This window comes from Azospirillum sp. TSO22-1, from assembly GCF_003116015.1.
GTDB lineage: Bacteria > Pseudomonadota > Alphaproteobacteria > Azospirillales > Azospirillaceae > Azospirillum.
In genome coordinates this window covers 1-53,249 of sequence record NZ_LGQZ01000039.1, presented here as the reverse complement: position 1 = coordinate 53,249, position 53,249 = coordinate 1, and the positions used below count along the sequence as shown (strand labels likewise).

At 70.5% G+C, this 53,249-nt stretch carries 47 protein-coding genes; 21 read left to right on the top strand and 26 right to left on the bottom strand.

The window, feature by feature from the left end; all coding sequences use genetic code 11:
* Positions 1-1,296: DNA mismatch repair endonuclease MutL (gene mutL / locus TSO221_RS12100; RefSeq protein WP_109118747.1), on the bottom strand; the 1,296-nt coding region annotated here is incomplete at its 3' end.
* A 221-nt stretch (positions 1,297-1,517) separates the two neighbouring features.
* Here mutL and TSO221_RS12095 point away from each other — a divergent pair.
* Positions 1,518-2,393 (top strand): HD-GYP domain-containing protein, encoded by an 876-nt coding sequence (locus tag TSO221_RS12095; protein ID WP_158284065.1) that lies wholly within the window; start codon positions 1,518-1,520, stop codon positions 2,391-2,393.
* A gap of 7 nt (positions 2,394-2,400) precedes the next feature.
* On the opposite strand, the gene pgi is transcribed toward TSO221_RS12095, so the two are convergent.
* The 10 genes from pgi to TSO221_RS12045 all read right to left on the bottom strand — a co-directional run bounded on the left by pgi (position 2,401) and on the right by TSO221_RS12045 (position 14,111).
* On the bottom strand, positions 2,401-4,050 hold the full coding sequence (gene pgi, locus TSO221_RS12090) for a glucose-6-phosphate isomerase (protein ID WP_109118745.1): 1,650 nt from the start codon (positions 4,048-4,050) through the stop codon (positions 2,401-2,403).
* Positions 4,051-4,245: 195 nt separating this feature from the next.
* Positions 4,246-5,574, bottom strand: coding sequence for a pitrilysin family protein (locus TSO221_RS12085; RefSeq protein WP_109118744.1), 1,329 nt, complete (start codon positions 5,572-5,574; stop codon positions 4,246-4,248).
* A 3-nt stretch (positions 5,575-5,577) separates the two neighbouring features.
* Positions 5,578-6,930: a pitrilysin family protein gene (locus TSO221_RS12080; protein WP_109118743.1), complete on the bottom strand. Its 1,353-nt coding sequence runs from the start codon at positions 6,928-6,930 to the stop codon at positions 5,578-5,580.
* Between the two features lie 67 nt (positions 6,931-6,997).
* On the bottom strand, positions 6,998-7,588 hold the full coding sequence (locus tag TSO221_RS12075) for a DUF3035 domain-containing protein (protein WP_247878022.1): 591 nt from the start codon (positions 7,586-7,588) through the stop codon (positions 6,998-7,000).
* A 67-nt stretch (positions 7,589-7,655) separates the two neighbouring features.
* Positions 7,656-8,156, bottom strand: coding sequence for a signal peptidase II (lspA, locus tag TSO221_RS12070; RefSeq protein ID WP_109118741.1), 501 nt, complete (start codon positions 8,154-8,156; stop codon positions 7,656-7,658).
* Positions 8,157-8,246: 90 nt separating this feature from the next.
* Positions 8,247-11,096: an isoleucine--tRNA ligase gene (gene ileS / locus TSO221_RS12065; RefSeq protein WP_109118740.1), complete on the bottom strand. Its 2,850-nt coding sequence runs from the start codon at positions 11,094-11,096 to the stop codon at positions 8,247-8,249.
* Positions 11,097-11,283: 187 nt separating this feature from the next.
* On the bottom strand, positions 11,284-11,979 hold the full coding sequence (locus TSO221_RS12060) for an orotate phosphoribosyltransferase (protein ID WP_109118739.1): 696 nt from the start codon (positions 11,977-11,979) through the stop codon (positions 11,284-11,286).
* Between the two features lie 86 nt (positions 11,980-12,065).
* A complete protein-coding gene (locus TSO221_RS12055) occupies positions 12,066-12,548 on the bottom strand; it encodes a DUF29 domain-containing protein (RefSeq protein WP_109118738.1) in 483 nt (160 codons plus the stop codon).
* 40 nt (positions 12,549-12,588) lie between these two features.
* Entirely contained in the window at positions 12,589-13,539 is a 951-nt protein-coding gene (locus TSO221_RS12050; protein ID WP_109118737.1) for a bifunctional riboflavin kinase/FAD synthetase, read from the bottom strand.
* A 122-nt stretch (positions 13,540-13,661) separates the two neighbouring features.
* Positions 13,662-14,111, bottom strand: coding sequence for a MaoC family dehydratase (locus TSO221_RS12045; RefSeq protein WP_109118736.1), 450 nt, complete (start codon positions 14,109-14,111; stop codon positions 13,662-13,664).
* A gap of 369 nt (positions 14,112-14,480) precedes the next feature.
* Between TSO221_RS12045 and TSO221_RS12040 the strand changes: the two genes are divergently transcribed.
* The 4 genes from TSO221_RS12040 to TSO221_RS12025 all read left to right on the top strand — a co-directional run bounded on the left by TSO221_RS12040 (position 14,481) and on the right by TSO221_RS12025 (position 17,809).
* Positions 14,481-15,287 carry an SDR family NAD(P)-dependent oxidoreductase gene (locus TSO221_RS12040; protein WP_158284064.1) on the top strand — a complete coding sequence of 269 codons (807 nt, stop codon included), beginning with the start codon at positions 14,481-14,483 and terminating at the stop codon, positions 15,285-15,287.
* An 87-nt stretch (positions 15,288-15,374) separates the two neighbouring features.
* Entirely contained in the window at positions 15,375-15,797 is a 423-nt protein-coding gene (locus TSO221_RS12035) for a hypothetical protein (RefSeq protein ID WP_109118734.1), read from the top strand.
* Positions 15,798-15,851: 54 nt separating this feature from the next.
* The gene (locus TSO221_RS12030) at positions 15,852-16,787 is read left to right on the top strand and encodes an alpha/beta hydrolase (protein WP_109118733.1); all 936 of its coding nucleotides are present in this window, start codon (positions 15,852-15,854) and stop codon (positions 16,785-16,787) included.
* A gap of 8 nt (positions 16,788-16,795) precedes the next feature.
* Positions 16,796-17,809, top strand: coding sequence for a DUF6352 family protein (locus TSO221_RS12025; RefSeq protein ID WP_109118732.1), 1,014 nt, complete (start codon positions 16,796-16,798; stop codon positions 17,807-17,809).
* 98 nt (positions 17,810-17,907) lie between these two features.
* On the opposite strand, the gene TSO221_RS12020 is transcribed toward TSO221_RS12025, so the two are convergent.
* From TSO221_RS12020 to TSO221_RS12010, 3 genes are all read right to left on the bottom strand, one after another.
* Positions 17,908-18,339 carry an EVE domain-containing protein gene (locus tag TSO221_RS12020; protein WP_109118731.1) on the bottom strand — a complete coding sequence of 144 codons (432 nt, stop codon included), beginning with the start codon at positions 18,337-18,339 and terminating at the stop codon, positions 17,908-17,910.
* A complete protein-coding gene (locus TSO221_RS12015; RefSeq protein WP_109118730.1) occupies positions 18,336-18,707 on the bottom strand; it encodes a VOC family protein in 372 nt (123 codons plus the stop codon). The genes TSO221_RS12020 and TSO221_RS12015 overlap by 4 nt, the downstream gene beginning before the upstream one ends.
* Before the next feature lie 71 nt (positions 18,708-18,778).
* The gene (locus TSO221_RS12010; RefSeq protein WP_109118729.1) at positions 18,779-19,468 is read right to left on the bottom strand and encodes a YafY family protein; all 690 of its coding nucleotides are present in this window, start codon (positions 19,466-19,468) and stop codon (positions 18,779-18,781) included.
* Positions 19,469-19,600: 132 nt separating this feature from the next.
* Between TSO221_RS12010 and TSO221_RS12005 the strand changes: the two genes are divergently transcribed.
* The 5 genes from TSO221_RS12005 (at position 19,601) to TSO221_RS11985 (ending at position 26,606) form a co-directional block, all read left to right on the top strand.
* Positions 19,601-20,047 (top strand): bacteriohemerythrin, encoded by a 447-nt coding sequence (locus tag TSO221_RS12005; protein WP_109118728.1) that lies wholly within the window; start codon positions 19,601-19,603, stop codon positions 20,045-20,047.
* Between the two features lie 317 nt (positions 20,048-20,364).
* Positions 20,365-24,063: a vitamin B12-dependent ribonucleotide reductase gene (locus tag TSO221_RS12000; RefSeq protein ID WP_109118727.1), complete on the top strand. Its 3,699-nt coding sequence runs from the start codon at positions 20,365-20,367 to the stop codon at positions 24,061-24,063.
* Positions 24,064-24,518: 455 nt separating this feature from the next.
* The gene (locus TSO221_RS36380; protein ID WP_247878021.1) at positions 24,519-25,679 is read left to right on the top strand and encodes a DUF2325 domain-containing protein; all 1,161 of its coding nucleotides are present in this window, start codon (positions 24,519-24,521) and stop codon (positions 25,677-25,679) included.
* Positions 25,680-25,691: 12 nt separating this feature from the next.
* Positions 25,692-25,973, top strand: coding sequence for a DUF1289 domain-containing protein (locus TSO221_RS11990; RefSeq protein WP_109118726.1), 282 nt, complete (start codon positions 25,692-25,694; stop codon positions 25,971-25,973).
* Between the two features lie 102 nt (positions 25,974-26,075).
* A complete protein-coding gene (locus TSO221_RS11985; protein WP_109118725.1) occupies positions 26,076-26,606 on the top strand; it encodes a peroxiredoxin in 531 nt (176 codons plus the stop codon).
* Here the strand turns inward: TSO221_RS11985 and TSO221_RS11980 are convergent.
* Positions 26,603-27,889, bottom strand: a complete 1,287-nt coding sequence (locus TSO221_RS11980) for a sodium:proton antiporter (RefSeq protein ID WP_109118724.1) — start codon at positions 27,887-27,889, stop codon at positions 26,603-26,605. The genes TSO221_RS11985 and TSO221_RS11980 overlap by 4 nt on opposite strands.
* An 82-nt stretch (positions 27,890-27,971) precedes the next feature.
* Positions 27,972-28,526, bottom strand: a complete 555-nt coding sequence (locus tag TSO221_RS11975; RefSeq protein ID WP_109118723.1) for a Spy/CpxP family protein refolding chaperone — start codon at positions 28,524-28,526, stop codon at positions 27,972-27,974.
* Between the two features lie 29 nt (positions 28,527-28,555).
* On the opposite strand from TSO221_RS11975, the gene TSO221_RS11970 reads away from it, so the two are divergent.
* From TSO221_RS11970 to TSO221_RS11950, 5 genes are all read left to right on the top strand, one after another.
* Entirely contained in the window at positions 28,556-30,196 is a 1,641-nt protein-coding gene (locus tag TSO221_RS11970; RefSeq protein ID WP_247878020.1) for a septum formation initiator, read from the top strand.
* A 40-nt stretch (positions 30,197-30,236) separates the two neighbouring features.
* The gene (locus TSO221_RS11965; RefSeq protein ID WP_109118721.1) at positions 30,237-30,704 is read left to right on the top strand and encodes a RidA family protein; all 468 of its coding nucleotides are present in this window, start codon (positions 30,237-30,239) and stop codon (positions 30,702-30,704) included.
* A 184-nt stretch (positions 30,705-30,888) separates the two neighbouring features.
* Entirely contained in the window at positions 30,889-31,074 is a 186-nt protein-coding gene (locus TSO221_RS11960) for a hypothetical protein (protein WP_109118720.1), read from the top strand.
* Between the two features lie 72 nt (positions 31,075-31,146).
* A complete protein-coding gene (locus tag TSO221_RS11955; protein WP_109118719.1) occupies positions 31,147-32,307 on the top strand; it encodes a GNAT family N-acetyltransferase in 1,161 nt (386 codons plus the stop codon).
* 226 nt (positions 32,308-32,533) lie between these two features.
* Positions 32,534-33,841 (top strand): pentapeptide repeat-containing protein, encoded by a 1,308-nt coding sequence (locus TSO221_RS11950; RefSeq protein ID WP_109118718.1) that lies wholly within the window; start codon positions 32,534-32,536, stop codon positions 33,839-33,841.
* Positions 33,842-33,844: 3 nt separating this feature from the next.
* Here the strand turns inward: TSO221_RS11950 and TSO221_RS11945 are convergent, their stop codons facing one another.
* A complete protein-coding gene (locus TSO221_RS11945) occupies positions 33,845-34,957 on the bottom strand; it encodes a CoA transferase (protein WP_109118717.1) in 1,113 nt (370 codons plus the stop codon).
* Between the two features lie 119 nt (positions 34,958-35,076).
* Here TSO221_RS11945 and TSO221_RS11940 point away from each other — a divergent pair, with 119 nt between their 5' ends.
* Complete coding sequence (locus TSO221_RS11940; protein WP_199229461.1) at positions 35,077-35,391, top strand: hypothetical protein; 315 nt, start codon at positions 35,077-35,079, stop codon at positions 35,389-35,391.
* Between the two features lie 10 nt (positions 35,392-35,401).
* On the opposite strand, the gene TSO221_RS11935 is transcribed toward TSO221_RS11940, so the two are convergent.
* The 5 genes from TSO221_RS11935 to TSO221_RS11915 form a co-directional block, all read right to left on the bottom strand.
* Positions 35,402-35,731 carry a hypothetical protein gene (locus tag TSO221_RS11935; RefSeq protein ID WP_109118716.1) on the bottom strand — a complete coding sequence of 110 codons (330 nt, stop codon included), beginning with the start codon at positions 35,729-35,731 and terminating at the stop codon, positions 35,402-35,404.
* Between the two features lie 218 nt (positions 35,732-35,949).
* Positions 35,950-38,265: an ATP-dependent Clp protease ATP-binding subunit ClpA gene (gene clpA / locus TSO221_RS11930; RefSeq protein ID WP_109118715.1), complete on the bottom strand. Its 2,316-nt coding sequence runs from the start codon at positions 38,263-38,265 to the stop codon at positions 35,950-35,952.
* Between the two features lie 8 nt (positions 38,266-38,273).
* Positions 38,274-38,600, bottom strand: a complete 327-nt coding sequence (gene clpS, locus TSO221_RS11925) for an ATP-dependent Clp protease adapter ClpS (RefSeq protein ID WP_109118714.1) — start codon at positions 38,598-38,600, stop codon at positions 38,274-38,276.
* A gap of 338 nt (positions 38,601-38,938) precedes the next feature.
* On the bottom strand, positions 38,939-39,415 hold the full coding sequence (phaP, locus tag TSO221_RS11920; RefSeq protein WP_109118713.1) for a TIGR01841 family phasin: 477 nt from the start codon (positions 39,413-39,415) through the stop codon (positions 38,939-38,941).
* 269 nt (positions 39,416-39,684) lie between these two features.
* Positions 39,685-40,230 (bottom strand): phasin family protein, encoded by a 546-nt coding sequence (locus TSO221_RS11915; protein WP_109118712.1) that lies wholly within the window; start codon positions 40,228-40,230, stop codon positions 39,685-39,687.
* 325 nt (positions 40,231-40,555) lie between these two features.
* Here TSO221_RS11915 and TSO221_RS11910 point away from each other — a divergent pair, with 325 nt between their 5' ends.
* Positions 40,556-41,299, top strand: a complete 744-nt coding sequence (locus tag TSO221_RS11910) for a peptidase (protein WP_109118711.1) — start codon at positions 40,556-40,558, stop codon at positions 41,297-41,299.
* A gap of 109 nt (positions 41,300-41,408) precedes the next feature.
* On the opposite strand, the gene TSO221_RS11905 is transcribed toward TSO221_RS11910, so the two are convergent.
* On the bottom strand, positions 41,409-42,137 hold the full coding sequence (locus TSO221_RS11905; protein WP_146208785.1) for a hypothetical protein: 729 nt from the start codon (positions 42,135-42,137) through the stop codon (positions 41,409-41,411).
* 217 nt (positions 42,138-42,354) lie between these two features.
* Here TSO221_RS11905 and TSO221_RS11900 point away from each other — a divergent pair, with 217 nt between their 5' ends.
* The gene (locus TSO221_RS11900; RefSeq protein WP_109118709.1) at positions 42,355-43,707 is read left to right on the top strand and encodes a D-alanyl-D-alanine carboxypeptidase; all 1,353 of its coding nucleotides are present in this window, start codon (positions 42,355-42,357) and stop codon (positions 43,705-43,707) included.
* On the opposite strand, the gene TSO221_RS11895 is transcribed toward TSO221_RS11900, so the two are convergent.
* The 3 genes from TSO221_RS11895 to TSO221_RS11885 all read right to left on the bottom strand — a co-directional run bounded on the left by TSO221_RS11895 (position 43,704) and on the right by TSO221_RS11885 (position 47,710).
* On the bottom strand, positions 43,704-45,512 hold the full coding sequence (locus TSO221_RS11895) for a response regulator (RefSeq protein WP_109118708.1): 1,809 nt from the start codon (positions 45,510-45,512) through the stop codon (positions 43,704-43,706). The genes TSO221_RS11900 and TSO221_RS11895 overlap by 4 nt on opposite strands.
* Before the next feature lie 71 nt (positions 45,513-45,583).
* Positions 45,584-46,048: an MmcB family DNA repair protein gene (locus TSO221_RS11890; protein ID WP_109118707.1), complete on the bottom strand. Its 465-nt coding sequence runs from the start codon at positions 46,046-46,048 to the stop codon at positions 45,584-45,586.
* Positions 46,049-46,147: 99 nt separating this feature from the next.
* A complete protein-coding gene (locus tag TSO221_RS11885; RefSeq protein WP_109118749.1) occupies positions 46,148-47,710 on the bottom strand; it encodes an ATP-binding protein in 1,563 nt (520 codons plus the stop codon).
* Between the two features lie 233 nt (positions 47,711-47,943).
* Between TSO221_RS11885 and TSO221_RS11880 the strand changes: the two genes are divergently transcribed.
* The 3 genes from TSO221_RS11880 to TSO221_RS11870 form a co-directional block, all read left to right on the top strand.
* Positions 47,944-49,287, top strand: a complete 1,344-nt coding sequence (locus tag TSO221_RS11880) for a hybrid sensor histidine kinase/response regulator (protein ID WP_109118706.1) — start codon at positions 47,944-47,946, stop codon at positions 49,285-49,287.
* A 243-nt stretch (positions 49,288-49,530) separates the two neighbouring features.
* Positions 49,531-51,723 carry an ATP-binding protein gene (locus TSO221_RS11875; RefSeq protein WP_109118705.1) on the top strand — a complete coding sequence of 731 codons (2,193 nt, stop codon included), beginning with the start codon at positions 49,531-49,533 and terminating at the stop codon, positions 51,721-51,723.
* 528 nt (positions 51,724-52,251) lie between these two features.
* Positions 52,252-53,249, top strand: a 998-nt coding sequence (locus tag TSO221_RS11870) for a bifunctional enoyl-CoA hydratase/phosphate acetyltransferase (protein ID WP_247878019.1), incomplete at its 3' end; no start/stop codon positions are given.

Below are 53,249 nucleotides of genomic sequence, written 5' to 3'. Positions count from 1 at the left end.
GCCCAGCGGGTGCTCGTCGAGCGGCGGGGCCGCGGGGGCGGGAGGGGCGTACTCCGGCGCGCGCGCCGCCGGTGCGGCCTCAAGGCCCGACAGCGGCGCCTGGAACGCCACCGAGCGGTCGGCCAGCCCGCGCGGCGGCGGGGCCGGCGGCGTGTAGGAGTCGCGCCAGCGCGCCGCCCCGCCGCCCCACGATCCGCCCGAGGATGCCGGCTGCGGTGCGCGGTAGGGCAGGGGGGCGCTGCCCTCCGGCCGCAGCGCGCCCAGCGTGGCGAGGCCCACGGTGGTCGAGGCACGGTGCCCGGCTTCGGCCAGGGCGTGCTTGAGCGAGCCGACGATCAGGCCGCGCACCAGCCCCTGGTCGCGGAAGCGCACCTCGGCCTTGGCCGGGTGGACGTTGACGTCCACCTCCTGCGGGTCGATCTCCAGGAACAGCGCCAGCATCGGGTGGCGGTCGCGCGGCAGGAAGTCGGCGTAGGCGCCGCGCACCGCGCCGACCATCAGCTTATCGCGCACCGGCCGGCCGTTGACGAACAGGTGCTGGTGGCGCGCGGTGGGGCGGTGCAGCGTCGGCAGGCCGATCCAGCCGGTCAGCCGCACGCCCTCGCGCTCCGCCTCGACCGGCACCGCGTTTTCCTGGAAGTCGCGGCCCATCAGCGCACCCAGCCGGGTCAGCCGCGCGTCCAGCAGCTCGCCCTGCGCGGCGCTGAGGCGCAGCATGGAGCGCGCGTCGTCGGCCAGCGTGAAGGCGACCTTCGGGTGCGCCATGGCGAGGCGCTCGATGCCGTCGGAGATGTGTTCCAGCTCGGTGCGCGCCGCCTTGAGGAACTTCAGGCGCGCCGGCACCGCGGCGAACAGGTCGCGCACCTCGACCCGCGTGCCGCCGGCCAGCGCCGCCGGTTGCGGCTTGCCCTTGGCACCGGCGTCCACCAGCAGCGCCCAGGCCGAGTCGGCGCCCTTCGGCCGGCTGGTCAGCGTCAGCCGGCTGACCGCGCCGATGGAGGGCAGCGCCTCGCCGCGGAACCCCAGGGAGCGGATGTCCAGCAGGTCGTCCGAGGGCAGCTTGGAGGTGGCGTGCCGCTCGACCGCCAGCTCCAGCTCGTCCGGCGTCATGCCACAACCGTCGTCGGTGATGGAGATCAGCGACTTGCCGCCCTCGCGCACCACCACGTCGATGCGGGTGGCCCCGGCGTCGATGGCGTTCTCCACCAGCTCCTTGACGGCGGCGGCGGGGCGCTCGACCACCTCGCCGGCGGCGATGCGGTTGACGAGCGTGTCGGGCAATAGGCGGATCGGCATGGGCCAAATATAGGGGGTGCTCCGCGGTGCTGCCACCAGCAATGTGCCGGTTGCGAGGCGCGGTCACGAAACGACCGGGGCCGTGCCGCGACCGATTCTGTCACGCGCGCTTACCAAAATATGTTTCCGCGAACTAATCGGCGGTAGAAAAAAAGTCATTGGCAAGAAACGGTGCGCTTGTAGAATAAAACGGTATGTCGATGTTTTGTCGCGGGTGGGCCATGGCGGTCCGATCTTTTTCCACCAGGATCAGCGTGGCCTACGCCGCGGCGGGGGCGGCGTGGATCCTGGCGGGCAGCGGGGCGGCCGATCATTTGTTCGGGGCCGACATCGCCGCGCTGTGGTGGTTCGAGATCGCCAAAGGGCTGGTCTTCGTCGGGGTGACGGCGCTGGCGCTCAAGCTGCTGCTGCGGCGCGAGCTGCGGCGGCGCAGCGAGAGCGAGGAGGCGCACGCCCACACGGCGGAGCGGCTGGAGGTGCTGCTGCAAGAGACGGTCGGCGCGCTGTCGCACACGCTCAGCCAGCGCGATCCCTACACCGCCGGCCACCAGGAACGCGTCGCCGCGCTGTCCGTCGCCATCGCGCAGCGCATGGGCCTGGACCGGGAGCGGGTGGACCTGATCCGCATCGGGGCGCTGCTGCACGACATCGGCAAGATCGCCATCCCGGCCGAGCTGCTGTCGAAGCCCGGCCGCCTGACCGCGGACGAGTTCGCGCTGGTCAAGGGGCACGTCGCCAGCGGCCAGGCCATCGTCGGCAAGATCGCCTTTCCCGAGGCGGTGCACGCCGTCGTCGGGCAGCACCACGAGCGGCTGGACGGCTCCGGCTACCCTGCGGCGCTCGCGGGCGACGCCATCGCGCTGGAGGCGCGCATCGTCGCCGTGGCCGACGTGGTCGAGGCGATGACCTCGCACCGCCCGTACCGCCCCGGCCTGGGCGTCCAGGCGGCGGTGGAGGAGATCCGCGCCCAGCGCGGCGGCAAGCTGGACGCGGCGGCGGTGGACGCCTGCCTCGCCGTGGTCGGCGACGGGATCGAGCGGGTCTGGCCGGTGCCGGCGCGCCTGGGCGTGGCGCCGGCCAGCATGGCGGCGGTGTAGGCCGCCCCTACCGGTTCCGCTGGTACCAGCCGATCAGCCCGGCCGTCGAGCTGTCGTGGCCCGACACCGGGGCGGCGGCGCAGGGCGCCGTCAGCTCCGGCAGGATCTTGCCGGCCAGCTGCTTGCCCAGCTCGACGCCCCACTGGTCGAAGCTGTTGATGCCCCACACCACGCCCTGCACGAACACCTTGTGCTCGTACAGCGCCACCAGGGCGCCCAGCGTGTGCGGGCTCAGCTTCTTGAACAGGATCGAATTGCTGGGCTTGTTGCCGGCGAAGACGCGGTGCGGCACCAGCGCCTCGATCTCCGCGTCCGGCACGCCCTTCCTGCGCATCTCGTCGCGCACCTCGTCCGCCGTCTTGCCGCGCATCAGCGCCTCGGGCTGGGCGAAGGCGTTGGACAGCAGGATGCGGTGGTGCTCGCCGACCGGGTTGTGCGTCACCGCCGGGGCCAGGAAGTCGCAGGGGACCAGCTCGGTGCCCTGGTGGATCAGCTGGTAGAAGGCGTGCTGGCCGTTGGTGCCGGGCTCGCCGAACACCACCGGGCCGGTGGCGTAGTCCACCGGGTTGCCCTGGCGGTCCACCGACTTGCCGTTCGACTCCATGTCGAGCTGCTGCAGGTAGGCCGGGAAACGGTGCAGGTACTGGTCGTAGGGCAGCACGGCGTGCGACCGGGCGCCCCAGAAGTCGATGTACCAGACGCCCAGCATCGCCATCAGCACCGGCATGTTCCGCTCCAGGGGTGCCGTGCGGAAGTGCTCGTCCATGGCGTGGGCGCCGTCCAGCAGCTCCTCGAACGCCTCCATGCCGATGCCCAGCGCGATCGGCAGGCCGATGGCCGACCACAGCGAGTAGCGGCCGCCGACCCAGTCCCAGAAGCCGAACATGTTCTCCGGGTCGATGCCGAACCTGCGCACCTCCGGCTCGTTGGTGGAGACGGCGACGAAGTGCCGGGCGACGTGCGCCTCGTCCTCGGCGGTCTCCAGGAACCAGCGGCGGGCGGTGTGGGCGTTGGTCAGCGTCTCCTGGGTGGTGAAGGTCTTCGACGCGATGACGAACAGCGTCGATTCGGGGTCCAGCCACTCCAGCGTCTCCATGATGTGGGTGCCGTCCACGTTGGAGACGAAGTGCACGCCGATGTTCGGGTGCAGGTAGGGGGTCAGCGCCTCGGTCGCCATGACGGGCCCGAGGTCGGAGCCGCCGATGCCGATGTTGACGATGTCGGTGATCGGCTGGCCGGTGTAGCCGGCCCACGCCCCGTTGCGCACCGCCTCGACGAAGCGGCCCATGCGCGCCAGCACGCCGTTCACGTCGGGCATGACGTCCTTGCCGTCCACCAGCACCGGCCGGTTGGAGCGGTTGCGCAGCGCGGTGTGCAGCACCGCGCGGTTCTCGGTGGTGTTGATCCTCTCGCCGGCGAACATGCGGTCGCGCCAGCCCTCGACGTCCTGCTGGCGGGCGAGGTCGAGCAGCAGCGCCACCGTCTCGTCGGTGATGCGGTTCTTGGAGTGGTCGAACAGCAGCCCCGCGGCCTCCAGCGAGAAGCGCGAGAAGCGGCCGGGATCACTGGCGAACAGGTCGCGCATGTGGACGCCGGCCATGGCTGCGCGATGCGCCGACAGCGCCGCCCAGGCGGCGGATTGGGTGAGTGCGGACATCGACGGTCTTCTCCTCCTCAAGGATCCCTGGGACGGTAGCACCGGGGACGGAGCGCGGGGTATGGGGCAAAACGCGCGGGTGCAGGGCTATTGCCCCCACCCTAACCCTCCCCCGCTGCGCAGGGGAGGGAACTCCGCCGCTCTGCCCCCTCCCCTGCGAAGCGGGGGAGGGATGGGGTGGGGGCAAGCCGCCCCTCAGCTCCCGCCTTCCAGCGTCTTCGTCGCGGTTACCCCCTCCGGCCGGCCGACCAGCACGGTCAGCAGCCTGGCGGGGTCGAGCAGCCGCTTGGCGACGCGCTGCACGTCGTCCTTCGTCACGCCGTTGATCAGCGCATCGCGCTTGTCCAGGTAGTCGATGCCCAGGTTGTCGCGCTTCACCTGCAGCAGGATCCGCGCGATCGCCGAGGTCGAGCTGAACTGCAGCGGGAACGAGCCGGTCAGGTAGGTCTTGGCGTCCTGGATCTCCTGCTCCGTGGCGCCGCCGTCGGCCATGCGCTTCCACTCGGCGCGGATGATCTCCAGCGTCTCGGCGGCCTTGGCGTTCACCGTCGAGCCGCTGGCCAGGATCAGCGCGCCGTGGTCGAGCGGGATCAGGTAGCTGTAGACGCCGTAGGACAGGCCGCGCTTCTCGCGCACCTCCTCCATCAGGCGCGAGGTGAACCCGCCGCCGCCGAGGATGTAGTTCATCACGCTGGCGGCGTACCAGTCCGGGTCCTCGCGCTGCACCCCCTGCTGGCCGAGCAGGATCAGCGTCTGCGCCGTCGGGCGCGGCGCCACCAGCGTCTCGCCGGTCCCCTTGGCGACGGCGTCGGGCAGGCGGGCGCTCTGGCTCTTGGCCGGCAGACCGCCGAACACGCGGTCGAGCGCCTTGCCCAGCTCCTCCGGCGTGATGGCGCCTGAGGCGGCGACCACCAGCCGGTCGCGGCCGAGTTCGGTCTTCATGAAAGCGCGCAGATCATCGATGGCGACCTTGGGCAGGCTCTCCAGCGAGCCGCGCACCTCGCCCCCATAGGGGTGGTCGGGGTAGGCGGCGGCGTAGAAGGCCCGGCGCGCCACGTAGTTCGGGTCGGCGAGGTCGCGCCGCAGGCTGGACAGGATCGAGGTGCGCACGCGCTCCACCGCCTCGGCGTCGAAGCGCGGCTCGGCGAGCGACAGCCGCGCCAGCTCGAACGCCTCGTCGCGGTTGTCCTTCAGCGTGCGCAAGCTTCCGGTGAAGCCGTCGCGCCCGGCGTCGAAGCCCAGGCTGACCGCGAGGTCCTGCATGCGGCCCTGGAAGGCCTGCGCGTCGTAGGGGCCGGCGCCCTCGTCGAGGGTGGAGGCGACGAGGTTGGCGCGCCCCTCCCTGCCGGCCGGGTCGGTGCCGCCGACGCCCTCGAACGCCCATTCCAGAGCGACGACGGGGATCTTGTGGTCCTCGACCAGCCACGCCTCGATGCCGCCGGGGCTGACCACCCGCTTCACCTCGATGGCGTGCGCGGGCAACGTGACGAACAGCACCAGCAGTGCCGCGACGATGGAGCGCATGCGTCAGCTCCCCTTGTGGTTGGCCGGCAGCAGCAGGCCGGTCACGTGGTTGGTCTTGCCCAGCACGGCGCGGGCGGCGGCGTTGACCTGCTCGGCCGTCACCGCGTCGATGCGCACCGGCCAGCTCTCGACGTCGTCGATGCTCTGCCCGCTGGCGAGCGCCTGGCCCAGCGCGTTGGCCGGGCCGGACAGGCTGTCGCGGGCGTAGGCCGCCTCGGTCAGCATGCGCTTCCTGGCGGTGGCGACCTCCTCGGGGGTGACGCCCTCCTTCAGCAGCCTGGTGCGCTCGGCGTCCAGCGCCGCCTCCAGCTTGTCCATGTCGACTCCGGGCGCCGGGGTGCCGCCCATGGACAGCGTGGTGTCGTCCCACGACGACGCGCCGTAGCCGAGCCACGCCGAGGTGGCCAGCTTCTGCTCCACCACCAGCGAGCGGTACAGCCGCCCGGTGGCGCCGCCGCTCATGATCTCGGCCAGCACCTGGAGCGCGTAGGCGTGCCCCTCCTTGTCGGTGCGGTAGGACGGCGCCTGCCACAGCCGGCGGATCGACGGCTGGCGCACCTCGGCGTCGCGCAGGATGACTCGGCGCTCGGCGCCGATCGGCGGCTCGCTGACGCGCCTGCGCTCGGGCACCGGCTTGGCCGGCAGCTTGCCGTAGTATTTCTCGGCCAGCGGCTTCAGCTCCTCGGCCGAGACGTCGCCGGAGACGATCAGGATGGCGTTGTTGGGCGCGTACCAGCGCTTGTAGAAGGCTTCCGCCTCCTCGCGGGTCATCGCCGCCATCTCCTGCGGCCAGCCGATGATCGGCGTGCCGTAGGGGTGGTGGACGAAGAGGGTGGCGTTGATCTGCTCACCGATCTTGTCGGCCGGCTCGTTCTCGACGCGCTGGCGGCGCTCCTCCATCACCACGTCGCGCTCGGGGTAGACGACGGCGTCGGTGAGCTTGAGGTTGGCCATGCGGTCCGCCTCCATCCGCATCACCAGCTCCAGCCGGTCGCGGGCGACGCTCTGGAAGTACGCAGTGTAATCCCAGGAAGTGAAGGCGTTGTCCTTGCCGCCGTTCTTGGCGACGATGCGCGAGAAGGCGCCGGGCGGCAGCTCGTCGGTGCCCTTGAACATCAGGTGCTCGAGGAAGTGGGCGAGGCCGGAATGGCCGCGCTCCTCGTCGGCGGCGCCGACCTTGTACCAGACCATGTGGGTGACGACCGGCACGCGGCGGTTGGTGACGATCACCACCTGCATGCCGTTCGACAGCGTGAACGTCTCGGGGAAGAAGACGCCTTTCTCGGCGGCCTGGACCTGAGGCGCGGCGGTCAGCAGGACGAGCGCCGACAGCAGGGCGCGGGTGGTGCGCAACATCGACCGTCTCCGGAATCGAAAAGGGGCGCCCGGATGGGCGCCCCTAGAACCTGGGATCTTGCGGTGCTCAGAACAATCCTTCGAGCGGCGCCTTGCGCTTGCGCTCGATGGTCGGGACGGTGCCGTCGTTGACCGGCTTGCCCTGGGCCTGGGCTTCGCGCAGGCGCTGGCTTTCCTTCTTCGGATCGACGATCTCGTAGGGCTGCTCCTGCTTCTGCCAGAACAGCAGGCGGTCGATCCAGCGCTTGTCGGCGACGATCAGTGCGGAGGTCTCCTCATCGACCCGGTTGCGGATGCCCGGGTCGGCCGGGCCGGCCTTGGTCAGCAGCGCCGCTTCGCCCTGCGAGGCCGGCGCCTGGGCGGCCTTGCCCGGCGCGCCGGTGCGGGACGCGCCGCCGAACACGCTGGAGGCGGCGAGCTGCGTCGGCGTGGCCTCCTGCGGGCGCATGGCGCCGGGGCGCGGCGGGGTGAGGCGCATGTCCGGCGGCAGGGTCAGCGGGGCGCGCGATACGACGGCGAACTCGTCCGGCGGGTTGCGGTCCAGGCCGATGGCCCGGCGCGCGTCGGAACAGCCGGTGAGAGCCAGGACGAGCAGCGCCAGCCCGAGGATCGGGGTCGCGATGCGGCGCGGGGAAGCGGTGAGGGTGCTGCTGTGCACGGCTGTCAGTCCCGTCGTGTGTCATAGGCGGCCGGGTCGCGGAGCGGCGTCGGCGCGCATGTTTCTACTACGCCTTGTCGTGCCCTGCCAACAATCCGTCGAGGATGAGCAGCACGACGCCCACACTTATCCCAGTGTCGGCGACGTTGAAGGCCCAGAAGTGGAAGCCCAGGGCGTGGAAATCGAGGAAGTCGGCCACCGCGCCGAAGCGCAGCCGGTCGACGACGTTGCCGACGGCGCCGCCGACGATCAGCCCGATGGCGAGCGCCACCAGCGCCCGCTCCGCCCCGCGCAGCCAGGCGAGCAGCACCGCGACGATGACCAGCGCCACGCCGGACAGCACGTAGGGCATGATCGCCGCCTCGTGCGAGAACATGCCGAAGCTGACGCCCTGGTTCCACGCCATCACGAGGTTGAAGAAGGGCGTCACCTCGACGACGCGCGGCGGGCGCATGACGTGCTCGAGCACCCACCACTTGCTGATCTGGTCGAGCACGACGACGAGCACCGCGACGGCGATCCCGAAGCCGAAACGCGACGGACGCTGCGATGCGACGAAGGCTTGCATGCGGAGGCTCCTGGGAGGTGTCTGCCTGGAACCCCCACCCCGGCCCTCCCCCGCTGGGCGGGGGAGGGCCGGGGTGGGGGCTCTACGAACTCAGAACGCCGCGTCCACGGCTTCGGCGCAGCGCAGGCACAGCGTCGGGTGGTCCTTGGCGGTTCCGACCTCCGGCAGCACCTTCCAGCAGCGCTCGCACTTCCCGCCCGCGGCCAGCCCCGGCGCCACGCCGATGCCGGGCACGTCGGCCAGTGCGAAGGCCCCTTCCGGTGCCGCGCCCTCGGCCACCGTGATCGCCGAGGTGATGCAGACGTCCTGGAAGTCCAGCCCGGCCAGCAACGCCGTGGTGTCCGCGTCCACGTACACCGTCGGGCTCGCCTGCAGGGACGAGCCGATCGTCTTGTTGGCGCGCTCCAGTTCCAGGGCACCGGTCACCACGCGGCGGACGTCGCGGATCTTCGCCCACTTCCCGGCCAGCGCGTCGTCGCGCCAGGACGCCGGCACCACCGGGAAGACGCGCAGGTGCACGCTCTCCTCGGTCCAGCCGGTGCCGGACTTCAGGCCGTCGGGGCGGGCCAGCCACGCCTCCTCGGCGGTGAAGCAGATGGCGGGCGCCAGCCACGCGGTGAGGCACGAGAACAGCTGCTCCATCACCGTGCGCACCGAGCGGCGGCGCACCGATCCCGGCGCGTCGCAGTACAGGCTGTCCTTGCGGACGTCGAAGTAGAAGGCCGACAGGTCCACGGCGCAGAAGTTGTGCACCGCCGTGTACAGGCCGTGGAAGTCGTACGCCTCGATGCGGTCGCGCACCAGGGCGTCCATCTCCGACAGGCGGTGCAGCACCCAGCGCTCCAGCTCCGGCATCTCAGCCTTTTCGATGCGCTCCTCGGGCTTGAAGTCGGCCAGCGCGCCCAGCAGGTAGCGCAGCGTGTTGCGCAGGCGGCGGTAGAGGTCGGCCTGGTACTTGATAATCTCCGGACCGATGCGCTGGTCCTCGGTGTAGTCGGTGCCGACCACCCACAGGCGCAGGATGTCGGCGCCGTACTTCTCGCAGACCTCCTGCGGGGCCACCACGTTGCCCAGCGACTTGGACATCTTGCGGCCCTGCTCGTCCATGGTGAAGCCGTGCGTCAGCACGGCGTCGTAGGGCGCGCGGCCGTTGGTGCCGCAGGACTCCAGCAGCGAGGAGTGGAACCAGCCGCGATGCTGGTCCGAGCCCTCCAGGTACAGCGACGCCGGCCAGCCCAGCTCCGGGCGCTGGCGCAGCACGAAGGCGTGCGTCGAGCCGGACTCGAACCACACGTCGACGATGTCCTTGATCTGCTCGAAGTCATCGGCCTTGTAGGCGTTGCCCAGGAAGTATTGCGGATCGCGGGCGAACCAGGCGTCCGAGCCTTCCTGCTCGAAGGTCTCGGCGATGCGGGCGAACACCGCCTCGTCGCGCAGGATCGAGCCGTCGGACTTCTTCACGAACAGCGCGATCGGCACGCCCCAGGCGCGCTGGCGGCTGATGCACCAGTCCGGCCGGCTCTCGATCATCGAGCGGATGCGGTTCTCGCCCTGCGGCGGCACCCAGCGGGTGTCGCTGATCGCCTGCAGCGCCACCGTGCGCAGCTCGTTCGTCTCCATGGAGATGAACCACTGCGGCGTGGTGCGGAAGATCAGCGGCGCCTTGGAGCGCCAGGAGTGCGGGTAGCTGTGCTTGACCTTGTCGCGGCCCAAAAGGCCGCCGGCCTCCTGGATCGCCTTCAGCACGGCGTTGTTGGCCTCGCCCGGCTTGCCCTCGGCGGTGTAGACGCGCAGGCCGGCGAACAGCGGCACGTGGTCGTAGTAGCGGCCGTCCTCGCCCACCGTCTGCGGCACCTCGATGCCGTGCGCCTGGCCGAGGTGGAAGTCGTCCTCGCCGTGCGTGGGGGCGATGTGGACGAAGCCGGTGCCGGCGTCGGTGGTAACGAAGTCGCCGGGCAGCAGCGGCACCTTGAAGTCGTAGCCCTGGCCGTGCAGCGGGTGGCGGCAGATGGTGCCGGCGATCCGCGAGCCCGGGAAGCGGTGCAGCAGCTGGTACTCGGTGACCTTGGTGTCCTTGAACACCTGCTCGGCCAGCGCGGTGGCGAGGATCAGGCGCTCGCCGGCCTGGGCGAGGCTGCCCTCGGCGACGCCGGTGACCTTGTAGGTGCCGTACTCGATCTCCTCGCCGAACGCGACGGCGCGGTTGGCCGGCAGCGTCCAGGGCGTGGTGGTCCAGATCACGACGGTGGCGTGATCGACCTCCGGCGCGCCGGCACCCTCCACCTTGAAGCGCACGAAGCAGGTGGTGGAGGTGTGGTCGTGGTACTCGATCTCGGCGTCGGCCAGCGCGGTCTTCTCGACCACCGACCACATGACCGGCTTGGCGCCCTTGTAGAGGCCGCCGTTCATGGCGAACTTGTGGATCTCGCGGACGATCTGCGCCTCGGCCGGCAGCGTCATGGTCAGGTAGGGGCGCTTCCAGTCGCCCTCGATGCCCAGGCGCTTGAACTCGGTCGTCTGCACGTCCACCCAGTGCTGGGCGAACTCCCGGCACTCCGCGCGGAACTGGATGATCGGAACCGCGTCCTTGTCCTGGCCGGCGCCGCGATACTTCTCCTCGATCTTCCACTCGATCGGCAGGCCGTGGCAGTCCCAGCCGGGGACGTAGTTCGCGTCGAAGCCCTGCATCTGGCGCGACCGGTTGATCACGTCCTTGAGGATCTTGTTCAGCGCGTGGCCGATGTGGATGTTGCCGTTCGCGTACGGCGGGCCGTCGTGCAGGATGAACTTCGGCCGGTCCCTGGAGGTCTCGCGCAGCGTGGCGAACAGGTCCATCTCCGCCCAGCGCGTCAGCAGCTCGGGCTCCTTGGTGGGCAGCCCGCCGCGCATGGGGAAGTCGGTGCGGGGCAGGAAGACGGTGGACTTGTAATCGCGGGTCATCGGGGGTCCCTGGGGCAAAAAGGTCCGGGGCGCCTCGGTCCGGGCCCCCGGCAGCAGCACGTCCGTCCCGGCCCTCCTCAGAGGACCGGGTTCATAATTCGCCGATCAGGCCCCGGCCGCCGTGTCATCTGCCGCTGCGTCATGGGCCCGGATATTAGCCGTGCGTGGGGTTCGGTCAAGGCGGCGCTCAGTCCATCGTCGCCTTGCCGCCGTGGGCGGCCGACCACTCGACGGGGGTGTGCAGGAACTTCTCCACCTCGTCCAAGGTCTTGACGTCGAAGTAGTTGTTCTCGCGCGCCACCTTCAGCACGTCCCACCAGGTGCACAGGCTGTGCAGGCGCACGCCGATGCCGTCCATGATCTCCTTCGATTGCGGGAAGATGCCGTAATAGAAGATCACGAAGGTGTCCGTGCACTCGCAGCCGGCGTCGCGCAGCGCGTTGACGAAGTTGACCTTGCTCTTGCCGTCGGTGGCGAGATCCTCGACCAGCAGGACGCGCTGCCCTTCCTCCACCACGCCCTCGATCTGGGCGTTGCGGCCGAAGCCCTTCGGCTTCTTGCGGATGTACTGCATGGGCAGGCCCATGCGCTCGGCGATCCACGCGGCGAAGGGGATGCCCGCGGTCTCGCCGCCGGCGATGGCGTCGATGCTCTCGTAGCCGCATTCGCGCAGGATGGTGGCGACGCCGAAGTCCATCAGCGCCGCGCGGGCGCGCGGGAAGGAGATGATGCGCCGGCAGTCGGTGTACACCGGGCTCGCCCAGCCGGAGGTGAAGATGAACGGCGTCTCGGCGTTGAAGTGCAGCGCCTTGATCTCAAGCAGCAGCTTGGCGGCGGTGGACGCGATGACCTCGCGGTCGGGAAGGGCGGCGAGCGACTGCATGGCGATGCACTCCGGCGGGCTGGCTGACGGGCGGAAGCCCTGTGTAAACAGCCGCGCGGGGATTCGCAACCGGCGAGGGGCCGGGGTCAGCCCAGCCCGTGCCGGCTGGCCGGCCAGTGGTCGTCGTCGAGGATCTGCTCCAGCGTGTAGGGGCACTCGGCGGGGAGGATGGACGGGTCGAAGCCGTCGAACAGCTCCATCGCCTTGCCGGCAACTTTACGGGCGGATTTCCAGGCGTCGGGGAGCAGTTCGGGCAGCATCCGCCTCAGGGTACCGCTCCTCCTGATTTCTCGCTGCGCCCGGCCGCGATGCTCGACGGTGCTGAGCATCCACTTTCGGCGCGGGTCCGCCGCCGGTGAATACTCCAGTTTCAACAGGTGCTCGATGACGCGGACGAGATCGCTTTCCAGTGCCCGCAGATCGCTGCCGCCCATGTCTTCGATGGCCTCCGCCAGATTCTCCAGGTCCAGTTCCGTGTTGACGCGCGCCTCCGCCATGCGGCGCAGCGCGGCGGCCTGCTCCTGGGTCCAGGCGTAGAAGTCGGTGTCGTAGAGTCGGGCGTCGGGCATGGCGTCCTCTCGATCCTTCGAGAGAGTAGGGCGAAACGCCTCAGATTTCCACCGGCCGCACCAGCGCCGCACGGGCGGCCTCGGCGTCGCGGATGATCTGCGCCTTCAACTCGTCGAAGCTGGCGAACTTGCGTTCCGCCCGGATGTGCTCGATCAGCTGGACGCGCAGGTGCAGGCCGTAGAGGTCGCCGTCGAAGTCGAACAGGTGCGCCTCCAGCCGTTCCACCGTGCCGCCGACGGTCGGGCGCAGGCCGAGGTTGGCGACGCCGTCGATCCACTCCGTCCCGGCGCCGCGGTCCACCCCGGCGCGCACGGCGTAGACGCCGAAGGCCGGGCGCAGGTAGTCGCCCAGCTCGATGTTGGCGGTGGGGAAGCCGATGGTGCGGCCGCGCTTCTCGCCGTGCTCGACGCGGCCCTCGATCTCCCAGAAGTGGCCGAGGATGTGCGCCGCGCTGCGCGTGTCGCCGGCCAGCAGCGCGTCGCGCACGCGGGTGGAGGAGTAGACGCCGCCGCGCGGGTCGGTCACCGGCCCCACCGCGGTCACGCCGAAGCCATGCCTCTTGCCGTAGCGCTCCAGCAGCGCCACGTCGCCGGCGCGCTTGTGGCCGAACAGGAAGTCGCTGCCGCACACCGCGTGCCGGATGGCGAGGCCGCGGCCCAGATCCTCCTCGATGAAGGCGACCGCGCTTTTGTGCAGGAAGCCCTCGTCGAAATGGCAGACCACCGCGAGGTCCAGGCCCAGCGCTTCCAGCTGGCGCGTCTTGACGCGGAACGGCGACAGGCGGAACGGCGGTTCGTCCGGGCGGAACAGGCTGCGCGGGTGCGGCTCGAAGGTCAGCACGCCGGCCGGGACGCCCAGCTCGCGCGCGATGCGTTGCGCGGTGCCGATCACCGCCTGGTGGCCGCGGTGCACGCCGTCGAAGTTGCCGAGCGCCAGAACGGCGCCGCGCGCGTCTTCGGGCAGGTCGTCGGTGTGTCGGAACAGTCGCAAGGAGGATGCCTCTCGCCGGGTGCCGGGGTGTGCCGCCGGCTGGCGAGTATATAGAACAGCGCCGGCGCGGGGTAAACGCGCCGGCGCTGCCGGATCGATCAAGGCGCGATGTCGGGCGCGGATCAGCCGCGCGACGGAACCATCAGCATGGCCTCGCCCTCGAGGACGACGGTGTCGCCGACGCTGCAGACCGTGCGCATGATGACGCGGCGCTTCTCCGGGATGACTTCGGTGATGGTGGCGCGGGCGGTGACGGTGTCGCCCGAGCGGACCGGCGCCTTGAACTTCAGCGTCTGCGACATGTAGATGCAGCCCGGACCCGGCAGCTTGGTGCCCAGCACCGCCGAGATGAAGCCGGCCGACAGCATGCCGTGCGCGATGCGGCCCTGGAACATGGTGCCGCTGGCGTATTCCTGGTTCAGGTGCACCGGGTTGGTGTCGCCCGAGATGCCGGCGAACAGGACGATGTCCGCGTCCGTGATGGTCTTGGCGTAGGCGGCCGTCATGCCGACGGACAGGTCCTCCACATAGTGACCGTCCAGTTCCTTGGAGATCTGACGAACGTCGTCCATACGCGTGGTCCTTCTCGTTCCGATGCTGTGCGTTTGCAGCGCAGCGGGGAAATGATGCGGTGCGATATGTGCACCGCGGAACCATGATGACAATACACTCCAGGGAAAAAAACGGTAAATTTTTGCGGGGCGCCACGAAAGGACGACGGGTGTCATCTTTTTCTCATCGCATCTGCAAAACGGCCGGAAACTGAATCGGATCCGCCTTGGACCGGGTATCTATTCCTCTGGAGAAGGGGGGCTGTCTCGGCGTCCCGGTCGTACGACTCCTGACGATCGGCGACTCGGACGATGACGTTCGGCAGGGTTGATCCCTGCCGTTCCGGCACGATGGTCAGACGGACGGTCCGTGTCATCAAGGATGCCGCGATGTTCCACCGCTTCGCCCTGGTCACCGGTGCTTCGTCGGGCATCGGCGCCGCCTTCGCCCGCGCGCTGCCGGCCGAGACGAACCTGCTGCTGACCGCGCGCGACGCCGAGGCGTTGGCCCGCGCGCAGCAGGCATTGTCCCGCCCCGGCCGCACGGTGGAGGTGCTGGCCGCCGACCTCACCGCCGACGACGGCCGCACCGCCCTGATCGCCAGGGCGGAGGCGCTGGGCATCGACCTGCTGATCAACAACGCGGGCGTCGGCGCCTTTGGCTCGGTGATCGCCAACGCGCCGGAGGATGAGCGCGCCACCGTCGAGCTGAACGTCACCGCGGTGACGGTGCTGACCCGCGCGCTGCTGCCCGGCATGATCGACCGCGCCGCCGCGGCGAACCGCCGGGCCGGGCTGCTGCTGGTGTCCAGCACCACGGCGTTCCAGCCGGTGCCGTACCTCGCCACCTACAGCGCCAGCAAGGCGTTCCTGCTGTGCTACGGCGAGGCGCTGGCGGCGGAACTGCGCGGCAAGCCGGTGGACGTGCTGGTGCTGTGCCCCGGTGCCACGCGCACCGGCTTCGGTCGGGGCGCGGGGTTCCGGGTCGGCCGGCTGCCCGGCGCCGACAATCCGGACCGCGTGGCGCGCGCCGGGCTGGATGCGCTGGGCCGGCGCACCGTGCACGTCATGGGCATGGCCAGGCGCACGGCGCTCGCCCCCTTCCTGTGGTCGCGCCACACCGCGGCGGGGGGCCTGGGCGCGGTGCTGGCGGTGTTCGACCGCGGTGGCCGCTTCGGCCGCCGGACGGATGCCTGACCGGATAACAAAACCTTCATTGGGATTCCCGGTGGGATGGAGGCTAAACCGTCGCCCGCAGCTCAGGCAGGGCAAGGATCGACGGACATGGACGGGTTCGCGCTGGCGCCCCGGCGCTGGGGTTTGTACGTCACCGTGCGGCGCGCGCTGAGCGAGGCCGAGCGCGACGAGTTCGCCGACCTGTTCCAGCGCGCCTGCTGGTTCCTGCGCGGGCGCGGCGCGGGGTGGAGCATCGTCGCCGATCTCTGCGGCGTGTCGCTGTCGCCGGACCTGCACGAGCGTCTGGCCGCCCCCATGCACCTCGCCCGGCAGCACGACGCCGGTCGCGTCGCGGCGCTGGTGCGCGGCGGCGAGGACGCGGCGGTGGTGGCCGGCGCGCTGCGCGCCGCCGGGCTGGCCGAGCGCGCCCGCGTGCTGGTGGCGGCCGATCCGGGTCCGGAGTCGCTGCGCTGCGCGCACGACTGGGCGCTGAAGGGGGCGGAACCGTTCGGCTGCGGCTGCACCGCCTGACTTGTTCCGTTTCCGCCGCGGTGCTTCAATGCCGCGCGGGGAACGGGAGGGACGATGGCGGACGCGAGCGGGGTGACGGGAACGGGGCCGGCGTTCGGCTGGCTGGAGCTGCCCGACGGCGCGCGCCTGCGCACCGCCCATTGGCCGGCATCCGGCGAGGTGCGCGGCACGTTCGTGGTCCTCACCGGCCGCGCCGAATTCATCGAGAAGTACGAGGAGACCGCCCGGACGCTGCTGATGCGCGGCTTCGAGGTGTTCGCCATGGACTGGCGCAACCAGGGTCTCTCGACCCGGCCGTCCCCGAACCCGCAGCGGCATCACGTCGAGGACTTCGCCGCCCTCGCCGGCGACCTGGAGCGATTCGTCGCCGAGGTCGTGGCGCCGAGGGCGCGCGGGCCGCTGGTGCTGCTGGCGCACTCCATGGGCGGGCTGGTGGCGACGCTGCACGCCGCGCGGCATCCGGAACGTTTCCGCGCCGCCATCCTCTCCGCCCCCATGCACGACATCAACCTGCGCGGCTTCCCGGCGTGGCTGGCCCGATTCCTGGCGGACGCGGCCTGCGCGCTGGGCTTCGGGGCGCGCTACGCCTTCGGCCAGGGCGATTATGACCCGCGCGAGGCGGCGTTCGACGGCAACGTCATCACCGGCGATCCGCGCCGCTACGCCGTCTTCCACGACGCCTACCGCGACCGGCCGGAGCTGCGCGTCGGCGGCGTCAGCTTCGCCTGGCTGCGCGCCGCCTTCCGGGCGTCCGACGCCGTGCGCACCACCGAGCCGCTGGACCGCGTGCGCTATCCGGCGCTGCTGCTCAGCGCACCCGGCGACCAAGTGGTCGATTCGGCGGCGCAGCGCGCGGTCGCCAAGCGCTGGCCGTCCTGCGAACTGGTCGAGTACGCGCAGGCCCGCCACGAAGTGTTGATGGAGTGCGACGCGATCCGCGACCGCGTGTGGGCGGACATCGACGCCTTTCTCGTCCGCCATTCCCTGTAGAGTGCACCATGCCCGATTTCTGGAGAAGTTCCGGCTACCACCTGCTGGCCCGCGATGCTGAGGGGAGGCTGGAGGTCACCGACGACTTCCTGCGCGCCTACCTGCTGCGCCCGGAGATGCAGCCGCCGTCCGAGGCCTGCGCCAACGAGGTCGCTCTCTACAACGGTCTCCTGGAGGAGCCGCGCCGTCCGGTCGCCGAATCCGAGGTGGCGGCGCTGGCCGACCCGGACGCGCGCGAGAACTTCCAGGTCTGGCTGGGCTTCCGCGACCGCCTGTTGGCCGCCGGCACGCTGGAGGGCTGCTACCTGCGCCTGTTCCGCGAGGGCGCGCGCGGCGTGCCGGGGCTGTTCATCGACCAGCTGGTGCACGCGATCCTGCGCGGTCTGCTCGACGAGACGCCGTCCGGCCTGCGGGCGCGGGCGGGCGAGCTGTTCTTCCGGGGCCAGACGGTGTCGCTGGACGACGGCCGGGTGCGGCTCGCCGATTCCGAGACGGTCGCCATGCACGCCGCCACCGGCGGCTTCGGCAACCTCGGCCGGCTGGTGGTCGAGGCCGGCACGGCGCCGCGCTCGGTGGAACTGGACGTGCTCGACGAGCGCTCGCACGTCCACTACTGGGGCCGCGACGAGGCGTACGACACGGTGCTCGACGTCACCTTCGGCGCCGCCGGGCTGGACGCGCTGTGCCGGTTGCTGGAGCGGTGGGTGGCGCATTTCCTCGGCGTGACGGTCGTCATCCACCCGGTGCAGACCATCCGTGACGAGCGCTGGGTGTGGCACGTCGGGCTGGACGCCGAGGCGACGGCGATCCTCAACGACCTCTACAACGGGGCCGAGGTCGGCGAGGACCGCCTTGCCCGCATCCTGGCGCTGTTCCGGCTGGAGTTCGCCGATTCCGCCGCCATGCGCCCGGACCTCGCCGGCCGGCCGGTGTACTTGGCCATGGCGATGGCGCCGGACCGCACGCTGCGCCTCAAGCCGCAGAACTTGCTGATGAATCTGCCGCTGGCGTCGATTTCCTGACGCGTTTTGCCCCCCTCCCAACCTCCCCCCGCTTCGCAGGGGGAGGAGTTTTCCCCTCCCCTGCGCAGCGGGGGAGGGGGCAGGGGTGGGGGCAAGAGTCACGCCTCCACCAACGTCCCCATCGCCTCCGCGATCACATCCATATCGTGATCGCTGACGCCAAAGAGCCCGAAGCGCAGCTGATAGCCCCAGTTCCGTCCGCCGGCCGCGAAGTCCAGCGCCCCCAGCAGCGGCCGGATCGGCGCCTCGCGGGCGTCGTTCCAGGCCACGTCGCGGCGGAACGGGTGGAAGCCGCCGCCCATGTCGGCTTGGTAGACCTCGCCCGGCTTCACCACGCCCAGCGCCGTGAAGGCCTGCAGCGTGTCGCCGCCGCGGAAGGTGCCGGTGGGCGAGTAGTAGGCCACCCGGTCCCCCGGCCGCAGGCGGCGCAGCGGCGCCGCCTTGCCGTGGCAGACCTGCATGAAGCCGCCGGCCCGGCCGATGCGCACGTGCTCGGCCGAGGCGACGGCGATCCAGGCCCGCGCGCTCACGGCTCGCCCGGGGCGTAGACGCGCAGGCGGTGCCCGTCCGGGTCGAGCGCCGTGAAGGTGTGGCCGAACTCCATGGCCGTCGGCTCCTGCGCGATGCGTAGACCGCGCCGGCTCCAGTCGGCGTGCGTGGCGCCCACCGCGTCGGCGTCGGCCACGGTGAACACCAGCTCGCCGCTGCCAGCCGCACTGGCCGCGGCCGGCTGCACCGTGTGCCGGGCCCACAGGCCGAGCTTGAAGCCCGAGGGCAGCGCGAACATGGCGAAGCCCGGCGAGGACTCGACCGGCTGGATCCCCAGCAGCTCGGCGTAGAAGGCGGCGCTGGCCGGCGCGTCGGCGACGTAGAGGATGACGAAGTTCGGGTCGTGCATGGCGGTGTCCTCCGGTTCGTGTCTGTTGGAGGATCCTAGACGCACCTGCTGTCAGATTCTGTCAGCAGCGTTCATGGCGGCGCGATGCCGGTTTCCTCCCGCCACGCCTTCAGCAGCGCGTGCCGCCGCCGCGGGTAGCGGGTCTCGCTGACCTCCAGCGCGACGATGCGGTCGGTGCGGAAGTGGCGGATCGCCCGGCGCAGCTCGCACCACGCCGCCACCACGCGCGTCCGGTCGAAGAATCCCAGGGCGAAGGGCCAGACGGTGCGTTGCGTCTGCGCGTCCGACGCGTCGCGGTAGGCGATGACCAGCTTGCGCTCGGTCCGGATCGCTTGCCGGATCGAGGCGAGTTCGGCGTCGCCGGCGGCGATCGGCTCGCCGGGGCCGACCAGCAGGGCCGAGGCGTCGAGGGAATCGCGCAGATCGGGCGGCAGCACCGCGGCGATGCGGGCCAGCGCGCTGCGGGCGGCGGCGCCGAGCTGCGAATCGCCCCGCCGCGCCACCCAGCGCGCGCCCAGCACCAGCGCCTCGATCTCCTCCTCGGTGAACATCAGCGGTGGCATCAGGAAGCCGGGGCGCAGCAGGTAGCCCACCCCCGCCTCGCCGTCGATGCGCGCTCCCTGCGCCTGCAGCGCGGCGATGTCGCGGTACAGCGTGCGCAGGCTGACCCCCAGCTCGTCGGCGAGCGCGCGGCCGCTCACCGGCCGGCGATGGCGGCGCAGGATCTGGATGAGGTCGAGCAGGCGTTCGGCGCGGGCCACGGCGGCGTCCCCGGGGGCGTGTGAGACATCATGCCACCTTCGGCGACTCCCGGTGCAAGCGTATAGCGGCCCCTGGGAGAGCGACGACAGCGCCGCGCCGGGCAACGGGCGGCCATATGGGGGAACACGCCGATGCACGCCAAGACCATGAAGCCCTCTGCCGACCCGCGCTGGGACGCGGTCCGGTGGCAGGACGGGTTCGGAGTCGGCCATCCGGGCATCGACGCCGACCACAAGCGCCTGTTCGAGCTGTTCAACGAACTGGTCACCGCGGTGAACGACAACCGCGCGGATTCGGAGATCGAAGGCGTCCTGGTCGAGCTGCTGGAGTACACCGACAGCCACTTCGACCGCGAGGAGCGGCTGATGCGCGAGCACGCCTACCCGGACTTCGCCGCCCACAAGACCATGCACGACACCTTCGTGCGCCAGATCCACGACGTGAACAACGCGCTGGACGCCGGCGGCGAGCAGGGGGCCTACGTGCTGGGCTTCCTCGGCAAGTGGCTGTCCGGGCACATCCTCGGAGTCGACAAGAAGCTCGGCGCCTTCCTGCGCGAGCGCGGCGTTCCGGAATAAGCCGTCCGCCGTTCGGGGCACCCGCGGGGAGAGTCCCCCGCGGCACCCCGCTTTCCCCCGCGCGACGCCCGTCCGCGCGGCTTTCGGCGTGCCTGCGGCGTACCAGATCTGGTGTTTCCGTCGGGGCTGGGGAACCTTGGAAAACTATGCACGTTGTTCACAGGCACACCATATCCTGGGGATAAGTCGGCACGGCCCCCTAGTGCTTGTTGACCGACCACCCATACGTGGTAGGGTGCGCACACCACACATCATCTGGTGTCGGGCGGCGGATTTTTGCGTGCCTGTGCCAAGGGGAAGGGAGCTCGAGAAGTACCATGCGGATCCAGCGACGTTTCACGAGCGAAGGTCAGGACGCGTACGCCAGCATCGGCTTCCGCCGCACCGGCAGTGAGATCCGCAACCCCGACGGCTCGGTGGTCTTTTCGCAGCAGGACATCGAGGTGCCGGAGGGCATGAGCCAAGTCGCCTCCGACATCCTGGCCCAGAAGTACTTCCGCAAGGCCGGCGTCCCGGCCGCCCTCAAGGCCGTCGAGGAGAACACCGTTCCCTCCTGGCTGTGGCGCAAGGAGGCCGACGAGGCCGCGCTGGCGAATCTCCCGAAGGAGAAGCGCGCCGTCGGCGAGACCTCGGCCAAGCAGGTCTTCGACCGTCTGGCCGGCACCTGGACCTACTGGGGCTGGAAGGGCGGCTATTTCGATTCGGAGGGCGACGCGCGCGCCTTCTTCGACGAGATGCGCTTCATGTTCGCCTCGCAGATGGCGGCGCCGAACAGCCCGCAGTGGTTCAACACCGGCCTGCACTGGGCGTACGGCATCGACGGCCCGAGTCAGGGCCACTTCTACGTCGACTTCAAGACCGGCCTGCTGACCTCCTCGGCCTCGGCCTACGAGCACCCGCAGCCGCACGCCTGCTTCATCCAGTCGGTCGCCGACGACCTCGTCAACGAGGGCGGCATCATGGACCTGTGGGTGCGCGAGGCGCGCCTGTTCAAGTACGGCTCGGGCACCGGCTCCAACTTCTCCAAGCTGCGCGGCGAGGGCGAGCGTCTGGCCGGCGGCGGCAAGTCGTCGGGCCTGATGAGCTTCCTGAAGATCGGCGACCGCGCCGCCGGCGCCATCAAGTCGGGCGGCACCACCCGCCGCGCCGCCAAGATGGTCACCGTCGACCTCGACCACCCGGACATCGAGGCGTACATCGACTGGAAGGCGGTCGAGGAGCAGAAGGTGGCCGCGCTGGTCGCCGGCTCGAAGATCTGCCAGCAGCACCTGACCCAGGTGATGGCCGCCTGCCAGAACGGCACGGATCCCAAGGAGAACCGCGAGCTCAAGAAGGCGATCGTCGCTGCCCGCAAGGCGCAGATCCCGGAGAACTACATCCAGCGCGTGATGCAGTTCGCCAGCCAGGGCTACACCCACATCGACTTCAAGACCTACGACACCGACTGGGATTCGGAGGCCTACCTGACGGTGGCCGGCCAGAACTCCAACAACTCGGTGCGCGTGTCGGACAAGTTCATCCACGCGGTGATGGACGACGGCGCCTGGGACCTGATCGGCCGCACCAACGGCAAGGTCGTCAAGACGCTGCGCGCCCGCGACCTGTGGGACAAGATCGGCCACGCCGCCTGGGCCTGCGCCGACCCCGGCGTGCAGTTCGACACCACCATCAACGACTGGCACACCTGCCCGGCGTCGGGGCGCATCAACGCGTCCAACCCGTGCTCGGAGTACATGTTCCTCGACGACACGGCGTGCAACCTGGCGTCGCTGAACCTGATGACGTTCCGCCGTCCGGACGGCAGCTTCGACGTCGAGTCGTTCGAGCACGCCTGCCGCCTGTGGACCGTCGTGCTGGAAATCTCCGTGCTGATGGCGCAGTTCCCGTCGAAGGAGATCGCCCAGCTCTCCTACGAGTTCCGCACCCTCGGCCTCGGCTTCGCCAACCTCGGCGGTCTGCTGATGGCGTCCGGCCTGTCCTACGACTCGGACGAGGGCCGCGCGCTGTGCGCCGCCATCTCCGCCGTGATGACCGGCGTCGCCTACGCCACCTCGGCCGAGATGGCGCAGGAGCTGGGCCCGTTCCCGGCCTTCGAAACCAACCGCGAGCAGATGCTGCGGGTCATCCGCAACCACCGCCGCGCCGCGTACGGCGAGTCGGAGGGCTATGAGGGCCTGTCGGTCAAGCCGGTGCCCTTCGTCGCCGACCTCTGCCCGGACGACGAGCTGGCCTTCGCCGCCCGCCGGGTGTGGGACGAGGCGCTGAGCCTCGGCGAGCAGCACGGCTACCGCAACGCCCAGGCCACGGTGGTCGCGCCCACGGGCACCATCGGTCTGGTGATGGACTGCGACACCACCGGCATCGAGCCGGACTTCGCCCTGGTGAAGTTCAAGAAGCTGGCCGGCGGCGGCTACTTCAAGATCGTCAACCGGCTGGTGCCGGAGGCGCTGGGCACGCTCGGCTACTCCGACGAGGAGATCGAGGAGATCGAGCGCTACGCGGTCGGCCACGGCACGCTGAAGGGCGCGCCGGGCGTCAACCACGAGAGCCTGCGCGCCAAGGGCTTCACCACCGAGGCGCTGACCAAGCTCGAGCTGTCGCTGGGCACCGCCTTCGACATCAAGTTCGTCTTCAACAAGTGGACGCTGGGTGTCGACTTCATCACCCAGCAGCTCGGCATCTCCGCGGAGCAGCTCGACGCCCCCGGCTTCGACCTGCTGACCGCGCTGGGCTTCGGCAAGGCCGAGATCGAGGAGGCCAACACCTTCTGCTGCGGCGCCATGACGCTGGAGGGCGCGCCGTACCTGAAGGACGAGCACCTCGCGGTGTTCGACTGCGCCAACCCGTGCGGCCGCATCGGCAAGCGCTTCCTGTCGTGGGAGAGCCACATCACCATGATGGCGGCGGCGCAGCCCTTCATCTCCGGCGCCATCTCCAAGACCATCAACATGCCGAACTCGGCGACGGTGGAGGAGTGCAAGGACGCCTACCTGATGTCCTGGCGCCTCGGCCTGAAGGCGAACGCGCTGTACCGCGACGGCTCGAAGCTGAGCCAGCCGCTGTCGGCCGCGCTGGTCGAGGACGAGGAGGACGGCGTCGAGGCCATCGTCGAGGCGCCGAACGCCGCCCGCACCCAGATGGTGTCCGAGCGCATCGTCGAGAAGGTCATCGAGAAGATCGTCGAGCGGAAGATCGCCGACCGCCAGAAGCTGCCGCACCGCCGCAAGGGCTACACCCAGAAGGCTATGGTCGGCGGGCACAAGGTCTACCTGCGCACCGGCGAGTACGAGGACGGTCGCCTGGGCGAGATCTTCATCGACATGCACAAGGAAGGTGCCGCCTTCCGCTCGCTGATGAACAACTTCGCCATCGCGGTGTCCATCGGCCTGCAGTACGGCGTGCCGCTGGAGGAGTTCGTCGAAGCCTTCACCTTCACCCGCTTCGAGCCGTCGGGCATGGTGAGCGGCAACGACGCCATCAAGATGGCGACGTCGGTGATCGACTACCTGTTCCGCGAGCTGGCGATCTCCTACCTCGGCCGCAACGACCTGGCGCACGCCACGCCGGACGACCTGCTGCCGTTCACCGTGGGCACCGGCGACAAGCAGGCCGACCTGCCGGAAGCCGCCCAGGTGCAGCCGTCGGACATCGTCCGCCGCGTCGCCTCGACCGGCTACGTCCGCAACAACCTGCGCGTCCTCGACGGCGGGCAGGCGCAGCGGGCGGCGGCGGCGATGCAGATCGCCGCGCAGGCCACCGTCGCCACCGCGGCGGCCACCGGCACCACCGGCGCAGCCCCGGTCTCGACCGCGGCGGCGGTCGCCGCCTCGGCCACGGTGGCGGTCGGCACCGCCTACGGCGGCAGCTACTCGGACAACCGCTACGACCGCGTGCGCGAGGCCAAGGCCCGCGGCTACGAGGGCGATCCGTGCGGCGAGTGCGGGAACATGACGCTGGTCCGCAACGGCACCTGCCTCAAGTGCGACACCTGCGGCTCGACGACGGGCTGCTCGTGACCGGCCGCCATCCCGGCCGATGAAGGAAAGGGGCGCTTCTCGGAGCGCCCCTTTTCGTTTGGGCGCGCGCCAGCGCCGACGGGTCGGGCATGCCGCCGAATACGGGAATAATCATCTCGCGTTACAGCGCAGAGGTGCGCCACAGTCCCGGTGCGGACGGGGTGGTGGGCAGGCCACCACCCCCGCCGCCTAACGGAGGGACGAGGATGAAAGAGATCCTCACTCTCCTGATCCTGCTGCTTCAGGTGACCAAGGCATTGCTTGATTACCTGAATCGGTAAGGATCGGGCATGGAGGACAGGGGGATCGGAGCCCCTGTCCTCCATGCCACCAAGATAGAGCGAATCGAGCCTCTCTACAACCGTCCCTCATGGAGCGGGAAACATGACAACTTGCAAATGCGACTTACTCGCATTATCAAGGAAGCTCTCAGGGGTTATGCCAGGGAGTCGGCCATGTGCGAGCGCTGCCAAGGGATCAGCCTGCCCATCCTCCGCCGCGACCGGCGCAAGCTGTGGGAGATCCCGCACAGCTACCACTGCGCCATCGTCGGCACCTGCTTCTCGCCCGAGGACATGGCGTGGCTGCGCCGCAAGCTGAAGCTGACGCTCGCTCCGGACGCCCGCGAGTACGACGTCCACCGGTACTTCGTCGAGCAGGCGGGGCTATCCGGGCCGGCGTCCCGGCTGATGCACAAGCGCCTGGACGAGAAGTTTTCCGGCGAGGTGCGCCGTTTCGCCCGTGAAACGGGCGAGGAGGGCTGGCGCGCGCTGTGGGAACAGGCGCTGGCTTCCGGCAGCGTCGCGGCGGCGTTCTGGGCGCTGGCCAGCCACGGCTGCGTGTCCGACGACCTGAAGCTGCGGGCCTACGCCGACGTGCACATGCTGTCGCACCTGATGGGCGGCGAGAACCGGCGCAGCCTGCGGGAGAACCAGAACCTCGGCCGGCGCTGCGCTGAGCTGGAAGGCCGGCTGGCGCGCGCCGAGCGCTCGGCGGCCGAGCGGCTGGAGGAAAAGGATGCGCGCATCCGCGAGCTCGAGGCGGAACTGGGCCAGCGCCGCGCCGCCGCGCCGATGCGCGCGCCGCGCTCCGCCTCCGGTCCGCGGTCGGGGCGGCTGCTGCGCGAGGTGAACGCCTTGCGCCGGCGCGTGGCGGTCGAGCGGCTGCGCGCCCGCACCGCCGAGGCGGAGCTGGACCGGCTGCGGCGCCTGCTCGACGACGCGCCGCGCACGCAACGGCCGGTCGGATCGGAGTCCGAAGTGGCACCCGCGCCGCGCGACCTTGGCGGGCAGGCGATCCTCTACGTCGGCGGGCGGCCCAGCCTGCTGCCGTTCCTGCGGGCGGCGGTGGAGTCGCGCAACGGCTGCCTGCTGCACCACGACGGCGGGTTCGAGCAGGCCACCCGCTGCCTGGAAGGGCTGGTCGAGCGCGCCGACGTGGTGGTGTGCCCGATCGACTGCGTCAGCCACGACGCCTGCCTGCGCGTGAAGGGGCTCTGCCGCCGCCTCGACAAGCGGTTCCTGCCGGTGCGCAGCGCCGGGGCCACCACCTTCACCCGGGTGCTGGGGGTGCTCGGACGGGCAGGCGAGGCAACACCGCCGCTGTCCGCCGGTTGATGCCCTGACATCATGGGGAAGAACACGACGGACAACCCGTGCGTCAAGGCGTGCTCGTTCGACGCGGCCGACCTGTGCCGTGCCTGCTTCCGCACGCTCGATGAGGCGCGGCGCTGGAAGCGGCTGCCCGATGGCGAGAAGGAGGCGGTCAACGCGCACGTGCGGCCGCTGATGGACGCCGGCGGAAAGGGCGGGCGCAAGCGGCTGCGCAAACTCGACCGCAAGATCGCCAGGCTTGAGGAGAAGCTGGCGGCGTTGCGGGCGGAGCGCGAGGCCGCAGCGGGCGCGGCATGAGCGCGCGCCTCCCATCGGCAGAGTTGGAATGGGCCGGCAACCCCGGTACCGTCGCGCTCACGTTTCGGCCAATGTCTCACCACGAAATTCAGGAGAGTGTCCATGGAAGGGCGCAAGGTTCCGTCGGTCGTCTTCAAGACCCGGGTGCGTGACGAGAGCGTCGGCGGCCCGAACCCGTTCCGCTGGCAGGACGTCGCCAGCGACGAGCTGTTCGCCGGCAAGCGCGTGGTGGTGTTCTCGCTGCCCGGCGCCTTCACGCCCACCTGCTCCAACGAGCAGTGCCCGGCGTTCGAGCGGCTGTACGACGAGTTCCGCGCCCTCGGCATCGACGAGATCTACTGCCTCAGCGTCAACGACGCCTTCGTCATGTTCCAGTGGGGCAAGAGCCTGAACCTTGCCAAGGTGAAGCTGATCCCCGACGGCTCGGGCCACTTCACCCGCCGCATGGGCATGCTGATCGACAAGGATCATGTCGGCTTCGGCATGCGCTCCTGGCGCTACGCCATGGTGGTCAACGACGGCGTCGTCGAGAAGTGGTTCGAGGAGCCGGGCATCAACGACGAGGGCAAGAACGGCGACCCGTACGGCGAGTCGGCGCCCGAGAGCGTGCTCGGGTACCTGCAGAGCCGCTAACCGCCGCGCATCCGGCGCTGGGCCTGCCGCAGGGGCAGGCCCAGCTGCTCGCCGGCGCGGGTGCGGGCGGAATCGACCCGGCGCATCACCGGCGTCACCGTCGTGCCGTGCACGACGATCGACACCAGCACGATGAAGCCCACCACCGCCCACAGCCGGTCCGGCCGCGGGAAGTTCGCCGCGTTCAGCGCGTAGGCGAGGTAGTAGAAGGATCCCATCCCGCGGATCCCGAAGAAGCCGATCACCGCCTGCTCGTGCCGCGGCATCCCGGACCCCAGCAGCCCGGCGAAGCCCGCCGCCGGCCGCACCGCGAACAGAATGACCGCCGCGCCCAGCGCGTCGACCCAGGTCAGCGGCTCCAGCAGACCGCGCGCCAGCGCACCGCCGAACAGCACCAGCAGCGCCATCATCAGCAGGCGCTCGGTCTGCTCGACGAAGTCGTGCAGCTTCTCGTGGTAGTGGTGCGAGCGCTCCTCGTGGCGCAGCGCCACCGCGGCGACGAACACGGCGAGGAAGCCGTAGCCGTGTGCCGCCTCGGTCACCCCGTAGGCGATCAGCGTGATGCCCAGCGACACGAAGCCGTCGCCGGTGCTCGACAACCGCGCCCGGTTCGGCACGTGAAAGGTCAGGAAGCCCAGCGCCTTGCCGACCAGCCAGCCGACCCCGACCCCGGCGAGCAGCTTCCACACCACGTCGATGCCGAACCACTCCACCGTCCACGAACCCGGCTCCGGGCCGGAGGCGAGCGCCAGGGCGACGGCGAGGTGCACGAAGGGGAAGGCGAGGCCGTCGTTCAGCCCGGCCTCCGAGGTCAGGCTGAAGCGCACCTCGTCCTCCTCGCCGGAGCGCGGCGGGCCGACCTGCACGTCCGACGCCAGCACCGGGTCGGTCGGCGCCAGCGCCGCACCCAGCAGCACCGCCTCCGCCACCGACAGCCCCAGCCCCCACCAGCCGATCAGCGCGATGGCGGCGATCGACAGCGGCATGGTGATGCCGAGCAGCCGCCACGTGACCATCCACGATCGCCAACCGACCGGCCGGTCGAGCTTCAGCCCGGCGCCCATCAGCGCGACGATGACGATCAGTTCGGTCAGCCGCTCGGTCGCCAGCGGGTATTGCAGCGGGTCGGGGAATTTCAGGATCGGGATCTGGAACAGCCCGAAGCCGAACAGCACGCAGACGATCGGCAGCGACAGCGGCAGTTCCTTCAGCACCATCGGCAGCCACGCCACCAGCAGGATCAGCAGGCCGATGCAGACCAGAGCCGTGATGTAGGAGTCCATGATGCACGCTCTCCCCGGCCGCCGGACCCGGCCACCCCCGGGAGGAGAACGCGTGGATCAGCCGTTCGGGTGCATCCCGGCCTCAGCCGCCATGCTTTCCATGGTGCCCGTGCCCCGGATGCTGCTCCGCGTTGCCGGTGTAGCCGCGCAGCGCGTCGTAGCGGGCGATCTGCTCCCCGCTCAGCGCCGCGCGCGTCTCCAGGTGTGCGGCGAGGTGGACGGCGCGCAGCTCGCCCCACAGCTTGCCGATCCCGGCGGTCGCCTCGGCCAGCGACTCGCGGTCGATGCGGCGCTCGGCGAAGCGGCGGTCGAGCGCGCGCTCGGCCTCGACGATGGCGGCGCCCAGCGGCTTCGCCGCGGCGGTCATGCGGGCCTGGATGTCCTTCAGCGTGGCGATCTGTTCGGGGCTCAGCGCCAGCTCTGCCGCGAGGTCGAGGGCGTGCGGCGGTCCCGGATAGCCGTTCAGCTCCGCCGCCTTGGCCAGCGCCATGCCCTTGCCCTGCAGCAGGCCGTCCACGTCCTCCGCCGACAGCGCCTTGATGGTGCGCGTCTCCTGTCCGGCATAGGGCGAGGTCTGGGCGAGTGCGGCGGCGGGGGCGAGGAGGAGGGCGACGACGATCAGGCTGCGGGCGGGCATGGCGGTTTCCTCGGGCCGGGGGGTGCGGCATGATCGCCATCGCCGCGCCCAGGCGCAACGCCGACGATCGGCCGGCTTGCCCGGCCGGTCCCGCACCCCACATGGGCAGGGCACCCTTGCGCGATTCCTGGCCGCACGATCCCCGGACCATCCCGATGCCGTTCCACCGCTCCCTCGCCGCGCTGTCCGTTGCCGTCCTGCTGGCGCTGCCGGCCGTCCCGCGCGCCGACGACGCCAAACCCGAACCGGCGAAGGCCGAGCGCAGCGACAAGCCGGCGCCGTTCGAGGCGCAGCGCACCGTCACCCACCACAGCCGGGCCGGGCTGGCCTACACCGCGGTGACGGAGTTCCTGCCGGTGCGCGAGGGCGGCAAGGACGAGGTGCTGGCGCGGATCTTCACCACCACCTACACCCTCGACGGCGCGGACGCCGGCAAGCGGCCGGTCGCCTTCGTGTTCAACGGCGGCCCCGGCGCCGCCTCGGCCTACCTGCACCTCGGCGCGCTGGGCCCGCGCATCGTGCGCTTCAACGACGACGGCACGCTGCCGCGCCCGCCGGCGCCCATCATCGACAACCCGGACACGTGGCTGCGCTTTACCGACCTGGTGTTCGTCGACCCGGTCGGCACCGGCTACAGCCGCGCGCTGAAGTCCGGCGACGACGCCGAGAAGCGCTTCTGGAAGCCGGACGCCGACGCGCGCACGCTCTCCGAGACCGTCCGCCTGTGGATCGCCCGCAACGACCGCTGGGCCTCGCCCAAGCTGCTGGTGGGGGAGAGCTACGGCGGCTTCCGCATCGCCAAGATGGCGCGCCACATGGTGCAGCCGGCCGGCATCGGGCTCAACGCGCTGATCATGGTGGCTCCGGCCATCGACTTCGGCACCATCAACGACGAGACCACCGGGCTGCTCACCGCGGCGTTCAAGCTGCCGGCCATGGCGGCCAGCGCCGCCGCGCACGGGCTGGGCCAGGGCGGCGATCCCGCGGCGGCGGCGCAGCAGGCGGAACGCTACGCCCTGACCGGGTATCTGGCCGCGCTGGCGACGCTGGACGTCGGCAGGCTCGACGCGTCGGCGCCGCTGTTCGCCGAGGTGGCGCGGCTGACCGGCCTGCCGGTGGACCTGGTCGCCCGCCACCGCGGACGGGTGCCGGCGGGGGTGTTCGCGCGGGAGCTGCTGCGCGGGCAGGGGCGCGTCGTCAGCCTCTACGACGGCAGCTTCGGCGGCCCCGACCCCGATCCGGGCGCGTCGCGCGTGCGCGAGGATCCGTTCCTCACCGGCACCCAGCAGATCTACGCCACCGCCTTCGCCACCTACGTGCAGCAGGAGCTGAATTTCCGCACCGAGCTGCCGTTCCACCTGCTGAGCGGCGCCGTCAACCGTGGCTGGGAGTGGCCGCGCGAGGCCCACCCCAGCGCGCTGGAGGATTTGCAGCAGGCGCTCACCCTGACGCCGAACCTGCACCTGATGATCGCGCACGGCCGCAACGACATGGTGACGCCGTACCTCGGCTCGCGCTGGCTGGCGGCGCAACTGGAACTGCCGGCCGCGGAGCGCGGGCGCATCCGCGTGCCGGTCTACGACGGCGGCCACATGATGTACACGCTGCCCGGCCCGCGCGCCCGGCTGGCCGAGGATGCCCGCGCGCTGCTCGACGACGCGCTGCGCTGAGGCTATCGTCACCGCAAACAAGACCAGGAGGGTATATCCAATGTCCGGACGCATCGAGGCGCGCCTCAAGGAACTGGGGATCGAGCTGCCGCAGCCGGCGGCGCCGGTGGCCGCCTATGTGCCGACCACGCAGGCCGGCAAGATCCTGTTCGTCTCCGGCCAGGTGACGGTGTGGAACGGCGAGCGCAAGTTCCTCGGCAAGCTCGGCCAGGAGTTCTCGGTGGAGGAGGGCAAGCAGGCGGCCCGCCTGTGCGGCCTCAACATCATCGCCCAAGTCAAGGCGGCCTGCGGCGGCAACCTCGACCGCGTGGCGAGCTGCCTGAAACTGGGCGGCTTCGTCGCTTGCGGCCCGGACTTCCATGATCATCCGGCGGTGATCAACGGCGCGTCCGAACTGATGGTCGAGGTGTTCGGCGACGCCGGCCGCCACGCCCGCTTCGCCGTCGGCGCGCCGTCGCTGCCGCTGAACGTCGCCGTCGAGGTCGAGGCCGTGTTCGAGCTGGTGTGAGGACGCGTCGTCGCGCTTTGCAAGTTGCGACGCGATTCGGTCATTCCGGCCGGCGTGCGTCCGCGCGCCGGCCGGTCCGCGTGGCTTGAAAACACGCCCGGCCCCTCTCCCAGCGTGTTAGCTCAACTGGCATACGATTTGCGTACGAATTGCATAAGCTAGTATGCAAAGCTGGACGAGCGCCATGAAGAACACCCCATCCGACCCGCCGCGGAACGTCAGCCCTTATCTGCTGAAGCGCCTGCGGAGCATGGACGAGGCGGTGGCGGAGATCCAGGACCACTCGCTGCGCAGCAGCCTGCGCCGGCGGCGTGACGCGCTGGCCAGGCGGGTCGGGCTGGACACGGACGACGGGCCTGTGGATGCGTAAGGGCTTCCACCCGCCCTTGTCATAGGACCGGGACATGCCTAGGTCCCTTCCGGTCAGCACGAAGGAGGGGGCATGCCCGACGGCAGCGATGCCATCACCGTCAAGGTCCTGAACGGCATCGGCGAGGTCGCCGCGGCCGAGTGGGACGCCTGCGCCACCGACGGCAACCCGTTCGTCCGCCATGCCTTCCTGGCGGCGCTGGAGGAGTCCGGCTCGGCCGGCGCGCGCACCGGCTGGCAGCCGGCGCATCTGGCGGCGCTCGACGCGCAGGGGCGCGTGCAGGGCGTGGTGCCGGCCTACTTCAAGGGCCACTCCTACGGCGAGTACGTCTTCGACCACGCCTGGGCGAACGCCTACGAGCGGGCGGGCGGAAGCTATTACCCGAAGCTGCAGGTGGCGGTGCCGTTCACCCCGGTGACCGGGCCGCGCCTTCTGGTGCGCCCCGACGCCGGGCCGGGCGTGACGGCGGCGCTGATCCAGGCGCTGGAGGAACTGGTGCGCCGCACCGGTCTGTCCTCGGCGCATGTCACCTTCCCGCTGGCGGAGGAGTACGAGCGGCTCGGCGAGGCCGGCTGGCTGCGGCGGCTTGGCATGCAGTACCATTGGGACAACCGCGGCTACGGTTCGTTCGACGACTTCCTGGGCGTGCTCAACGCCCGCAAGCGCAAGGCGGTGAAACGCGAGCGGCGCGAGGTGGCCGACAGCTCGGTGCGCCTGCACACGCTGACCGGCGACGACCTGAAGCCGGAGCACTGGGACGCCTTCCACCGCTTCTACCTGGAGACCGCCGACCGCAAGTGGGGCGGCGGCTACCTGAACCGCGCCTTCTTCCGCCGCCTGGGAGCCTCCATGGCCGAGTCGGTCGTGCTGGTGATGTGCGAGGACAACGGGGAATGGGTGGCCGGCGCGCTGAACCTGATGGGCGGCGGCGTGCTGTACGGGCGCAACTGGGGCTCCGACGGGCGCTACCGCTTCCTGCATTTCGAGGCGTGCTACTACCGCGCCATCGACTTCGCCATCGAACACGGCCTGACCCGCGTCGAGGCCGGCGCGCAGGGCGAGCATAAGATCCAGCGCGGCTATCTGCCGCAGATCACCTACAGCGCGCACTGGATTCCCGACGCGGGTTTCCGTCGGGTCCTGGCCGCGCATCTGGATCGGGAGCGCGCCGCCGTGCACCAGGAAATAGAAATGCTCTCTGAGTGCTCTCCCTACCGTCAGGCCGGCGATTGACGGCCCTGGAAGCAATCGTGACGCCGTTGCCTAAAATGCAATCCTTGCCAAGCTTTTCGCAAGCCCGATATTGACGCATTTCGCTGCAATTCTCTGCGTTGTCGAAAACGTTAGATTGCCGTTTCCTTGGCGGTACGAAGTATTACCTTGAGGGCGTTTGCCTCCCGGGGGCTTTGGGTTAAGCTTTCACAGGGTGAAGAGATCCCGGTAACCGGGGGACCGTCTGATGACCGACGACAAGACGATCCATTTCCTCAAACGCGTGCGCGACCATCTGCTCTATCTGAAGCTGCGGCCCGGCGGCATGCGGCTGCAGGCCAAGGGGATGGACTTGTCGGCCCTGCACCTCAAGGGGTTCGACCTCAAGAACGCGGTCCTCACGCAGTGCGACTTCTCCGACAGCAAGCTGGAGGAGGTGAGCTTCGCCATGGCCGACCTGTTTGGGGCGAACTTCAGCCGGGCCTCGCTGATGGGGTCGTCGTTCATGCGCGCCGACCTGCGCGGCACCAACTTCTACAAGGCCAACCTGCGGCAGACCGATTTCGAGGGCGCCGACCTCCGCCCCGGACAGGTGCTGGCCACCGCCAACAAGCGCGACGGCGCCGCCCAGCGCACCAGCCTGAAGGACGCCACGCTGGACGGCGTGCGCTTCAAGGACGCCGACCTGTCGAACGCCGACCTGTCGATGTCGTCCCTGACGCATGGCGACTTCACCAACGCCAACCTGTTCTCCGCCAACCTGTCGGGCGCCGACCTCAGCGATGCGAATTTCACCGGCGCCAAGCTGAAGCAGGCGATCCTCAACGGCGCCAACCTCAGCCGCTGCTGCCTGCGCAACGCCGACCTGCGCAACGCGGTGCTGCGCAACGTCGATCTGTCCGGCGCCGACATCACCGGCGCCAACCTGAACGGCGCCATCTACCCGAAGGACCGCGGCAAGCTGCCCGACGAGGTGCGCAGCAAGCTCGACCCGCACACGCTGTGGATCAACTCCGGCGGCAAGCGGGGCGAGCGGGCGGACCTCTCCGGGCTCGACCTGCATGGGGTGGACCTGAGCGCCTGCGACCTCAGCGGCGCCCTGTTCCGCGAGGCGTCGCTGGACGGCGCGACGCTGGCGAACGCCTATCTGGCGCTGGCCGACATGGGCGGCGCGTCGCTGCGCGGGGCGCAGCTGGAACAGGCGATCCTCACCGGCGCCAACCTCACCGAGGCCGACCTGACCGGCGCGCAGGCGGCCGGCGCCGACTTCGGCATGGTCGAGCTGCGCACGCCGGACGGCCGGCCGACCGGGCGCATGTGGCCGGCGAACCTGACGCGCGCGGTGTTCGCCAACGCCGACCTGCGCGGTGCCCGTCTGCAGGGCGCGCGGCTGGCCGGCGCGCAGTTCGACCGGGCGAACCTGACCTCGGCCGACCTGCGCGGCTGCGACGAGGTCGCGGTGGACCTGTCGCAGGCCGTCACCCTCGGCCTGCGCCGTGGGACGCTGGCCAGGGACGTGGAGGAGCGGAAGCCCGAGGTGGTGCTGGCGGTGTAGCCCTCACTTCCACGCCTTCAGCACCGCCTCCGCCTCCGCCTCCACCAGCGGGCTGCGGGCCGGCGGCGGGCCGCCGTCGACGCGCAGGCCGAGCAGCGTCTCCACCAGCGGCTCCGGGCCGCCGTGCGCCACCACCTGGCCGCGGGCGGCGACGTGCGGGTGGGTCGGGATCTCGGCGATCTCCGGCAGCGCCTCGAAGCAGCAGTCGGCGGGGTCGAGCACCGCCTGCCACTCCGCCAGCGTGCGCCCGGCGAACAGCGCCGCGACCTCGGCCATCAGCGCGCGCTGCGGCAGCGGCTCGCCCTGGCGAGCGATCCAGTCGGGACGGCCGACCGCCTCGCAGAAGCCGCGCCAGAACTTCGCCTCGATGGCCGACAGGGTGGCGAAGCGGCCGTCCTTGGTCGGGTAGACGGCGTAGAACGCGGCGCCGCCGGACAGCAGGCCCTGGCCGCGCGCCGGCAGGTCGCCGCGCGCCGCCGCGGTGAGGTTGAGGCCCTGCCAGCCCAGCACCGTCTCCATGATCGACAGGTCGAGGAACGCGCCTTTCCCCGTGCGCTCGCGCCCGAACAGCGCGGCGCACACCGCCAGCGCCGTCTGCTGCGCCGAGGCGAAGTCGGCGACCGGCGGGAAGGCGAAGACCGGCCGCTCCTCGGTGCCCGACACCGCCAGCCCGCCGCCGACCGCCATGTAGTTCATATCGTGCCCGGCGCGCAGCGCGTAGGGCCCGCCGTAGCCCCAGCCGGACAGACTGGCGTGCACCAGCCCGGGGTTCAGCGCGCGCAGCCGCTCCGGCGCCAGCCCGAGCTTGGTGAGCACGCCGGGCCGGTAGCTCTCCACCAGCGCGTCGGCACGCGCGATCAGATCCTCGAAGCGGGCGCGGCCCTCCGTGCTCTTGAGATCGAGGCGCACCACCGTCTTGCCGGCGGTCAGCAGCTTGTAGGCGGCGGCGGTGCCGTCGGAGTCCGGCGGGCCGAGGCGGCGCAGCGGGTCGCCCTCCGGCGGCTCGACCTTCACCACCTCGGCGCCGAGGTCGGCGAGGATCTGCGCCGCGTGCGGGCCGGGCAGGTATTGTCCGAGATCGATGACACGGACACCGGCAAGAAAGGTGAGCGGCATGGATGGGCCCCCTGACGGTTTGCGGTGTCCCCTTTTAGCCGGTCGGCGGCGGATGTGAAACCTCGGGGTGCGCTCGGGCGTTCTCCTCTCATGCCGCACTGCACGGGAAGGGAGAGACGATGAGGGATCGACGCGAGATGGGGCGCGAGACGGGGCGCTGGTGGGTGTGGGGTGCCGCGGCGATGATGGCCGGCGCCGCCGCCTACACGGTGTGGAGCCGCCGCCAAGGCGCGGGAGCGCAGCGCATGGCGCCGGCCTTCCGCGACGGCCAGCCGCAGGGGCCGACCGACCCGAACTGCCACAGCCAGGTGCGCGACGCCGGGCCGGAGCACATGCGCGACGAGCCCCGCCGGCCGTGGAGCAAGGTCGACCAAGTGGTGGACGAATCCTTCCCGGCCAGCGACCCGCCGTCCTTCAGCCCGGGCGCGACCTGACCGGTCGCGCTCAGCGCAGCGGGATGTTCATCTGAACGCTGAGGCCCGGCGCCGGGCCGTACACCACCGGCGGCGCCATGTAGTAGGGCTGCGGGTAGACCACCGCCGCCGGCGGCGGCGCCACGATGACGCGGCGCGGCGGTGGCGGCATCACCACCACCGGCGGGGCGCCGTAGACGTAGACGTCGTCGTGGTGGTGCTTGTGCTTGTGCTTGTGGTGGCCCCAGCCATGGCCGCGCCCGTGCCCGCCCGGATCCGCCGCCGCCGGGGCGGCCAGCGCCAGCGGCAGGGCCAAGCCCCCGGCGAGAGTGAGCGCGCGAACAACAGCCGTCCCGAACATCCGTCCAACCCTTTTTTGCACACGATCCGAGCACCTTAGCACCGGTCCCCGCCGTGTCGCCCGCGCTTGTGCGCGGCTGGGCTGGGACAAATTTGGGCTGGCGCTCTCCCTTCGATATGGCGCGTTTTCGGCCGCACGCCATTCGTCCGAAAGGGGTGCGGGCAAAAGAAAAGGGGGCCGAAACCGGCCCCCTTCGCCTTCGATCGGCGGACGGCGGATCACTCCGCCATCACATGCTCCATCTCGTCCTCGTCCGAGCCGGCGCGGCGCTTCGGACGGTGGCCCTCGACGTACTCGAACGCCGGCTTGTCGTCCTTGACCGCGACGCGCACCAGGCCGCCCTTCGACAGCTTGCCGAACAGGACCTCCTCGGCGAGCGGCTTCTTGATGTGCTCCTGGATGACGCGGCCGAGCGGACGGGCACCGTACAGCGGGTCGTAGCCCTTCTTGCCCAGCCAGTCGCGCGCCGCGTCGGTCAGCTCGATCGACACGCCGCGATCCTCCAGCTGCGCCTCCAACTGCATGATGAACTTGTCCACCACGCGGTTGATGACCTCCTTGCTGAGCGCCGCGAACGGGATGATGGCGTCCAGACGGTTGCGGAACTCCGGCGTGAACAGCTTCTCCACCGCTTCCATGTCCTCGCCGATCCGGCGCTCGCGCTCGAAGCCGATGGCCGGCTTCGCCATGTCCGCCGCACCGGCGTTCGAGGTCATGATCAGGATCACGTTGCGGAAGTCCACCGACTTGCCGTTGTGGTCGGTCAGCTTGCCGTGGTCCATGATCTGCAACAGGATGTTGAACAGATCCGGGTGCGCCTTCTCGATCTCGTCCAGCAGCAGCACGCAGTGCGGGTGCTGATCGATGGAGTCGGTCAGCAGGCCGCCCTGGTCGAACCCGACGTAGCCCGGCGGGGCGCCGATCAGGCGCGACACGGTGTGCCGCTCCATGTACTCCGACATGTCGAAGCGGATCAGCTCGATGCCCAGCGTGTGCGACAGCTGCTTCGCCACCTCGGTCTTGCCCACGCCGGTCGGGCCGGTGAACAGGTAGTTGCCGATGGGCTTCTCCGGCTCGCGCAGGCCGGCACGGGCCAGCTTGATGGCGGAGACCAGCGCGTCGATGGCCTTCTCCTGGCCGAAGACCATGGTCTTCAGGTCACGCTCCAGGTTCAGCAGCACTTCCCGGTCGTCGCGGCTGACCGACTTCGGCGGGATGCGGGCGATCTTGGCGACCACCGCCTCCACGTCCTTCACGCCGATCTTCTTCTTGCGCTTGTTCTCCGGCAGCAGCATCTGCGCGGCCCCGACCTCGTCGATGATGTCGATGGCCTTGTCCGGCAGCTTGCGGTCGCCGATGTACTTGGCCGACAGCTCCACCGCCGAGCGGATGGCGTCGTTGGTGTAGCTGACGCGGTGATGCTTCTCGTAGTACGGCTTGATCCCCTGCAGGATCTTGATGGCGTCCTCGATCGTCGGCTCGTTGACGTCGATCTTCTGGAAGCGCCGGACCAGCGCGCGGTCCTTCTCGAAGTAGTTGCGGTACTCCTTGTACGTCGTCGAGCCCACGCAGCGCAGCGTGCCCGAGGCGAGCGCCGGCTTCAGCAGGTTGGACGCGTCCATGGCGCCGCCCGAGGTCGCACCGGCGCCGATCACCGTGTGGATCTCGTCAATGAACAGGATGGCGTTGTCCTGTGCCTCCAGCTCGGAGATGACGGCCTTGAGGCGCTCCTCGAAGTCGCCGCGGTACCGCGTGCCCGCCAGCAGCGAGCCCATGTCGAGCGAGAAGATGGTGGCGCCCTTCAGCACCTCCGGCACCTCGCCGTGCACGATGCGGCGCGCCAGGCCTTCCGCGATGGCGGTCTTGCCGACGCCCGGATCGCCCACGTAGAGCGGGTTGTTCTTGGAGCGGCGGCACAGGATCTGGATGGTCCGTTCGACCTCCTGCTCCCGGCCGATGAGCGGATCGATCTTGCCGCCCGCCGCCTTCTTGTTCAGGTTCACGCAATAGGCCTCAAGGGCCTCGCTGCCTTTCTTCACGACCTTCTCCGCCGCCGCGTCGTCGTCGGATCCGGACACCCGCTTGGTCTCGGAGCGTCCCGGAGCCTTCGCGATACCGTGAGAGATGTAGTTCACCGCGTCGAACCGGGTCATTTCCTGTTCCTGCAGGAAATAAACCGCGTGGCTCTCGCGTTCTGAGAACAAGGCGACGAGCACGTTTGCTCCCGTCACCTCCTCGCGCCCCGACGACTGGACGTGGATCGCGGCGCGCTGCAGAACCCGCTGGAACCCGGCCGTGGGCTTGGCATCATCGGGCCTGCTGGTGACGAGGTTCGCAAGTTCGTTGTCGAGGTAATCCGAGAGTTCCGTACGAAGACGGTCCAGCTCCACGCCACAGGCGCGCAGCACCGCCATGGCATCCGAATCCTCGGTCAATGCGAGAAGAAGATGTTCGAGCGTCGCGTATTCGTGCCGGCGCTCATTCGCATAGGCGAGGGCTCGGTGCAGCGTTTGTTCGAGGTTACGCGACAGCATGTGCGTATCTAATCCTTCTCAAGCGTGCATTGCAGCGGGTGCTGGTGTTGGCGTGCGAAGTCCATGACTTGCGTCACCTTGGTCTCCGCGACCTCGTACGTGAACACGCCGCACACGCCCACGCCCCGGCGGTGCACATGCAGCATGATCGTCGTAGCCTCCTCGCGCGATTTGCTGAAGAAACGCTCCAACACGTGAACGACGAACTCCATCGGGGTGTAGTCGTCGTTCAGCATCAAGACCTTGTACATGGAGGGCTTTTTGGTCTTGGGCTTGGCCTTGATGACCACTCCCGTCCCGGTGCCCTCATCCCCGTTTCTGTCGGAATCGGCCATGGCCCCTAGCAGGTGATCTCAGCGATGCGCATCGCTTCAATGATATGAGCACTCCAGGCGCGGAGGGAAGGGGCCGAATGCGTTTGCTCTCCATTTGGGAGAAGCCCCATTGGATCGAGCCACGGCTTGTTACCTCCGAATAGGGCAAACCGCCGCTCCGCCTATCCCGCCGGTCCGCTTCCGCCCGACAGCTGTGCCAACAGCTATGAACGTCGGACGGCACCGGGTGCGGTGACAAAAGTCGGGCTCCACCAATGAGGACCCGAGGCGGCACCGAAAACGAAGAAGGCCCGGAGGCGGGCGCCTCCGGGCCTTCGTTCGTCAGGCTGCGAGCCGTATTAGGCGGCCAGCGGCTTGCCCAGCTTCTCGACGGCCACGTTGACGCGGGCGTTCAGCGGGGCGAGCGCCTCGTTGGTGACCTTGATCGACAGCTGCTGCAGCTTGGTGCTCTCGGCGACCAGCGCGTCCAGCGAGGACTTCAGGTAGGCGTTCTGCAGGTCGACCAGCTCGCGGATCGACTTGACCGCCAGCGCCGACTTGCCGATGGCGAGGCTCTGCTCCAGCGAGGACTGGGTGAAGGCGGCGACCTGCTTGCCGGCCTCCTCGGCGCCCTTGGCGACGATGGTGCCCGACTGCACGACGGCCTCGACGTTGCCCTTGGCCAGCGTGTTCAGCTCCTCGTAGCTCTTCAGCAGCTGGGCCGAGGCCTTCTGGATCTGCTCCTGCTGGGCCTTGGCGTAGCCCTCGAGGCTCTGCTTGGTCTGGCCGACGACGTCCTCGAAAACCTTCTGAGCGGCGGCGATCTTGTCGTTCATGTCCGTGTTCCCGTGTCTGGTACCGCGCGCCGACCCCTCACCAGGCAACCGGATCGCGGAAGGTAAAAGCCCGGACCCGTGATGGTCCCGGGTCTTTTGCTGCGGTGCAGCATATGCCTTCAATATAGGCGGTCCGGCGGGGGAGTCAACGGGATTTTTGTGCACTGCACAAAAAGAACGGAGGCGCTTTCACGGGCCCCGTACACGGCGACGGCCCGGCGGTACGAAGACCGCCGGGCCGTGCCTTCACCAGGATGGAACCGCGTCGCTTAGGCAGCGAGCGGCTTGGCGAACTTCTCGACCGCCGCGTTGACGCGGGCGTTCAGCGGGGCGAACGCCTCGTTGGCGACCTTGACCGACAGCTCCTGCAGCTTGGTGGCCTCGGCGACCAGCGAGTCGAAGCTCTGCTTGGCGTAGCTGTTCTGCAGCTCGACCACCTCGTTGATCGACTTCGCCGACAGCAGCGCACGGCCGGCGGCCACGGACTTGTCGAACGAGGCCTGGGCGAAGGCGACCAGCTCCTTGTTGATGTCCTCGGCGCCCTTGGCGGCGATGGTGCCGGACTTCAGCAGGGCGTCGACGTTCGCCTTGCTGAACGCGGTGTATTCCTCGTAGCTCTTCAGCAGCTGGGCCGAGGCCTTCTCGACCTGCTCCTTGGTCGCGGCGACGGTCTGCTCGAAGTGCTTGGTGGCCTGCTCCTGGCCGGCCTTGACGATGCCCTCGAAGTGGTCCTTCGCCTGGGCGGCGACGTCCTCGATGATCAGCTTGGCGGCGGGCTTGGCCTTGAGAGCGGCAGTGGTCGCGGCAGTGGTCATGGTGGCGCCTTCCTTCGTTGACGACGTCCCGCATCGGACCTCAACGGCGGAGTGTCGACGCGGTTGGATGTTGCGGTGCAGCATCGCCAATGTGATCAAGAAGGAGGCAAGAGTCAACGGAAAAATTGTGCACTGCACAAAAACATTCGAAACTTGCCGAGCTTCGTGCGCGAAGCTTTGCTTAACGAAAGCTTTACCGGCGCGCGTGCCCAATCCTACCCGAACCGTCCGCCGGATGCGTTGCCGCCAGAGGCCGTAAGACCTGCGGCGGGATGCCGCAGCGCGACCCTGGGACGGCGGGACACTCTCGGGAACGCACCGCCTCATGACCTATTGCCTCGGCATCAAGACCCGCGACGGCCTGATCGGCCTGTCGGACGGCCGCATCACCAGCGGCACGCAGCTTTCCTCGGCGCGCAAGGTGACCATGATGGGGGCGGGCGGCGACCGCTTCTTCATCCTGAACTCCGGCCTGCGCAGCGTGCGCGACAAGACGCTGGCCTACCTGCGCCGCGACATGGGGCACCGCCGGGGCGAGAGCTTCGCCACCATGCTGGACGCGGTCACCGCCTTCTCGCAGTGCCTGCGCCAGGTCTCGGCCGAGGACAAGGAGGCGCTGGAGGCGTCCAAGCTGCACTTCAACCTGCACGCCATCATCGGCGGCCAGCTGGCCGAGGACGACGAGCCGGGCATGTACCTGATCTATCCCGAGGGCAACTGGATCGAGGTGGACGAGCGCACGCCCTACCTGTCGATCGGCGCCACCGCCTACGGCAAGCCGATCCTCGACCGCGCGCTGAAGTACGACACCGACATGTCGACGGCGCTGAAGATCGCCTATCTGTCCTTCGATTCCACCCGCTATTCCTCGAACGACGTCGGCTTCCCCATCGACATGGTCAGCTACGACCGCGCCGGGCGGGCGTGGCGGCAGACCAACTTCGACTACGACGACCTGGTCGAGCAGCGCCTGTGGTGGAACCGCAACATCACCGACCTGGTCCGCCGCATGCCGGACGGACCGTGGGTCGAGACGCTGGTGCCCGAGGCGCTGCGCCAGAAGGATTAGATCGGATTGCGATCCGATCTGGACCGCGACGGCGGTCCCGGGCACGCATGTGCCCGAAGCCCGGCCGGCGTGTGAGGCCATATGAAGCTAGAGCGGATGGCAATCCGCTCTAGCGGCCCGCCAGCGTCCATGGCCCGAACAGGCGCGTCGGGCCGATGACGCCGTTGGCATCGACGTCGATCTGGAAGTCCGCGCCCGGGTCGTCGCGTGGGCGGTCCGACCGCGTGCCGGGCGCCGGCAGGGCGGGGAAGGGCACGCCGGTGCCGTCGAGCGCCGCCAGCGGGTCGGCGAAGCGGACATCGACGAAACGGTGATCCGGGTAGGGGTAGGCGGAGAAGAACCACCGCCCGCCGTGGCAGCCGTTGACCAGCCAGTAGATGCCGTTGGAGCGCAGCCGCAGCCGGTCGGGCACGCCGTCGAAGGCGCCGCTCTCGGTCAGCGAGGCGATGAAGGCGGCGAACTGCGGCGCCGTCAGCTTGGTCTGCGCCTTGGCGCCGCGCAGGTTGGCCAGCGGGTCGGAGGCGTCCATGCGGGCGAGGTCGGTCGCCTGGATCACCCGCGCCTCCAGCACGGCGCCGCCGTCCGCCGGATCGGCGGTCAGGTCGTAGGTGCGGACGTGCTGGTTGTAGTCGGCGTTGAACACCAGCCGGTAGCGCTCCGGCCCGTCGCTGCGGCACGACGTCCGCAGGTCGTCGCCGCTGACGTAGCTGATCCAGCTCATCCGCCGCGCCACCGGGTTGTCGGTGGGCCCCGACGAGGCGCAACCGGCGGCCAGCATCGCGCCCGCCAAAGTCCAGCCCAGCCTTGTTGCCGCCCTTGTCGCCGTCGTCTGCGTCATCGCGTCCCCCCTGTCCCATGGAAGGGTCCCACGGACGAGGCGGGCCCCTCACCGCACAACGCGGCAGGCCCCGGTCCGGCGAGCAGCCTAACCCATTTTCATCGACGGTGGCCGGAAATCGCAAAGCAGGAAATTAACGAATTCCTGCTAGACACTGATTCCACTCGTATTTACCATTGCGTTTGTTGGTCGACACAGGTCGATTTCCGGGGGCATCATGACCGTGACGCAGCGCCGCGCGCACTTCGCCTTGGCTCAACTCGTCCAGGCCGTGCGGTGCGGGCCGGCCGCGGTCGCGTTCCTGCGAACCCCGGTTGCGGCGTTCGTCTTTGCCGCGCTGACCGGTGCCGCCCCGGCGCTGGCCGCCCGCTACGAGGCCATCGTGATCGACGCCCGCACCGGCGAGGTGCTGCACGAGCACGACGCCGACGCCCTGACGCCGCCGGCGTCGCTGACCAAGATGATGACGCTCTACCTCACCTTCGACGCGCTGGACGAAGGGCGGCTGACGCTCGACCAGGCGCTGCCGGTGTCGGAGTACGCGTCGTCGCAGTCGCCGACCAAGCTCGGCCTGCGTCCCGGCTCGACCATCCGGGTGGAGCAGGCGATCCTCGGCCTCGTCACCAAGTCGGCCAACGACGCCGCGGTGGTGCTGGCCGAGGCGCTGGGCGGCAGCGAGGCCCGCTTCGCCGAGACGATGACCCGCAAGGCGCGCGAACTGGGCATGAAGCGCACCGTCTTCCGCAACCCGAACGGCCTGCCCAACCCGGAGCAGGTGAGCACGGCGCGCGACTTTGCGGTGCTCAGCCAGGCGCTGCTCAAGGACCATCCGAAGTACTACCCGTATTTCAGCCGCCGCAACTTCGTGTACGGCGGCCGCTCGCTGCGCAACCACAACCGCCTGATGCTGCGCTATGAGGGCATGGACGGCATCAAGACCGGCTATACCGTGGCCTCCGGCTTCAACCTCGCCGCCTCGGTGGCGCGCGACGGGCACCGGCTGATCGCGGTGGTGATGGGCGGCAAGTCGGCGGTGTCGCGCGACAACCGCATGGCGGTGCTGCTCGACGAGGCGTTCGCCAAGCTGCGCCGCGGCAAGGGGGGCGACCCCGACGCCCCGGTGGTGGCGCAGGCCGTGCCGGCGCCGCAGATCGCCCAGGCCGCGGATGAGGACGACGAGGACGAGCCGCGGCCGGCGCCGCGCGCCGTGAAGAAGGCCGCGCCGGCCCCGAAGAAGGTCGATCCGAAGCCGCAGTCGATCGCCCAGCTCGCCGCGGCCGTGGCGCCGGCGACGCCGGCCCGCGGCGCCGAGGGCTGGACCGTGCAGGTCGGCGCCTTCGGCACCAAGGCCGCCGGGCAGAAGGCGCTGACCCAGGCGTCGCAGAAGCTGCCGCGCCTGCTCTCCGCCGCCAAGCCGAGCGTCGTCGAGATCTCCAGCAAGAAGGGCAAGATGTACCGGGCCCGCCTGACCGGCCTGGACGAGAAGGCCGCCCGCAGCGCCTGCACCGCGCTGCTGAAGAGCGGCCAGCGCTGCGTCGCCCTGGCGCCGACGGCCGCCGACCGGACCTAATCCGCCACCGGCGGGGCGGCGGGCAGCAGGCCCCGTTCGCGCTCCAGCGCCGCCAGCGCCGGGCCGTAGGCCGCATCCAGCGCTTTCATCAGGGCCGCCGGATCGGCGTCGCCCGCCTCCACGGCGCGCTCCAGCGCCTGCGCCGCCTGACGCAACGCCAGGCACCCATAGACGCCGGCCACCCCGGCCACCTTGTGCGCCATGGCGCCGACGCCTGCGCGGTCGCCCGCGGCCCACGCCGTGCGCAGCGTCTCCCGGTAGTCGCCCAGCGCTTTCAGCGTGCTGGCGATCAGCGCCGCCACGCGCGGCGGCGGCAGGGCGTCGAGCATCGGGTCCAGCGCCGCCGGATCGAACACCGGCGCCGCCTCCGCCGCGTCCGGCGCGGCGCGGCCTTCCAGCACCGGCAGCAGGGCGTCGAGCCGCAGCGGCTTGGCCAGCACGGCGTCGGCGCCGGCGGCGCGGCAGCGGTCGGCGTCTTCCGGCACGGCGCTGGCGGTCAGCACGACGACGCGGACCGCCGCCCGCGCGCGGTCGGGCAGGGCGCGGATGCGGCGCAGCGCCTCGACGCCGTCCATCTCCGGCATGCGCAGATCGAGCAGCACGAGGTCGAACGGCTGCGCCCGCACCGCCTCCAGCGCGGCGCGGCCATCGTCCACCACGGTCACCGCGTGCCCGGCGCGGCGCAGCAGGGCGGCGGCCACCGCCTGGGTCATGCGCTCGTCCTCGGCCAGCAGCACGCGCAGGCCGGCCGGGGCGTCGTCCGTCGGTGCCGCGTCGGGCTCCTCCGGCGGGGACGGTTCGGCCGGCCGGCGCGCGCCGGCGACCAGCACCGCCAGGCCGGCCAGCGTCGCGGCGAGCACCGGCGCGGCGCGCAGCAGGGCGGTGGCGTTGGCGCGGTCGGCGTCGGCGGCGTCGCCAAGCCCGTCGGCGGCGCGGCGGGCGAGCTGCGACACCTCCTCCGCCTTGGCGCGTCCGATGCGGGCGCGCTCGGCGATCAGGCCGTTGAGCCGGACCAGTTCCTGCCGCAACTCGAAGACGTTGCCGGGATCGAGGCCGAACGCCATCAACTCGCGCGCCGCCTCCGCGCGGCCGACGCTGGCCGGACCGATCGGCAATTGGTCGAGCAGCCCTTCCATCGCCCGCGCGTCGGCGCGGAAGCCATCCACGTCGCCGCTGCCGGTGAGCAGCCGGTCCGCCAGCCGTTGCGCGCGCTCGGCGATGCCGTCGCGCGCGGCCAGCAGTGCGGCGGCGCGCGGGCCGGCCGCCGGCGCCTGGGCCAGCGCTTCCGGGGCCAGCGGCGCCAGGGCGGCGCGAAGCGCGGCGTGGCGCTCGGGCACCTGGCTCAGGGCGTTGTGCAACTCCGCTTCGGCGGCGATGCGCGCCTCGACGGCGCGGTCGAGCTCCTCGACCTCGCCGCCCAGGCCGGACAGCGGGCGGCGCAGCCCCTCGATGGTGGCGCGGTGCAGCCCGCTCTGCCCGACCTCCGCCGCGAGGCCGGCGATGTCGCGCGCCTGCCCGTGCAGCTCGGTGCGGGCGGCGAGGCGGGCGGCGCCGGTGCGGGCGTCGGCCAGCGGCGGCGTCGCGGCGGCCAGCCGCCCGACCGCCTCCGCCAGCCGCAGCGCCGCCATGGCGGCCGCGTGGTCGTGCGCCGCGCGCTCCTCCATCAGGAGCAGGGCGGGGCGGGCGGCCATCCACACCGCGCCCGCCACCACCGCCGCCGCTGCCAGCCCGGCCAGCGCGGCGCCGCCGAGCAGCGCCGCGCGGCGCTGCTCGGTGGGGGAGGGCGTGTCGGGCGGATGGGGCATGCGGGCGCCTCGCGTGTAGCAGCGACCGGTTATAGCGCGCGCTGGGTGTGCCCGCCACCGGACGATCCGCCTTACCCGCTCATCTGATCGGGGGCGAACTGCGGGTCGTCGATGCGGTGCAGGCGGGCCGCGGCGACCAGCGCGGTGCGCAGCAGCAGCGCCTTGCGCCGCGCCGGGGCGAGCCGGCTCTCCGGCGCCTCGCGCAGCACCGCGGCGCCGAAGGAGTCCGCCACCATCAGCCCGCAGTCCTCGGGGATCAGCTCGGCCGGGAACGCCTCGTCCACGGCGAAGAAGAAGGCGTCGCACCAGTCCCGGTACTCCGGCCACTTCTGGTCGGCGCGGAAGTCGGCGACGCAGCTCTTCGCCTCGACGATGACCACGCGGCCGGCCTCGTCCACCGCCAGCACGTCGGCGCGCCGGCCGTTCGCCAGCCGGAACTCGGTCAGGCTGGAAAAGCCGCGCTGCCACAGCGCGCGCCGCACGCCGCGGCAGATCGCGGCGGCGCCGGGGGCGAGGTCGTGCGTGTCGTCGGTCATGGTGGGGCGGTCATGGTGGGATGGCTGTGGTGGGAACGTGTCATGAACGAACGATCCACCTTGCGCCGGGCCGGGCCGGCGCTTCAAGCGCAAAATGGTTCAGCCGATCCGCCGCGCCGGCGGCGGGGACAGGGTGCGGGGCAGGCTGCGGGCGGCGGGGAACAACAGGATGGCGGTGGTGCCGCGGCCGGGTTCGCTGTTCAGCTCCAGCCGGCCGCCGTGCAACTCGATCAGCCGCTTGACGATCGGCAGGCCGAGGCCGGTGCCCTCCCCCTCGTGCGCCTTGAAGCCGTCGGCGCGGCCGAACGGCTCCAGCAGGCGCGGCAACTGCCGCGGGTCGATGCCGATGCCGGTGTCGGCGACCATGATGCCGACGCCGCCGTCCGGCGTGCCGCTGGCCGAAACCACCACGTGCCCGCCCTCCGGCGTGAACTTCACCGCGTTGCTGGCGAGGTTCAGCACCATCTGCCGCAGCGCCCGCACGTCGGCGTGCAGCACCGGCAACCCGGCCTCCACATCGACGGCGAGGTCGACACCGCGCTCCAGCGCGGTCTTGCGCACCAGGGCGGCGGCGTGCTGGACCGCCTCCCCGGGGTCGGTGATCTCCTCGTGCAGGCTCAGCTGGCCGGACTCGATGCGCGACAGGTCGAGGATGTCGTTGATGAGGGCCAGCAGGTGGCCGCCGCTGTCGTGGATGTCCTGGGCGTAGGCGCGGTAGCGCGGGCTGCCCAGCGGCCCCAGCGTCTCGCCCAGCATCAGTTCGGTGAAGCCCATCACGGCGTTGAGCGGGGTGCGCAGCTCGTGACTCATGTGCGCCAGGAACTCGGTCTTGGCGCGGCTGGCCCGCTCCGCCTGCAGCTTGGCGGCCAGCGCCTCCATCTGGCTGGCGCGCAGCGCCTCCTCCTTCTCCTTCAGCGCCCCGACGTCGGAGTGGAGGGAGACGATGCCGCCGTCCGGCGTCGGCCGCTCGCTGGCCAGCAGCCAGCGGCCGCCGATGGTGCGGAAGGTGAAGGTGGACTCGGTTTCGGACTTGCGGTGGCGGGCCAGCCGGCGCGCCACCAGCGCCTCGCGCTCCGGCCCGGCCGGCGGCGCCGAGGGATCGAGCGCGAGGTAGCGGCGCAGCAAGTCCTCGAAGCGGGCGCCGGGCACGATGGTGTCGGCGATCTCCGGGAAGAAGGCCTTGAGCCGGCCGTTGAACTCGACCAGCCGCCCCTGTGCGTCGAACAGGGCGAAGCCCTCGGCGCTGTGCTCCAGCGCCACCCGCACCGGATCGCCGCCGAGATCGGCGACCGTGACGCACACCCCGTCGCCGAACGGCGTGGCCGCCACGCGCCAGCGCGCCGTCGCGGTGCCCAGCTTGCGCTGCACCGGCGCGCCCGACGCCAGGGCGTCGGCCAGCACGTCGCCGAGCCCGCGGCAGCCGCCGTCGGCACCGTCGCGTCCCAGCCGGCGCCCGGCCAGCGGGCCGCCGAGCAGCCGCTCGGCCGTCGGGTTGGCGGCGGTCCACTCGAAGTCCGCCACCGCCCCGTCGGCGCCGCGCACCGCCGCCAGCACGCCGGCGCCATCGGGCAGCGCCGCCAGCAGGGACGCCGCCGGGACGGCGGAGCCGCCGGATCCGGCGCCGTCCGGGCGCTGCCGTGGGGTGTCGGTGCGACGAATCATGGTCGCAATCATCGGAGGCGGCTTATGAAGAATTCATAAACAATTTCGCGCGGGATTTGCCTTCTTTTTGGCTAATAATCTTTAACCCTGCCGGCTATGCTTTGGAGGTTTGAATAAAACTTTAGGAAGGCGCGTGACCGGTCATAGGCTCGTTCGAAGGCGAGGGTTGGCGGAGCGGAAGCAATTTTGTACGGTTGCGGAAGGGGTTACGGGCTGACGATGGGGATCCCGTGATGGACGGCGGCGGAAACGTGGTTCAGGAGCCGCTCCTGGTCTTCGACCGGGCGTTGCGGCTGGTCGCCTGGAACGCGGCGGCCCAGGCTTTCCCGGCCCTCGCCGGGGCGCTCGCCGAGGGCGCGTCCGTGGCCGCGCTGGACGAGCGGCTGGCGGGCGTGCCGGTGCGGGACGCCCGCCTGGCGGACGGCGGGCTGGTGCGCACGCTGGGCGCCGCGCCGGGCCTGAGCGCCGATCGCGGCAGCCGGCTGTTCGCCGCTGCCAGCCACGACCTGCGCCAGCCGTTGGCGGCGCTGTCGCTGCTGGTCGGCGCGCTGGACGGTCGGGTCGGCGAGCCGGCGGCGCGCGATGTGCTGCGCTCCATGGCCGCCGCCGTGCAGTCCATGAAGACCATGGTGGACGGCCACTTCGACCTGGTGCGGCTGCAGGCCGGGCTGCTGGAGCCGGAGGTCGGCCGGCACGCCGTGAACGGCATCCTGACGCGGCTGGCGCTCGACTTCGCGCCGCGCTTCGAGGCGCGGCGATTGCGCTTCTCGGTGCTGCCCTGCTCGGCCATGGTGGAGACCGACGCTACTCTGCTGGAGCGCATCCTGCACGCCCTGCTCGCCAACGCGTTGCGCCACACCGAGCGCGGGCGGGTCCTGCTCGGCTGCCGGCGGCGCGGCGGCGAGCTGCGCATCGAGGTTTGGGACAGCGGCCGCGGCGTGCCGTCGGACCAGCTCGCCCTGCTGCGCGCCGAGCTGGCGCGGCCGCCGGGCGACGAGCAGTCGGGCAGCGTGCTCGGCCTCGGCCTGACGCTGGCGGGCGGGCTGGCGCAGCGGCTGGGACACCGCATCGAGGTCGACTCCGTGCCCGGGCGCTGCTCGCGCTTCTCCGTCATCGTGCGCCTGGTGCCGGACCAGGAGGAGGACCCCGCGGCGCCGCCCCTGCCCGAGGCGGAGGCCGAGGCGGACGTCAGCCGCGCCCGCGTGCTGGTCATCGAGGACGACCGGCTGGTGCTCGACGCGCTGGGCGTGCTGCTCGGCCAGTGGGGCTGTGCGGTGATCGGCGCGGAGTCCTTCGACGACGCCATGGAGGTGCTCGGCCCCGATCCGCAGGCGCCCGACCTGATCATCGCCGACCTGCGGCTCAAGGGCGCGGCCAACGGCATCGTCGCCATCCGGCAGATCGCCAAGGCGCTCGGCACCGCGATGCCCGGCCTGATCCTGACCGGCGACACCGACCCGAAGCGCCTGCGCGAGGCGCGGCTGTCCGGCTATCCGCTTCTGCACAAGCCGGTGGCGCCGCTGGCGTTGCGCACGGCGCTCGCCAATCTGCTCGGCCGCGAACGGTTGCGTCCATAGCAAAGAATTGTAATCGTGCGTTTTGTGGCGTGCCTTTCCGCCACTATTGCAGATTTCTGTTTTGTAATCATCCCGGCGCCAATCTTGTCCGGCGGGATTTCAATAGAATCGTCGATCCGACGAAGGCTGGGGAAGTCTTGCCTTTTGGCCGATGACCTGGATTTTGCCTTGCAGCATCGAGGTTGTTTAGTATGCTTCTAAATCTTCCGGCGGTGCGGGCGCGGGAGGCAGCGGCAGGGTGCGATGGTGTTCGGAGCGGTGCACAGGCGGAACGGTTCCCCGGCGATCCTTCTCCTGGCGGCAGCCGGGGTGGTGCTGTCGGTCGCCGTCTTCGTTCTGCTGCGCGAGGCCTCGCGCGATGCCGACCGCGCGCTGCTCGAACGGCAGGTCGTGCAGCTTCAGCAGGCGCTGGTGGATCGCTTCGACCGTCAGGCGCTGCTGCTGCACGCGTTGCGCGGGCTGTTCGCCGGCGGGGCGATGACGCGCAGCGACTTCGCCGCCGCGGTGGCGCCGATGCGGCCGCTGTTCCCGGAGCTGGTCGCGGTCGGCTGGGTGCGCCACGTCGTCGCCCGCGACGTCGCCATGGTGGAGCGCGACGCACGCGCCCAGGGCTACCGGGACTTCGAGGCGCACGCCCGCGGCAAGGAGAGCGGACTGGCGGAGGTGTTGCCGGATGGGGGCGACCACTTCATCGTCTCCTACCTGGAGCCGCGCGTCGGCGGCGAGGCGGAGCCGGGGCTCGACCTCGCCTCGCTGGACGGGCGGCGGGCGGTGCTGGAGGAGGCGTGCGCGGCCGGCCGCATCACCGCCACCGGCGCGCTGCCCACCGGCACGGGCGAGGCGCACAACGTCGTCCTCTACATGCCGGTCTACGGCGTGTTCGGCGAACCGGACCACCCGAGCGTCGGCTGTGCCACCGCCGGCGGCCTGCTGATGGTGGAGTTCTGCGTCGGCCGCCTGGCGGAGGAGGTGTTCGGCGCCCGTCCCGGGCGCGGCGACGTCTACCTGCTGGACACCGCCGCCCCGGCCGGCCGGCGCCTGCTGGCGGGCCGGCCGGCCCCGGGCGCGCCCATGCGGGACGAGGCGGAACTGGTCGGGCTGTACCGCTTCGTCGAGGGGCTGGAGGTCGGCGGCCGGCGCTGGGAGGTGGTGCTGGTGCCGCAGCCGGCCCTGCTGGCGCCCGGCGAGATCGGCGCGTACGGCCTGCTGGTGGTCGGGCTGATGCTGACCGGGCTGCTCACCGTGTACCTGCGCCGCGAGGCGCGCGCCAAGGCGCTGCTGCACACCGAGGCGCGCGCGCGCGCCGCCATGGCCCGCATGCTGCGCGACAGCGAGGAGCGCTTTCGCCTGGCGCTGCGCCATTCGCGGGTGTCGCTGTTCAGCCAGGACTGTGACCTGCGCTACGTCTGGGTCTACAACCCGCAGGTGCCCATCCCGGCGGAGCGCTTCATCGGCAAGACGCACGGCGACCTGTTCGATTCCCACGCCGCCGCCGTGCTCGACGCGCTGAAGCGCCCGGTGGTCGAGACCGGTGTCGGCACCCGGCAGGAGGTGCGGGTGACCATGGCCGGCCGCACGCTGGTCGCCGATCTGGTGGTGGAGCCCCTGCGCGACGAGACGGGCACGGTGTGCGGCATCATCTGCGCCGAGATCGACGTCACCGAGAGCACCCAGATCAAGGAGGCGCTGGCCGACGCGCACGCCGAGGCGGAGCGCGCCAACCAGGCCAAGACCCGCTTCCTCGCCGCCGCCAGCCACGACCTGCGTCAGCCCTTCCAGGCGATGAGCCTGTTCCACCACATCCTGATGGCCCGCCTGCACGAGCCCAAGCAGCTGGAGGTGGCGACCAAGCTGGGCGAGGCGCTGTCGGCCGGCAACGCGCTGCTGAACGCGCTGCTCGACACCTCGGCGCTGGAGGCCGGCAACGTCAAGCCGCGCATCGACGACGTCGCCGTGGGCGACATCGTTGAGCGGCTGGCGACCGAGATGGCCGACCAGGCGGCCGGCAAGGGGCTGTGCTTCCGCACCGTCGGCTGCGCGGCCATCGTGCGCAGCGACCCGGTGCTGCTGGAGCGCATGGTGCGCAACCTGCTGGTCAACGCGCTGCGCTACACCAAGGCCGGGGGCATCCTGCTGGGGTGCCGGCGGCGCGGCGCGGCGCTGTCGATCGAGGTGTGGGACACCGGGCCGGGCATCCCCGACGACCAGCTGCAGCGCATCTTCGAGGACTTCTACCGCTGCGACGCCAGCCGCAACGACGACAGCGGCGGCCTCGGCCTCGGCCTGTCGATCGTGCGGCGCACGGCGCAGATCCTCAACCACCGGGTGACCGTCCGCTCGCGCGTCGGGCACGGGACGGTGTTCGCCATTTCCATGCCGCTGATCGCCGATGGCGGCGTCGGCGAAGCGCCCCGGACGGTGTCCGTGCGGGCCTGACCCCGTCCCCGCGACGTGCTGCATTCTGTCGCAGTGCACAATTTTCTCACCGCAAGCCGTTGCGCGGAGCCCGTGCGATGGCGGTATTGCTGCGTTGCAGCAGGGTTATGCTGCGCAACGGCAAGGCGACTTTCGTGTCGCACGTGAAAGAATCCGCCGTATCGCGCGCTCTTTGTGGCGCTGATCTGCTTCAGTATGAAAATAGTTAACGGAAGGTAAATACTTTACCGCCGGGGCTGCGCTTGGGCGGAGCGACTTGACTTTTTGCATAGTCCGACAGTAAATATCTTCCGCTCGGCCGCGAGAACAGTGGCACTTGGCGCCCTCGGCTGCGATCCGGCGCCGATTGCTGGTCCTCACCGGCGGGTGATGCGGGGGCTCGGCCCGCTCTGCGGGCGGTGTGCAATGCAGCGCACCGGACGCTGAAAAGGGGCGGGCTGTCACGACCGTTTCATCGTGCCGGGGTATGTACGGCCGGTCGCGCAACGCACCAAAAGACAAAAGCCGTCTTCCCTAGGAGCCGCCAGTATGGACAGCATGATCGACGTCGCCAAGAATGGGGCTGCCGCCATGATCGAGAACGTCACCTTCGAAGAGATCCAGATCGGCCAGTCGGCCAGCCTGTCGCGTCGTTTGACGATGTCCGACATCGAGCTGTTCGCCACCGTGTCCGGCGACATCAACCCGGCCCACCTCGACGAGGAGTATGCGGCCGACAGCCTGTTCCACAAGGTGATCGGCCACGGCATGTGGTCGGGTTCGCTGATCTCGGCGGTGCTCGGCACGCTGCTGCCGGGCCCGGGCACCATCTATCTGGGGCAGGACCTGCGCTTCCGCCGCCCGGTCGGCGTGGGCGACGTCATCACCGCCACCGTCACCGCGCGCGAGAAGCGCGACGACAAGCAGGTCGTGGTCTTCGACTGCGTCTGCCTGAACCAGGACGGCAAGGAGGTCGTCACCGGCACCGCCGAGGTGATCGCGCCGACCATGAAGGTCCGCCGCGAGGCGCACGAGCTGCCGCAGGTGCAGGTCATCCGCCACGACAAGCACGACGAGATGCTGAAGAAGTGCGAGGCGCTTCCGCCGGTGCCGACCGCCGTCGTGCACCCGTGCGACGAAAGCTCGCTGAAGGGCGCCGCCGAGGCCGCCGAGGCCGGGCTGATCGCGCCGGTGCTGGTCGGGCCGGAGAGCAAGATCCGCTCGGTCGCCGACACCTTCGGCATCGATCTGTCGCGCTGCCGCATCGTGGACGTCGAGCACAGCCACGCCGCCGCCGAGACCGGCGTCGCGCTCGCCCGCTCCGGCGAGGTCGAGGCGGTGATGAAGGGCTCGCTGCACACCGACGAGCTGATGGCCGAGGTGGTCCGCAAGGAGAAGGGCCTGCGCACCGGCCGCCGTCTCAGCCACGTCTTCGTGATGAACGTGCCGACCTACCCGCGGGCGCTGCTGATCACCGATGCGGCGATCAACATCTACCCGACGCTGGAGGACAAGGTCGACATCGTGCAGAACGCCATCGATCTGGC

What these genes read in the sequence shown, in the direction of transcription:
- TSO221_RS12095 (WP_158284065.1), top strand. Translation starts at nt 1,518, where the DNA reads ATGGCGGTCCGATCTTTTTCCACCAGGATCAGCGTGGCCTACGCCGCG.
- pgi (WP_109118745.1), bottom strand. Translation starts at nt 4,050, where the DNA reads ATGTCCGCACTCACCCAATCCGCCGCCTGGGCGGCGCTGTCGGCGCAT.
- TSO221_RS12085 (WP_109118744.1), bottom strand. Translation starts at nt 5,574, where the DNA reads ATGCGCTCCATCGTCGCGGCACTGCTGGTGCTGTTCGTCACGTTGCCC.
- TSO221_RS12080 (WP_109118743.1), bottom strand. Translation starts at nt 6,930, where the DNA reads ATGTTGCGCACCACCCGCGCCCTGCTGTCGGCGCTCGTCCTGCTGACC.
- lspA (WP_109118741.1), bottom strand. Translation starts at nt 8,156, where the DNA reads ATGCAAGCCTTCGTCGCATCGCAGCGTCCGTCGCGTTTCGGCTTCGGG.
- ileS (WP_109118740.1), bottom strand. Translation starts at nt 11,096, where the DNA reads ATGACCCGCGATTACAAGTCCACCGTCTTCCTGCCCCGCACCGACTTC.
- TSO221_RS12060 (WP_109118739.1), bottom strand. Translation starts at nt 11,979, where the DNA reads ATGCAGTCGCTCGCCGCCCTTCCCGACCGCGAGGTCATCGCGTCCACC.
- TSO221_RS12055 (WP_109118738.1), bottom strand. Translation starts at nt 12,548, where the DNA reads ATGCCCGACGCCCGACTCTACGACACCGACTTCTACGCCTGGACCCAG.
- TSO221_RS12045 (WP_109118736.1), bottom strand. Translation starts at nt 14,111, where the DNA reads ATGGACGACGTTCGTCAGATCTCCAAGGAACTGGACGGTCACTATGTG.
- TSO221_RS12040 (WP_158284064.1), top strand. Translation starts at nt 14,481, where the DNA reads ATGTTCCACCGCTTCGCCCTGGTCACCGGTGCTTCGTCGGGCATCGGC.
- TSO221_RS12035 (WP_109118734.1), top strand. Translation starts at nt 15,375, where the DNA reads ATGGACGGGTTCGCGCTGGCGCCCCGGCGCTGGGGTTTGTACGTCACC.
- TSO221_RS12030 (WP_109118733.1), top strand. Translation starts at nt 15,852, where the DNA reads ATGGCGGACGCGAGCGGGGTGACGGGAACGGGGCCGGCGTTCGGCTGG.
- TSO221_RS12025 (WP_109118732.1), top strand. Translation starts at nt 16,796, where the DNA reads ATGCCCGATTTCTGGAGAAGTTCCGGCTACCACCTGCTGGCCCGCGAT.
- TSO221_RS12015 (WP_109118730.1), bottom strand. Translation starts at nt 18,707, where the DNA reads ATGCACGACCCGAACTTCGTCATCCTCTACGTCGCCGACGCGCCGGCC.
- TSO221_RS12005 (WP_109118728.1), top strand. Translation starts at nt 19,601, where the DNA reads ATGCACGCCAAGACCATGAAGCCCTCTGCCGACCCGCGCTGGGACGCG.
- TSO221_RS12000 (WP_109118727.1), top strand. Translation starts at nt 20,365, where the DNA reads ATGCGGATCCAGCGACGTTTCACGAGCGAAGGTCAGGACGCGTACGCC.
- TSO221_RS36380 (WP_247878021.1), top strand. Translation starts at nt 24,519, where the DNA reads ATGTGCGAGCGCTGCCAAGGGATCAGCCTGCCCATCCTCCGCCGCGAC.
- TSO221_RS11990 (WP_109118726.1), top strand. Translation starts at nt 25,692, where the DNA reads ATGGGGAAGAACACGACGGACAACCCGTGCGTCAAGGCGTGCTCGTTC.
- TSO221_RS11985 (WP_109118725.1), top strand. Translation starts at nt 26,076, where the DNA reads ATGGAAGGGCGCAAGGTTCCGTCGGTCGTCTTCAAGACCCGGGTGCGT.
- TSO221_RS11980 (WP_109118724.1), bottom strand. Translation starts at nt 27,889, where the DNA reads ATGGACTCCTACATCACGGCTCTGGTCTGCATCGGCCTGCTGATCCTG.
- TSO221_RS11975 (WP_109118723.1), bottom strand. Translation starts at nt 28,526, where the DNA reads ATGCCCGCCCGCAGCCTGATCGTCGTCGCCCTCCTCCTCGCCCCCGCC.
- TSO221_RS11970 (WP_247878020.1), top strand. Translation starts at nt 28,556, where the DNA reads ATGATCGCCATCGCCGCGCCCAGGCGCAACGCCGACGATCGGCCGGCT.
- TSO221_RS11965 (WP_109118721.1), top strand. Translation starts at nt 30,237, where the DNA reads ATGTCCGGACGCATCGAGGCGCGCCTCAAGGAACTGGGGATCGAGCTG.
- TSO221_RS11960 (WP_109118720.1), top strand. Translation starts at nt 30,889, where the DNA reads ATGAAGAACACCCCATCCGACCCGCCGCGGAACGTCAGCCCTTATCTG.
- TSO221_RS11955 (WP_109118719.1), top strand. Translation starts at nt 31,147, where the DNA reads ATGCCCGACGGCAGCGATGCCATCACCGTCAAGGTCCTGAACGGCATC.
- TSO221_RS11950 (WP_109118718.1), top strand. Translation starts at nt 32,534, where the DNA reads ATGACCGACGACAAGACGATCCATTTCCTCAAACGCGTGCGCGACCAT.
- TSO221_RS11945 (WP_109118717.1), bottom strand. Translation starts at nt 34,957, where the DNA reads ATGCCGCTCACCTTTCTTGCCGGTGTCCGTGTCATCGATCTCGGACAA.
- TSO221_RS11940 (WP_199229461.1), top strand. Translation starts at nt 35,077, where the DNA reads ATGAGGGATCGACGCGAGATGGGGCGCGAGACGGGGCGCTGGTGGGTG.
- TSO221_RS11935 (WP_109118716.1), bottom strand. Translation starts at nt 35,731, where the DNA reads ATGTTCGGGACGGCTGTTGTTCGCGCGCTCACTCTCGCCGGGGGCTTG.
- clpA (WP_109118715.1), bottom strand. Translation starts at nt 38,265, where the DNA reads ATGCTGTCGCGTAACCTCGAACAAACGCTGCACCGAGCCCTCGCCTAT.
- clpS (WP_109118714.1), bottom strand. Translation starts at nt 38,600, where the DNA reads ATGGCCGATTCCGACAGAAACGGGGATGAGGGCACCGGGACGGGAGTG.
- phaP (WP_109118713.1), bottom strand. Translation starts at nt 39,415, where the DNA reads ATGAACGACAAGATCGCCGCCGCTCAGAAGGTTTTCGAGGACGTCGTC.
- TSO221_RS11915 (WP_109118712.1), bottom strand. Translation starts at nt 40,230, where the DNA reads ATGACCACTGCCGCGACCACTGCCGCTCTCAAGGCCAAGCCCGCCGCC.
- TSO221_RS11910 (WP_109118711.1), top strand. Translation starts at nt 40,556, where the DNA reads ATGACCTATTGCCTCGGCATCAAGACCCGCGACGGCCTGATCGGCCTG.
- TSO221_RS11905 (WP_146208785.1), bottom strand. Translation starts at nt 42,137, where the DNA reads ATGACGCAGACGACGGCGACAAGGGCGGCAACAAGGCTGGGCTGGACT.
- TSO221_RS11900 (WP_109118709.1), top strand. Translation starts at nt 42,355, where the DNA reads ATGACCGTGACGCAGCGCCGCGCGCACTTCGCCTTGGCTCAACTCGTC.
- TSO221_RS11895 (WP_109118708.1), bottom strand. Translation starts at nt 45,512, where the DNA reads ATGCCCCATCCGCCCGACACGCCCTCCCCCACCGAGCAGCGCCGCGCG.
- TSO221_RS11890 (WP_109118707.1), bottom strand. Translation starts at nt 46,048, where the DNA reads ATGACCGACGACACGCACGACCTCGCCCCCGGCGCCGCCGCGATCTGC.
- TSO221_RS11885 (WP_109118749.1), bottom strand. Translation starts at nt 47,710, where the DNA reads ATGATTCGTCGCACCGACACCCCACGGCAGCGCCCGGACGGCGCCGGA.
- TSO221_RS11880 (WP_109118706.1), top strand. Translation starts at nt 47,944, where the DNA reads ATGGACGGCGGCGGAAACGTGGTTCAGGAGCCGCTCCTGGTCTTCGAC.
- TSO221_RS11875 (WP_109118705.1), top strand. Translation starts at nt 49,531, where the DNA reads ATGGTGTTCGGAGCGGTGCACAGGCGGAACGGTTCCCCGGCGATCCTT.